This window comes from Acidihalobacter yilgarnensis (assembly GCF_001753245.1).
Lineage (GTDB): Bacteria > Pseudomonadota > Gammaproteobacteria > DSM-5130 > Acidihalobacteraceae > Acidihalobacter > Acidihalobacter yilgarnensis.
Map to the genome: position 1 here is coordinate 1,916,789 of NZ_CP017415.1, position 57,671 is coordinate 1,974,459.

General features: G+C 60.2%; 48 protein-coding genes and 2 pseudogenes (2 of these 50 running past the window's edge). 20 read left to right on the forward strand and 30 right to left on the reverse strand.

Going from position 1 to position 57,671, the window contains the following annotated elements:
• Positions 1-733 carry the 5' portion of a 3-oxoacyl-ACP reductase FabG gene (gene fabG / locus BI364_RS09140; RefSeq protein ID WP_070078478.1) on the reverse strand. Its footprint begins 11 nt before the window's first position, so the window shows 733 of its 744 coding nt (coding positions 1-733); it begins with the start codon at positions 731-733; the stop codon falls past the left edge of the window.
• A complete protein-coding gene (gene fabD, locus BI364_RS09145) occupies positions 730-1,674 on the reverse strand; it encodes an ACP S-malonyltransferase (RefSeq protein WP_070078479.1) in 945 nt (314 codons plus the stop codon). The genes fabG and fabD overlap by 4 nt, the downstream gene beginning before the upstream one ends.
• A gap of 244 nt (positions 1,675-1,918) precedes the next feature.
• Here fabD and infA point away from each other — a divergent pair, with 244 nt between their 5' ends.
• Positions 1,919-2,137: a translation initiation factor IF-1 gene (infA, locus tag BI364_RS09150; RefSeq protein ID WP_070079992.1), complete on the forward strand. Its 219-nt coding sequence runs from the start codon at positions 1,919-1,921 to the stop codon at positions 2,135-2,137.
• Between the two features lie 18 nt (positions 2,138-2,155).
• Here the strand turns inward: infA and clpA are convergent, their stop codons facing one another.
• The 3 genes from clpA to icd form a co-directional block, all read right to left on the reverse strand.
• Entirely contained in the window at positions 2,156-4,423 is a 2,268-nt protein-coding gene (clpA, locus tag BI364_RS09155) for an ATP-dependent Clp protease ATP-binding subunit ClpA (RefSeq protein WP_070078480.1), read from the reverse strand.
• 62 nt (positions 4,424-4,485) lie between these two features.
• Positions 4,486-4,803: an ATP-dependent Clp protease adapter ClpS gene (clpS, locus tag BI364_RS09160; protein ID WP_070078481.1), complete on the reverse strand. Its 318-nt coding sequence runs from the start codon at positions 4,801-4,803 to the stop codon at positions 4,486-4,488.
• Positions 4,804-4,878: 75 nt separating this feature from the next.
• Entirely contained in the window at positions 4,879-6,135 is a 1,257-nt protein-coding gene (gene icd / locus BI364_RS09165) for an NADP-dependent isocitrate dehydrogenase (protein WP_070078482.1), read from the reverse strand.
• A gap of 82 nt (positions 6,136-6,217) precedes the next feature.
• On the opposite strand from icd, the gene BI364_RS09170 reads away from it, so the two are divergent.
• From BI364_RS09170 to acnA, 4 genes are all read left to right on the forward strand, one after another.
• Positions 6,218-6,661: an NUDIX hydrolase gene (locus BI364_RS09170; RefSeq protein ID WP_070078483.1), complete on the forward strand. Its 444-nt coding sequence runs from the start codon at positions 6,218-6,220 to the stop codon at positions 6,659-6,661.
• Between the two features lie 5 nt (positions 6,662-6,666).
• Positions 6,667-7,794, forward strand: coding sequence for a tRNA 2-thiouridine(34) synthase MnmA (mnmA, locus tag BI364_RS09175; protein ID WP_070079993.1), 1,128 nt, complete (start codon positions 6,667-6,669; stop codon positions 7,792-7,794).
• A 28-nt stretch (positions 7,795-7,822) separates the two neighbouring features.
• Positions 7,823-8,440 carry a high frequency lysogenization protein HflD gene (gene hflD, locus BI364_RS09180; RefSeq protein WP_070078484.1) on the forward strand — a complete coding sequence of 206 codons (618 nt, stop codon included), beginning with the start codon at positions 7,823-7,825 and terminating at the stop codon, positions 8,438-8,440.
• A gap of 145 nt (positions 8,441-8,585) precedes the next feature.
• Entirely contained in the window at positions 8,586-11,318 is a 2,733-nt protein-coding gene (gene acnA, locus BI364_RS09185; protein WP_070078485.1) for an aconitate hydratase AcnA, read from the forward strand.
• Between the two features lie 572 nt (positions 11,319-11,890).
• Here acnA and BI364_RS09190 read toward each other — a convergent pair.
• On the reverse strand, positions 11,891-12,295 hold the full coding sequence (locus BI364_RS09190; RefSeq protein WP_070078486.1) for a hypothetical protein: 405 nt from the start codon (positions 12,293-12,295) through the stop codon (positions 11,891-11,893).
• A 435-nt stretch (positions 12,296-12,730) separates the two neighbouring features.
• Here BI364_RS09190 and BI364_RS09195 point away from each other — a divergent pair, with 435 nt between their 5' ends.
• Together BI364_RS09195 and putA are read left to right on the forward strand one after the other, a co-directional pair.
• Positions 12,731-13,687 (forward strand): 2-hydroxyacid dehydrogenase, encoded by a 957-nt coding sequence (locus BI364_RS09195; RefSeq protein WP_070078487.1) that lies wholly within the window; start codon positions 12,731-12,733, stop codon positions 13,685-13,687.
• Positions 13,688-13,818: 131 nt separating this feature from the next.
• Entirely contained in the window at positions 13,819-16,962 is a 3,144-nt protein-coding gene (putA, locus tag BI364_RS09200) for a bifunctional proline dehydrogenase/L-glutamate gamma-semialdehyde dehydrogenase PutA (protein WP_070079994.1), read from the forward strand.
• Positions 16,963-16,980: 18 nt separating this feature from the next.
• On the opposite strand, the gene BI364_RS09205 is transcribed toward putA, so the two are convergent.
• Genes BI364_RS09205 through BI364_RS09225 form a run of 5 tightly spaced genes read right to left on the reverse strand, consistent with a single transcriptional unit; the run spans position 16,981 to position 21,487 of the window.
• A complete protein-coding gene (locus BI364_RS09205) occupies positions 16,981-17,691 on the reverse strand; it encodes an ABC transporter ATP-binding protein (RefSeq protein WP_070078488.1) in 711 nt (236 codons plus the stop codon).
• Positions 17,688-18,500, reverse strand: coding sequence for an ABC transporter ATP-binding protein (locus tag BI364_RS09210; RefSeq protein ID WP_070078489.1), 813 nt, complete (start codon positions 18,498-18,500; stop codon positions 17,688-17,690). The genes BI364_RS09205 and BI364_RS09210 overlap by 4 nt, the downstream gene beginning before the upstream one ends.
• Positions 18,493-19,425 (reverse strand): branched-chain amino acid ABC transporter permease, encoded by a 933-nt coding sequence (locus tag BI364_RS09215; RefSeq protein WP_070078490.1) that lies wholly within the window; start codon positions 19,423-19,425, stop codon positions 18,493-18,495. Before BI364_RS09215 ends, BI364_RS09210 begins: the two co-directional genes overlap by 8 nt.
• A complete protein-coding gene (locus BI364_RS09220; protein WP_233279475.1) occupies positions 19,422-20,333 on the reverse strand; it encodes a branched-chain amino acid ABC transporter permease in 912 nt (303 codons plus the stop codon). Before BI364_RS09220 ends, BI364_RS09215 begins: the two co-directional genes overlap by 4 nt.
• Before the next feature lie 29 nt (positions 20,334-20,362).
• A complete protein-coding gene (locus tag BI364_RS09225; RefSeq protein WP_197495653.1) occupies positions 20,363-21,487 on the reverse strand; it encodes a branched-chain amino acid ABC transporter substrate-binding protein in 1,125 nt (374 codons plus the stop codon).
• A gap of 175 nt (positions 21,488-21,662) precedes the next feature.
• Here BI364_RS09225 and BI364_RS09230 point away from each other — a divergent pair, with 175 nt between their 5' ends.
• Entirely contained in the window at positions 21,663-22,661 is a 999-nt protein-coding gene (locus tag BI364_RS09230; RefSeq protein ID WP_070078491.1) for an aldo/keto reductase, read from the forward strand.
• Positions 22,662-22,690: 29 nt separating this feature from the next.
• Here the strand turns inward: BI364_RS09230 and corA are convergent, their stop codons facing one another.
• The 3 genes from corA to BI364_RS09245 are packed head-to-tail and all read right to left on the reverse strand — an operon-like array spanning position 22,691 to position 26,488.
• On the reverse strand, positions 22,691-23,788 hold the full coding sequence (corA, locus tag BI364_RS09235; protein ID WP_070078492.1) for a magnesium/cobalt transporter CorA: 1,098 nt from the start codon (positions 23,786-23,788) through the stop codon (positions 22,691-22,693).
• Positions 23,789-23,818: 30 nt separating this feature from the next.
• Positions 23,819-25,051, reverse strand: coding sequence for a voltage-gated potassium channel protein (kch, locus tag BI364_RS09240; protein WP_197495654.1), 1,233 nt, complete (start codon positions 25,049-25,051; stop codon positions 23,819-23,821).
• A 54-nt stretch (positions 25,052-25,105) separates the two neighbouring features.
• Entirely contained in the window at positions 25,106-26,488 is a 1,383-nt protein-coding gene (locus BI364_RS09245; protein ID WP_070078493.1) for a class II fumarate hydratase, read from the reverse strand.
• 81 nt (positions 26,489-26,569) lie between these two features.
• On the opposite strand from BI364_RS09245, the gene purB reads away from it, so the two are divergent.
• The 7 genes and pseudogenes from purB (at position 26,570) to BI364_RS18655 (ending at position 33,798) form a co-directional block, all read left to right on the forward strand.
• Positions 26,570-27,937, forward strand: coding sequence for an adenylosuccinate lyase (gene purB / locus BI364_RS09250; protein ID WP_070078494.1), 1,368 nt, complete (start codon positions 26,570-26,572; stop codon positions 27,935-27,937).
• Positions 27,934-29,103, forward strand: a complete 1,170-nt coding sequence (locus BI364_RS09255) for a cupin domain-containing protein (protein WP_070078495.1) — start codon at positions 27,934-27,936, stop codon at positions 29,101-29,103. Before purB ends, BI364_RS09255 begins: the two co-directional genes overlap by 4 nt.
• Positions 29,104-29,150: 47 nt before the next feature.
• Positions 29,151-29,702 (forward strand): hypothetical protein, encoded by a 552-nt coding sequence (locus tag BI364_RS09260; RefSeq protein WP_070078496.1) that lies wholly within the window; start codon positions 29,151-29,153, stop codon positions 29,700-29,702.
• A 106-nt stretch (positions 29,703-29,808) separates the two neighbouring features.
• The gene (locus tag BI364_RS09265) at positions 29,809-30,741 is read left to right on the forward strand and encodes an AAA family ATPase (RefSeq protein ID WP_070078497.1); all 933 of its coding nucleotides are present in this window, start codon (positions 29,809-29,811) and stop codon (positions 30,739-30,741) included.
• 2 nt (positions 30,742-30,743) lie between these two features.
• Positions 30,744-31,721, forward strand: coding sequence for a DUF58 domain-containing protein (locus BI364_RS09270; protein ID WP_197495655.1), 978 nt, complete (start codon positions 30,744-30,746; stop codon positions 31,719-31,721).
• Positions 31,722-31,849: 128 nt separating this feature from the next.
• Positions 31,850-33,144: pseudogene (locus BI364_RS18650) on the forward strand (transglutaminase family protein); the annotation flags it as partial.
• A 282-nt stretch (positions 33,145-33,426) separates the two neighbouring features.
• Positions 33,427-33,798, forward strand: coding sequence for a DUF4129 domain-containing protein (locus tag BI364_RS18655; protein ID WP_233279622.1), 372 nt, complete (start codon positions 33,427-33,429; stop codon positions 33,796-33,798).
• A 320-nt stretch (positions 33,799-34,118) separates the two neighbouring features.
• Here BI364_RS18655 and BI364_RS09285 read toward each other — a convergent pair whose 3' ends face one another.
• Positions 34,119-35,411 (reverse strand): cation:proton antiporter, encoded by a 1,293-nt coding sequence (locus BI364_RS09285; protein WP_070078500.1) that lies wholly within the window; start codon positions 35,409-35,411, stop codon positions 34,119-34,121.
• Positions 35,412-35,723: 312 nt separating this feature from the next.
• Here BI364_RS09285 and BI364_RS09290 point away from each other — a divergent pair, with 312 nt between their 5' ends.
• The gene (locus BI364_RS09290; protein WP_070078501.1) at positions 35,724-36,239 is read left to right on the forward strand and encodes a hypothetical protein; all 516 of its coding nucleotides are present in this window, start codon (positions 35,724-35,726) and stop codon (positions 36,237-36,239) included.
• A gap of 432 nt (positions 36,240-36,671) precedes the next feature.
• Here BI364_RS09290 and BI364_RS09295 read toward each other — a convergent pair whose 3' ends face one another.
• The 5 genes from BI364_RS09295 to BI364_RS09315 form a co-directional block, all read right to left on the reverse strand.
• On the reverse strand, positions 36,672-40,919 hold the full coding sequence (locus tag BI364_RS09295) for a chemotaxis protein CheB (RefSeq protein WP_083251286.1): 4,248 nt from the start codon (positions 40,917-40,919) through the stop codon (positions 36,672-36,674).
• 307 nt (positions 40,920-41,226) lie between these two features.
• Complete coding sequence (gene iscU, locus BI364_RS09300) at positions 41,227-41,634, reverse strand: Fe-S cluster assembly scaffold IscU (RefSeq protein ID WP_070078503.1); 408 nt, start codon at positions 41,632-41,634, stop codon at positions 41,227-41,229.
• 33 nt (positions 41,635-41,667) lie between these two features.
• Entirely contained in the window at positions 41,668-42,891 is a 1,224-nt protein-coding gene (locus BI364_RS09305) for an IscS subfamily cysteine desulfurase (RefSeq protein ID WP_070078504.1), read from the reverse strand.
• A 14-nt stretch (positions 42,892-42,905) separates the two neighbouring features.
• Entirely contained in the window at positions 42,906-43,382 is a 477-nt protein-coding gene (locus BI364_RS09310) for a Fe-S cluster assembly transcription factor (protein ID WP_070078505.1), read from the reverse strand.
• Positions 43,383-43,500: 118 nt separating this feature from the next.
• A complete protein-coding gene (locus BI364_RS09315; protein WP_070078506.1) occupies positions 43,501-43,998 on the reverse strand; it encodes a DUF1249 domain-containing protein in 498 nt (165 codons plus the stop codon).
• A gap of 82 nt (positions 43,999-44,080) precedes the next feature.
• On the opposite strand from BI364_RS09315, the gene BI364_RS09320 reads away from it, so the two are divergent.
• A complete protein-coding gene (locus BI364_RS09320; protein ID WP_070078507.1) occupies positions 44,081-45,709 on the forward strand; it encodes an alpha-D-glucose phosphate-specific phosphoglucomutase in 1,629 nt (542 codons plus the stop codon).
• 46 nt (positions 45,710-45,755) lie between these two features.
• Here BI364_RS09320 and BI364_RS19170 read toward each other — a convergent pair.
• From BI364_RS19170 to sdhC, 6 genes and pseudogenes are all read right to left on the reverse strand, one after another.
• Positions 45,756-46,572, reverse strand: a pseudogene (locus BI364_RS19170) (NifU family protein).
• Positions 46,573-46,603: 31 nt separating this feature from the next.
• Positions 46,604-46,810 carry an FAD assembly factor SdhE gene (locus tag BI364_RS09330; protein ID WP_070078508.1) on the reverse strand — a complete coding sequence of 69 codons (207 nt, stop codon included), beginning with the start codon at positions 46,808-46,810 and terminating at the stop codon, positions 46,604-46,606.
• Between the two features lie 43 nt (positions 46,811-46,853).
• On the reverse strand, positions 46,854-47,555 hold the full coding sequence (locus BI364_RS09335; RefSeq protein ID WP_070078509.1) for a succinate dehydrogenase iron-sulfur subunit: 702 nt from the start codon (positions 47,553-47,555) through the stop codon (positions 46,854-46,856).
• Positions 47,555-49,318 carry a succinate dehydrogenase flavoprotein subunit gene (sdhA, locus tag BI364_RS09340; protein ID WP_070078510.1) on the reverse strand — a complete coding sequence of 588 codons (1,764 nt, stop codon included), beginning with the start codon at positions 49,316-49,318 and terminating at the stop codon, positions 47,555-47,557. The genes BI364_RS09335 and sdhA overlap by 1 nt, the downstream gene beginning before the upstream one ends.
• Complete coding sequence (sdhD, locus tag BI364_RS09345; RefSeq protein ID WP_083251288.1) at positions 49,315-49,656, reverse strand: succinate dehydrogenase, hydrophobic membrane anchor protein; 342 nt, start codon at positions 49,654-49,656, stop codon at positions 49,315-49,317. Before sdhD ends, sdhA begins: the two co-directional genes overlap by 4 nt.
• Positions 49,653-50,027, reverse strand: a complete 375-nt coding sequence (gene sdhC, locus BI364_RS09350) for a succinate dehydrogenase, cytochrome b556 subunit (RefSeq protein ID WP_070078511.1) — start codon at positions 50,025-50,027, stop codon at positions 49,653-49,655. The genes sdhD and sdhC overlap by 4 nt, the downstream gene beginning before the upstream one ends.
• Positions 50,028-50,199: 172 nt before the next feature.
• Between sdhC and ygfZ the strand changes: the two genes are divergently transcribed.
• Positions 50,200-51,261 carry a CAF17-like 4Fe-4S cluster assembly/insertion protein YgfZ gene (gene ygfZ, locus BI364_RS09355; protein ID WP_070078512.1) on the forward strand — a complete coding sequence of 354 codons (1,062 nt, stop codon included), beginning with the start codon at positions 50,200-50,202 and terminating at the stop codon, positions 51,259-51,261.
• Positions 51,262-51,326: 65 nt separating this feature from the next.
• Here the strand turns inward: ygfZ and lysS are convergent, their stop codons facing one another.
• Complete coding sequence (lysS, locus tag BI364_RS09360) at positions 51,327-52,817, reverse strand: lysine--tRNA ligase (protein ID WP_070078513.1); 1,491 nt, start codon at positions 52,815-52,817, stop codon at positions 51,327-51,329.
• A 69-nt stretch (positions 52,818-52,886) separates the two neighbouring features.
• Positions 52,887-53,982 (reverse strand): peptide chain release factor 2 gene (gene prfB, locus BI364_RS09365; RefSeq protein WP_156782692.1). Its coding sequence is split into 2 segments (ribosomal slippage): positions 52,887-53,909 and positions 53,911-53,982, totalling 1,095 coding nucleotides; the frame shifts between segments, so codons are not numbered across the junction.
• A 156-nt stretch (positions 53,983-54,138) separates the two neighbouring features.
• Between prfB and BI364_RS09370 the strand changes: the two genes are divergently transcribed.
• Positions 54,139-54,399, forward strand: coding sequence for a hypothetical protein (locus BI364_RS09370; protein WP_070078514.1), 261 nt, complete (start codon positions 54,139-54,141; stop codon positions 54,397-54,399).
• Positions 54,400-54,465: 66 nt separating this feature from the next.
• Here BI364_RS09370 and recJ read toward each other — a convergent pair whose 3' ends face one another.
• Both recJ and BI364_RS09380 read right to left on the reverse strand, forming a co-directional pair.
• Positions 54,466-56,238: a single-stranded-DNA-specific exonuclease RecJ gene (gene recJ / locus BI364_RS09375; protein ID WP_070078515.1), complete on the reverse strand. Its 1,773-nt coding sequence runs from the start codon at positions 56,236-56,238 to the stop codon at positions 54,466-54,468.
• Complete coding sequence (locus BI364_RS09380) at positions 56,235-57,251, reverse strand: hypothetical protein (protein ID WP_070078516.1); 1,017 nt, start codon at positions 57,249-57,251, stop codon at positions 56,235-56,237. The genes recJ and BI364_RS09380 overlap by 4 nt, the downstream gene beginning before the upstream one ends.
• Before the next feature lie 291 nt (positions 57,252-57,542).
• Here BI364_RS09380 and BI364_RS09385 point away from each other — a divergent pair, with 291 nt between their 5' ends.
• A protein-coding gene (locus BI364_RS09385) for a cold-shock protein (RefSeq protein WP_070078517.1) crosses the window boundary here: on the forward strand, positions 57,543-57,671 show its 5' portion. The gene runs 75 nt beyond the window's last position; 129 of the gene's 204 nt are visible here — the first part of the coding sequence; the start codon lies at positions 57,543-57,545; its stop codon lies off the right edge, out of view.

Sequence of the window (57,671 nt, forward strand, 5' to 3'; positions counted from 1 at the left end):
ACATGCCACCGTTGACGTGCAAGGTCTCGCCGGTGATATAACCAGCACCGGGCGAGGCCAAAAATGCGACGGCCTGGGCGATATCCTCCACCCCGCCAAGCCTGCGCAACGGTATCTGCCCCAGCAGGCCGTCACGCTGTTCTTCCTTCAGCACACGGGTCATATCCGTATCAATGAATCCGGGCGCTACCACGTTCACCGTAATACCGCGTGAGCCCACCTCGCGAGCCAGCGACTTGCTGAAGCCGATCATGCCTGCCTTGGCAGCCGCATAATTGCACTGCCCAGGATTTCCGGAAGCTGCAACGACCGAGGCGATGTTGATGATACGCCCGCGGCGTTGTTTGAGCATGCCGCGAATGCAGGCGCGCGACAGCCTGAAAATCGAGCCGAGATCGGTATCGATCACCGACGTCCAATCCTCGTCCTTCATCGCCATCAGCAAGGTATCGCGCGTGATCCCGGCATTGTTGACCAAAATCGACACGCTGCCATGATCCGAGCCGATACGCGACATCACCTCGTCCACCGAGGCCTGGTCCTCTACCTTGAGCATCATGCCCACACCTGCGGCGCTCGCTTCCTTCAGGTACCCGGAAATGGCTTCGGCGCCCGCAGCAGAGGTCGCTGTACCGATTACGGTGGCGCCGCCACGCGCCAACTCAAGCGCGATGGCTTGGCCGATACCCCGGCTCGCGCCGGTGACCAGCGCGATTTCACCCTGCAGATTCATGCTCCGTACTCCTCGCATAGCTCAAGCGCGGCATCAAGCGTCTTAACGTCATCCACACAGATGACCTTGAGGCTGCGGTCGATGCGCTTGTTCAAACCACTGAGCACCTTGCCGGGGCCGAATTCGAACACGATACGGATACCTTCATCGGCAAAGCCTTCGATCGTCTCGACCCAGCGCACAGGACTGTACAGCTGGCGCACCAAGGCATCGGCGATCGAAGCCGGATCGGTATACGATACAACGTCGGCGTTGTGGATCACTGGCACCCGAGGCGCGCTGAGGGTTACACCTCGCAGTACCGTGCCGAAGGATTCGGCCGCCGGCCGCATCAGTGCACAGTGCGAGGGCACGCTGACGCTAAGTGGAATCACGCGCTTGGCGCCTGCGTCCGTCGCCAAGGCCATCAGCCGTGCAACGGCTGCCGCATGGCCAGCAACCACTACCTGTCCCGGCGCATTGAAATTGACGGCCTCGATGATCTCGCCGGTAGCAGCCTTCGTGCACAGTGCTACGACCTGATCGTCCGTGAGGCCCAGTATCGCGGCCATCGCGCCTTCCCCTTCGGGGACGGCCGATTGCATCAGGCGCCCACGTTCAGCCACTACCCGCACTGCGTCGCCAAAGCTAAGCGCGCCGGCGCAGACCAAGGCGGTGTATTCACCCAGGCTGTGCCCGGCCATGACCTCGGGCCGGCATCCTCCCTCCTCTTCCCAGGCACGCCAAACGGCAACGCCAGCGGCAAGCATGGCCGGCTGGGTCACGGCTGTCTGGCCTAATTCGCCTTCCGGGCCGTTCTGCACCAGCGACCAGAGGTCATACCCCAGGCAGTCCGAAGCCTCCTGAAAGGTTTCACGTACCTGTGGATATTTATCGGAAAGTGCGGCCAGCATCCCAATGGATTGGGAACCCTGGCCGGGAAATACGGCGGCGATGCTCATGAAGTCTGTAAATGCCTCGGGCTTAAAAAGGCGAGTAGTGTAGGCAAAGGCCTCCCAGTGGGCAAATACTTGCGCGTACGGAGGTCGTCACATCACTGATCTCGCCTACTGGGTTATCATGATTACACTGCCAAAATACGCACCGCCACCCTAGGTGCCCACCTTGGCTCAGCTCACCCGCCTTGTTTTATCGCGCCAGTTATTGATAATGGGCGCCTCGTCGCCCGAGGGATATCCCGCACGAATGGCTAAAGAAGACGCAATCGAAATGGAAGGCAAGGTGATCGACACCCTGCCGAATACCATGTTCAGAGTTGAACTCGACAACGGTCACGTAGTGACCGCCCATATTTCCGGCCGCATGCGCAAGCACTACATCCGCATACTGACCGGCGATCAGGTCACTGTCGAACTCACCCCGTACGACCTGAGCAAGGGCCGTATCGTTTACCGCAAAAAATGACCCCGGCCGAGGCGGCCCTTAGTGGACCGCCTCCCGATCGCTGCTGAAGGCCAGCCGCAGTTCGTCGCCTTCCACGTCGAGGTGAACCTCACCGCCATCGCGGAGCCGTCCGAACAGGATCTCCTCTGCGAGGGGCTTTTTGACGTGCTCCTGAATCACGCGTGCCATGGGACGCGCGCCCATGAGGGGATCGTAGCCACGTTCGGCGAGCCAGGCGCGTGCCGCGTCGTCAACCACCAGACGCACCTTCTTTTCTTCAAGCTGCGATTCGAGTTCGATCAAGAACTTGTCGACCACGTTGGCAACGACTCTCGGCTCCAGCGCCTTGAACTGAATGATCGCATCCAAGCGATTGCGGAATTCCGGCGAAAACGCGCGCCGGATGGCTTCCATGCCATCGGTCGAGTGATCCTGTTCGGTGAACCCCAGGCTACGACGGCTCACGGATTGCGCGCCTGCGTTGCTGGTCATGATCAGAATCACGTTGCGGAAGTCCACCTGTCGGCCGTTGGCGTCGGTCAGAGTGCCGTGATCCATCACCTGCAACAACAGGTTGTATACATCCGGATGCGCCTTCTCGATTTCGTCGAGCAGCAGCACGGCATGCGGATGTTTGAGAACTGCGTCCGTCAGCAGCCCGCCTTGGTCGAACCCGACGTAACCTGGCGGGGCACCAATCAAACGCGATACCGTGTGCCGCTCCATGTACTCGGACATATCGAAACGCACCAGCTCAATACCCATGACCTGCGCGAGTTGACGAGTGACCTCGGTTTTGCCTACGCCGGTCGGCCCTGCAAACAGGAAGGAACCGATTGGCCTGTCTGGGCTACCGAGTCCGGAACGCGACATTTTGATCGCTGCGGCCAGCATGCCGATTGCCTCGTCCTGGCCGAACACGACGAGCTTGAGGTTGCTCTCGAGGTTCTTCAATACCTCGACGTCTGAGCTCGATATCTGCTTCGGCGGGATACGGGCGATTTTGGCCACGATATCCTCCACGTCATGTACCGAGATGGTCTTCCGTCGCTGACTCGCCGGTTGCAGGCGCCTGCGTGCACCGGCCTCGTCGATCACGTCGATGGCCTTGTCCGGCAGGTGGCGGTCGGTGATGTAACGCTCGGAAAGTTCGGCGGCGGCGCGCAGCGACGGGTTCGTGTAGCGCACGTCATGATGCTCCTCGAAACGCCCCTTGAGGCCCTTGAGGATCTGATAGGTTTCCTCAACACTGGGTTCGCGCACGTCGATCTTCTGGAAACGTCGCGCCAACGCTCGGTCTTTCTCGAAAATTCCGCGATATTCCTGATAAGTGGTCGAACCGATGCACTTAAGTTGGCCATTGGCCAGCATCGGCTTGAGCAAATTGGAGGCGTCCATCACGCCTCCCGAGGCTGCTCCTGCGCCGATAATCGTATGGATTTCGTCGATGAAAAGAATCGCCCCCGGCTGACGCTTAAGCTGGGCAAGCACGCCCTTGAGGCGCTTCTCGAAATCGCCACGGTACTTGGTGCCAGCGACCAATGCACCGAGATCGAGCGAGTAGACCACGCCATCGCTCAGGATTTCGGGCACCTCGCCGTCGACGATACGTTTAGCCAAACCTTCGGCCATGGCGGTCTTGCCCACGCCGGCTTCGCCTACGTACAGCGGATTGTTTTTGCGACGGCGGCAGAGAATCTGCACCGTGCGTTCGATTTCGCTATCGCGGCCGATCAGTGGATCGATTTTACCTTGGCGTGCCAGTTCGTTGAGGTTGACGGCAAACTGCTCAAGCGGATTGCTGCGCACGGCTTCGTCGCCGCCACCGCCCTCAGGAGGACTTTCCGGGTCCATCTCAGGTTGCTGCTCGTCCGACACCTTCGAAATACCATGCGAGATGTAGTTGAGTACATCAAGGCGACTGATGCCCTGCTTCGACAGCAAATAGACCGCATGCGACTCCTGCTCGCCGAACAGTGCGACAAGTACATTGGCGCCCGTGACTTCTTTGCGTCCCGATGACTGCACATGGAACACCGCGCGCTGCAATACGCGCTGAAAACCGACCGTCGGCTGCGTCTCGCGCTGGTCACTGTCGTTCAAGCGAGGCGTGTTGTCCTCAATGAACAGGTCCAACTCGCGCTTGAGCCGCAACAGATCCGCGCCACAGGCGCGCAACACGCCCACCGCAGTGGGGTTGTCCGTCAGTGCGAGTAGCAGGTGTTCCACGGTAATGAATTCGTGGCGCTTCTCACGGGCTTGCTTGAAAGCCATGTTGAGGGAGAATTCAAGCTCTTTGTTCAGCATCGCCGATTTGCCTCAGGTTTGGGCGGCCATCCTCGGCCCACGGAATCCGTATATTTCGGGCCTCAGGCCTCTTCCAGGGTACATAGTAAGGGGTGCTGGTGATCCCGCGCATAGTCATTAACCTGCGCCACCTTGGTTTCTGCAATATCGCGGGTAAACACCCCGCAGACACCCCGGCCACGTGTATGCACGTGCAGCATGACCCGGGTGGCTTTCTCCCGGTCCATACTGAAAAACACCTCTAGCACTTCGACCACAAACTCCATCGGAGTGTAGTCATCGTTAAGAATCACCACCTTGTACAAAGGTGGCTGTTTGATTTCTGGGCGACTTTCCTCGACCACGGACTCTGCCTGGTCGCCAGGTTTTTCCTCACTCATGTTGACTATGTCGGGTTTCACTGCGCTAATCTCAAGGCCTGCACATCCACATCACTCGCACTTTAACCGCCAGCGCTACATATGCGCGACGATGCAGCGACCGAATTCGGAACTCGAAACGCTCTGCGCATCGGGCATCAACCGCGCCAGATCGTCGGTCACGCGCCCCGCGCGTATCGCGCCGGACAATCCGCGCACGATCGCATCGGCAGCCTCGTTCCAACCAAGGTGACGCAACATCATCTCAGCGGATAGTACGATGGACCCCGGATTCGCCTTGTCCTGCCCGGCGATCTTGGGTGCCGTACCGTGAGTCGCCTCGAAAATACCCACGCTGTCCGAAAGATTGGCCCCGGGCGCGATGCCGATACCGCCGACCTGGGCGGCGAGCGCGTCGGAAATATAGTCGCCGTTCAGGTTCAGCGTCGCAATCACGTCATAGTCCTCTGGATTGAGTAGGATTTCCTGAAGAAAGGCGTCAGCAATCACATCCTTGAGCACGATGTCATCACCCGTACGTGGGTTGCGCAGGCGCATCCAAGGACCACCATCGAGCGGTTCCGCGCCGAATTCACGACGGGCAAGCTCGTATCCCCAGACCTTAAAGGCGCCTTCGGTGAACTTCATGATGTTCCCCTTGTGCACCAACGTCACCGAAGGGCGCCCGTTGTCGATGGCATATTGGATCGCCTTGCGCACTAGGCGTTCCGTCCCTTCGCGGGAAACGGGCTTGATGCCAATGCCCGAGGTTTCCGGGAAGCGTATCTTGCTGACCTTCATGGTATCGCGCAGAAATGCGATCAAGGACTGCGCCTCGGGGGTACCTGCCGCCCACTCGATACCGGCATAGATGTCCTCCGAGTTTTCACGGAAGATCACCATGTCGGTCTTTTCCGGTGACTTGAGCGGACTTGGCGTACCGTCGTAATAGCGAATCGGGCGCAAGCAAACGTATAGATCGAGCTGCTGCCTGAGCGTGACGTTGAGCGAACGGATGCCGCCTCCGACCGGGGTCGTCAGCGGACCTTTAATCGACACCAGATATTCACTGACTGCTTGCAGGGTCTCGTCCGGCAGCCAGACATCTTCGCCGTAGACCTGGGTAGCTTTCTCGCCGGCATACACCTCCATCCAGGCGATCTTGCGCGTATCTCCGTAAGCTTTGAGCACTGCGGCATCGACCACTTCGCGCATCACCGGGGTCACGTCCACACCAATGCCGTCGCCCTCGATAAAAGGGATCACGGGTTGCGCGGGCACGCTCAGGCTGCCGCCGGGCGCCATAGTGATCTTCTCGCCCCAACTGGGAATCTGGATGTGCTCGTAAGACATGTGTCGGGGTCTCCGCAAAACGAATGGCTGACTCGCATTATACATTCACTCTGGACGCGCAGAGCTGTGATAAAGTCTTCCGATGCGGTTCCAACCCCACGTCACCGTTGCGGCGGTCGCCGAGCGCGAAGGCCGGTTTCTGATGGTCCGCGAGCGCATCGACGAACGCACACGCTACAACCAGCCGGCCGGCCATCTCGAGGCAGGCGAATCGCTGCTTGATGCCGTGGCACGGGAAACGATCGAAGAAACTGCCTGGAGCTTCCGCCCCGAGGCCCTGATCGGACTCTACCGCTGGGTCAGTCCGTCGGGTTCGACCTTCCTGCGCGTAACCTTTGCCGGCACCGTCGGCGACCATGCCCCTGATCGCGCGCTCGATGAAGGCGTTGAGGCGGCCGAATGGCTCACGCACGATGCGGTATGCGCACTCGGTAAACAATTGCGCAGCCCGCTTGTCCTGCAGTCCATCGACGATTATCTGCAAGGACGCCGGTATCCGCTGGATCTGTTACGCGAACTCGCGTGAACAGCATGCGACGACAACGCATTATCGTCGGGCTTTCCGGCGGCGTAGATTCCGCTGTCGCCGCGCTGCGCCTGATTGAACAGGGACATCGCGTCGAAGGCCTGTTCATGAAGAACTGGGAAGACGACGACGAGGGTTATTGCGCCGCGGCCGACGACCTCGCCGAGGCGAAGCGTGTCGCCGAAACACTCGAAATTCCATTACACAAGGCGAACTTCGCCCGCGAATACTGGGATCGCGTATTCGCCTACTTCCTGGCCGAATACCGCGCCGGCCGCACACCCAATCCCGATGTGCTGTGCAACAAGGAAATCAAGTTCAAGGCCTTCCTAGACTATGCTCGCAGCCTCGGCGCCGATGCCATCGCGACCGGGCACTACGCACGCATCGACGCGCAGGCAAACCTACTCCGCGGGCTCGACCCGAACAAGGACCAGAGTTACTTTCTGCACGCGTTGACGCGCGCGCAGCTCGCCGCCAGTCGCTTCCCGTTGGGTGACTCGCTCAAATCCGATATCCGCCGGATCGCGCGCGAAGCCGGCCTGCCGAATCACCAGCGCAAGGACAGCACCGGCATCTGCTTCATCGGCGAGCGTCGCTTTCGCGACTTCCTGGCCCGCTACCTGCCCGCCACGCCGGGCACGATCGTCAATCCTCAGGGCGAATCCCTCGGTACACATCAGGGATTGATGTACTACACCCTCGGCCAGCGTCAGGGCCTCGGGATCGGAGGCACGGCTGACGGCGGCGAGGCGCCTTGGTACGTGGCCGAGAAGAGATTGGCGCACAATGAACTGCTCGTCGTGCAAGGGCACGACCATCCGCTGCTGCAATCCACTGCGTTGTGGGCGCGCCCACTGCACTGGATCTCGGGGATGACACCGGGCGACCGCTTTGAATGCACCGTCAAGACGCGCTATCGGCAAATCGACCAAGCCTGCACGGTGACGCTGGCGGAGGATCGGGCCCACGTCACTTTCGAGCGACCCCAGCGCGCAGTAACGCCGGGGCAATTCGCTGTTTTCTATCGAGGCGACATATGCCTCGGCGGCGGGGTCATCGAAACGATCGAACCCTGGCGGCAGGAAGGTCAATTCACGGCCACAACAACCACATTTTCAGCCGCACACTGATCCGCAACATTGATTCAAGGGGAATGAAGTGGAGAAAAATCTGCGCAATCGCACACTGGCACTCGCCGCCGTATTCCAATGCGCCGCCGATGCCGACCGTCTTGCGCGCACGGGCACGCTGGACGAAGGCGCCCTCAAACCCCTGATCGGAAGCCTGTTGACGCGTGATTCCGACAGCCTGGAGGCTGTCTACGGGGGAATCGCCAATCTACGTCCTGGGCTGCAGATCCTAAAGGCACAGCTCGACCCGCAGGAACGCGTACGAGCCCTTGAAATCATGCGCTATGCCGTTTCGTTGCTGCATCTCGAACGCCGTCTCGCCAAGCATCCGGAAATGCTGGAACGCCTGGGCAAGGGCATCGATGGCGCCCAGCGACAGGCCGAATACTTCGAGCCCGGACACGAAAACGTGATTGCCGGCCTGGCGGGTCTTTACCGCGAGACCATCAGCGAACTCGGCCCCCGCATCATCGTGCGCGGCGAACAGAGTCATCTCGCCAACGAGGCGGTGGCCAGCCGTATCCGCGTACTGTTGTTGGCCGGCATTCGTGCCGCCGTATTGTGGCGCCAGGCCGGCGGTACTCGACTGCGGTTGCTGTTTGCGCGCAAACCCATGCTCCGGGAAGCCGAGCGCCTGCTCGCCTGAATCCGCCCGCGCCGGCAGACGACGCGCACCTTAAGTGGTTTACAATGGACCTCGTCTCCGGGCAGCCTCTCCAGATCTGTCCCGGTTCGGCATCCGCCACGGGGCGCCGTGCCCTCAATACAAACCCGGACACAAGGACGACTCCATGCACAACAGCCTCGACACCCGGACCGAACTGCGCGTTCAGGGACAATCCTACGCCATCCACAAGCTGTCGGCCCTTGACGGCGCCAACCGGCTACCCTATTCGCTCAAGATTCTGCTGGAGAATCTGCTGCGCTACGAGGACGGGACCAGTGTGACGCGAGCCGACATCGAGGCCCTGCTGGCCTGGGACCCACGGGCCGAACCCAGCCAGGAAATCGCCTTCCGCCCGGCGCGCGTGCTGATGCAGGACTTCACCGGTGTACCCGCAGTCGTCGATCTGGCAGCCATGCGCGATGCCATGTGCCGGCTCGGCGGCGATCCCGACAAAATCAACCCGCTACAGCCAGCCGAACTGGTGATCGACCACTCGGTGCAGGTCGACCGCTTCGGTTCCGACGACGCCTTCAACTTGAATGCCGAACTCGAATACAGCCGCAACCGCGAGCGCTATGCCTTCCTCAAATGGGGACAGAAGGCCTTTTCAAATTTCAAGGTGGTGCCGCCGGACACCGGTATCGTTCATCAGGTCAACCTCGAATATCTGGCACGCGTCGTGTTCACGCGCACACTGGACGACGGCAATCTAGAGGCCTATCCGGACACCGTGGTCGGCACGGATTCCCACACCACCATGATCAACGGCCTTGGCGTGCTCGGCTGGGGCGTAGGCGGTATCGAGGCCGAGGCGGCCATGCTGGGGCAGCCTATTTCCATGCTGTTACCTCAGGTCGTCGGCTTCCGCATGACCGGCGCACTGCCCGAAGGCGCCACCGCGACCGACCTCGTACTCACGGTGGTCGAAATACTGCGCGGCAAGGGCGTGGTCGGCAAATTCGTCGAGTTTTTCGGCGACGGACTCGCACAACTGCCGCTCGCCGATCGCGCCACAATCAGCAACATGGCCCCCGAATACGGCGCCACCTGCGGTATTTTCCCGGTCGACGCCGAGACGCTGCGCTACCTGGCGCTCAGCGGACGCCCGGCCGATCAGATCGCTCTGACCGAGGCCTACGCGAGAGCCCAGGGCATGTTCTACGAACCGGGCGCACCTGCCGCCGACTACAGCGATATCCTGACCCTAGACCTCGCAACGGTCGAGCCGTCGCTGGCCGGCCCCAAGCGCCCGCAGGACCGGATCGCGCTCAGCCGGGCCAAACAAACCATCGGCGCGGCCCTGGAGGATGCAATGCGCGCCCGCATGACCGCGTTCGCAAGCCGTGGAGATGCCGAGGGTTTCGAGGGCGAGGGCGGCCACGCCGCGGTCGGCGTCGAACATCAGGCGGACGATCCCGCGCGTCGCAGCGCACTGCGCATGCACCTCAATGATGGCATGGTCGTGATCGCCGCGATCACCTCGTGTACCAACACTTCCAATCCCTCGGTGATGATCGCCGCCGGCCTGCTCGCCCAAAAGGCGCGTGCGCGTGGCCTGTGCGTTCAGCCCTGGGTCAAGACCTCGCTCGCGCCCGGCTCCCGCGTGGTGACCGCCTATCTCGACAAGGCCGGCCTCAGCGAGGACCTGGCCGCGCTGGGGTTCGACCTCGTCGGCTACGGCTGCACCACCTGCATCGGCAACTCAGGCCCGCTGCCGGAACCTGTCAGCGAAGCGATCCGTCGCGATGACCTGACCGTCTGCTCCGTGCTATCCGGCAACCGCAACTTCGAGGGCCGCGTGCACTCCGAGGTGCGCATGAACTTCCTGGCCTCGCCACCGCTGGTGGTCGCCTATGCACTGGCCGGGCGCATGGATATCGATCTCTATCACGAACCGCTGGGCGAGGATAAGACCGGCCATCCGGTCTATCTGCGCGACATTTGGCCAAGCCAGCACGAAATCCAGGAAAAAATCCTCTCCAGCGTGACAGCCGAACAGTTCGCCACCAGTTATGCCGACGTCTACGCCGGCGAAGACCGCTGGCAGCGTCTCGACGCACCCGATACCTCACTGTTTGCCTGGCAGGCGGATTCCACCTACGTGCAAAACCCACCCTACTTCGACGACATCGACCAGCCGCTGGCACCCGTGTCCGACATCGTCGGCGCCCGTGTCCTCGCCTACCTGGGCGACTCCGTCACCACCGACCATATTTCGCCCGCCGGATCGATCAAGACGGACAGCCCGGCTGGCCACTATCTGGTCGAACATGGCGTACAACCCGGCGACTTCAATTCCTATGGCTCGCGCCGCGGTAATCACGAGGTGATGATGCGCGGCACCTTCGCCAACATACGCCTGCGCAACCGCCTGGCACCGGGTACGGAAGGTGGCTTCACCCGGCACCTCCCCTCCGGCGAAGAGACCAGCATTTACGAGGCTGCGATGCGCTACAAGGCCGAGGGCGTGCCGAGCATGATCATCGCCGGCACGGAATACGGCTCTGGATCGAGCCGTGACTGGGCGGCCAAGGGCCCGCGACTACTCGGCGTCAAGGCCGTACTGGTAGAAAGTTTCGAGCGTATCCACCGCTCCAACCTGGTCGGCATGGGTATCCTCCCGCTGCAGTTCCTGGCCGGCGAAAATGCCGAAATCCTGGGGCTCAACGGAGAGGAAACTTACGATATCACCGGACTCGGGGACGGTGCCGCCAAGGAAGTGACCGTCACTGCGACGGCGAATAACGGGACGCAAAAATCCTTCCACGCGAAGGTGCGCATCGATACCCCGCAGGAAATCGAGTACTACCGCAACGGCGGCATCCTGCCCTACGTGCTACGTCAGCTCGCGAGCTAAATCCCATCGATGCAGCAGCACCGGGTGGCTACCCGGTGCTGCTGCATCAAACCAGCGAGATCGACAATACCCATCCGATACGCCATCGGGCCAAATCGCCGCCTGGAGAGGCGGTAGGTGATATTGCTTCGGCTCGTACACGCGCCCCTTCACCGGGTCTCTCGAAACGACACGAAATAAACAATTCGCGTCGTGTTCATGAACGGCAAAATCGGAATAAAGGCGTGGCGGCTACCATCTCATGGTAGTCATGCTTCAGGAAATGCTCGTCTCACTGGTGATGCAAGACCTATGGCCGGAGCGACCCTGAGTCGTATGACGATCACGGAGCGTATCGCATGCTCAGCCCCAAGCATCCGGTGCAGGACGGGCATCGTGTGCAGGTTATCGCTATCGATCCTGTGTGCAATATTCAGGTTCCCAGGCCTCGCCTGGCAATACTGCGGCATACCCAAAGGCTCGGACTAAGCCAAACCCCCGCACGCACCCTTGTTGCGGCTATGGCTGACCGACGCTACGTTCGGAAGCAATAGCGTGGCGCCATGCTGGACTGTCTCGGCATTGACAGTGCGCTATTCTGGCACCCCTTGCCATAACATTTCATAGCCAACTTCATAAGTATCATCACAGAATGCAGCAAGTTCTGAAAACTTCTCTTTAAATACTTTATCCGCATGCGATTTTTCGTGCTGGTCAAACGATTTCCAGTACGTGACGATGACCAGGTCACCCTGTTTCATGCTTTTATCTTCATCGTCTGGTGCAGCACCAACGCTGCCTTCTTTCGATACAAAGCCAGAGTACTTGAATACCTGGCCGCCGATGAAGCCACCTTTGTCATCACCGTAGGTGTTTTTAACTACATTGCACATCTCACCCAGGACAAGTTCGACGTCTTCCATTTTTACACCCGGCTTTAGATCTACCACATTAAAAAGCATGACACAGCCAAAGGGTATTTGAATTGGTTCGAACATAACGAGCTCCCACCTGATTAAAGGTGTTCGTTTGATCGGCCAGAGATATGGCTGATCATTACTGCTAACCGACTTTCAATTTATACTAACATATAGAATATTAATAGACACTAATGCGAAAGGCATCCTGCTCACATGAACTCAATAACCTTCGAGTACGCTCAGCAGGCTCCAGCAGGCGGCGCCAACAAGGGCGCTGTGCAGTTCCAGACCGGGATCGTCAGAGGTTCTGTTCGCTTGCAGGCATGCAAGGCGCAAACCTGCCTGCCACCGACAACCCTCTTCATCGCGGTATCGCCGTCGACAGATTGATGCGATTCACGCCTGACCCTATAGCAATCCGCTAGGTATCATCAGGCGCGCTTCAGCACATGTGGCCTTCCAGACCGCTTGGGACGCTGCTAACCTGCGCCTCTTTTGCCGGAGGAGCCCTGAATGCGCGGCGCATTTCTCGATTTGGATACCCTGGACAACGGCGACCTCGACCGCACCCCGCTGCACGAGGCCGTCGAGGATTGGACCTTTCACGCGCAGACCGCAGGGAATGAAGTCGCCGCGCACATCGGCGATGCCGAGGTGTTGATCACCAACAAGGTCATGGTCGACAGTGAGGCCTTGCAAACGGCGCCGCGACTCAAACTGATCTGCGTCGCGGCCACCGGCACCAATAACGTCGACCTCGAGGCCGCCGCCCGGAGGGGCATCGTGGTCTGTAACGTGCGCGATTACGGCACCGCCTCAGTGGCCGAACACACTATCGCACTCATGCTCGCGCTGATCAGGCACCTCCCCGAGTACGCCCGCGCGGTCGAGCAGGGTCAGTGGACGCAGGCACGCAGCTTTTCGCTATACGACTTCTTCCCGGTTGGCGAACTCAATGGGCGTACGCTGGGTATCGTCGGGCATGGCGTGCTCGGCGGCGCCGTGGCGCGCATCGCCGAATGCATGGGCATGCGCGTGCTGATCTCCGAACGCCGCGGTGCCGAACCCCGCCCTGGCCGCACGGCCTTCGACAGCGTATTGAATCAGGCCGACATACTCAGCCTGCACTGTCCGTTAACGCCGGAAACCGCACACCTGATCGGCGCCGGCGAACTCGATCGTCTGGGCCCGGAGGCCATACTGATCAATACCGCACGCGGCGGGCTGGTCGACAGCCACGCACTGGCTACCGCCTTGCGCGAAGGCCGGCTCGGTGGTGCTGGCCTCGATGTGCTCGATCAGGAGCCTCCCCCGTCCGATCACCCACTCCTGGCCACTGACATCTCCAACCTGATCGTGACCCCGCACGTAGCCTGGGCCAGCCGTAACGCACGCCAGCGGCTGGTCGACGAGATGGCGCAGAACATCCGCGCCTTCCAGGCAGGCAAGCCACGCAACCGAGTTGCCTGAAGCAAGTAGCTGATCTGCGCATCGTGCCGCGACGCGTGATGCAGACTAATCCATAATGAGTCGGGTCCCACGGGATGCGGCTCGACTGCCCGCATCCCGTGTTCGCTGGTACTGCACGGGAGCGCACGGCCATGCTTTTCGACGCACCGCCCGACGAAACCGAACCGCTACGCACGGCCATAGGGCAGGCGCATCTCGGCAATGAAGCCAAGCTCCTGGGCAAACTCTACGACGAGGCTTCGTTCGACGAACCGACCCGTCAACGCATACACGCACAGGCCGAAGCGCTCGTACGAGGCATGCTCCAAGCCCCATTGCCGGAGGACCGTACCGGCGTGCTGATGGCCGATTACGGGCTTGACGGCGCCGAAGGTCGAGCACTGATGGGCCTGGCCGAGGCCCTGCTTCGAGTGCCGGACACGGCAACCGCCAGCGCACTGATTCGGGATCGACTCGGCGCGGCCGATTGGCTGAATCCAGCGGAGCATTCTGGAGGTTCGCCGCCACCTGCGCGCAATCGAGCCCTCGCACTGGCCAGCCGCCTACTAGGGCCGTTGGACGATGGGCATCAGCGTGGCCTGCGACGACTCGTCGGACGCGCTGGCGAACCGCTGGCACGCATAGCGGCAACACGCGCCATGCGGCACCTGGGGCGCAGCTTCGTCATCGGCGACGATATCGACGCGGCCCTGCGCCGAGCCGCGCGCACCGAAGCGACCGGCACTCGGCACGCTTATGACATGCTGGGCGAGGCCGCGATAACCGAAGAAGATGCCCGCCGCTATTATGCCGCCTACCGGGAGGCCATCGCCGCCATCGGCAGTCAGGGCGCCGCCCACCCAGACCCACTGCGCCGGGCAAGCATCTCGGTCAAGCTCTCGGCCCTGCATCCACGTTACGAATTCGCGCAGCGCACGCGCGTCCGCACCGAGGTTCTGCCCCGCCTGCGCCAACTCTGCCTCGACGCCGCCGCACACAATCTCTCGATCTGTATCGACGCGGAGGAATCGAGTCGCCTCGAACCCTCGTTGGACCTGATCGAAGCCTTGCTCGAGGACCCGGCGCTACAGACCTGGCAAGGCCTTGGAATGGCCGTCCAGTCTTATCAGAAGCGTGCGTCCACAGTTCTCGACCGGATCCTCGATAAAGCAGAAAGACATGATCGCAAGATCATGATAAGACTGGTTAAAGGCGCATACTGGGACACCGAAATCAAACTCGCCCAAATCGCTGGTTTCACGGATTACCCGGTATTCACGCGTCGCGTCTCGACCAACGTCGCCTACTTGGCTTATGCCCGCCGCCTACTGGCGAGGCGCGACCGCTGCTACCCCATGTTCGCAACGCATAACGCGCATACCGTGGCCGCGGTGCTTGAAATAGCCGGGAACGCGGACGGCTTCGAGTTCCAACGCCTCTATGGCATGGGCGCCGCCCTCTATGCACAACTCGCTGCACACAAGACCCCCACCCCACCCTGCCGCATCTATGCCCCGGTAGGTCACCAGGATCGTCTGCTGGCTTACCTCATTCGGCGCCTGATGGAAAACGGCGCCAACGGCTCATTTGTCCATCGTGTACAACGCGCGGCACAACGTGGCGATTCGACGCTCCTGCAAGACCCCCGCGAGCGCCTGCGAGCACTCGGCGATGCCATACGCAATCCCCACCTGCCCTTGCCCGCGCATCTTTACGGCGAACTACGCACCAACGCCGCAGGACTCGATCTGACGGACGAAGCCACGCTGCGCCCACTTGATCGTGCCCTGCAGGCGGCTGCCGCACACGAATGGACTGCCGCACCACTGATCGCAGGCCGCTCGCCGGCCGGCAGCGCGCGCCCGATCCATGACCCAGCGGACCTGCGGCGATACGTGGGCAGCGTGATCGAGTCAAGTCGCACGGACGTCGAGCAGGCGTTATCCACGACGCACGCAGCGGCATCTGCCTGGGCGCGCACAGCGGCCGCAGTGCGCGCCGCCTGCCTTGAGCGGCTCGCCGACCTTTACGAACAGCATCGTGCGGAGCTGATGGCGCTGTGCATACGCGAGGCCGGCCGCACGGTACCCGATGCACTGTCCGAGGTACGCGAGGCGGTGGACTTTTGCCGTTACTATGCGGCGCAGGCGCGCGCCCTGTTCGACACGCCGCGCCGGTTGAGCGGCCCCACCGGCGAAAGCAACCACTTCAGCCTTCACGCACGCGGCATCTTCCTCTGTATCAGCCCCTGGAATTTCCCGCTCGCAATCTTCACCGGCCAGATCGCCGCCGCCTTGGCTGCGGGCAACGCCGTCATCGCCAAGCCCGCCGAACAAACGCCGCTGATCGCGGCATTGGCGGTCAGATTGATGCTCCTCGCCGGCATACCGGCCGAGGTTCTGGCACTGATACCGGGCGATGGTTCACGGATCGGCCCGTGGCTGACCGGTGACTCACGCATCGCCGGTATCGCTTTTACCGGCTCAACGCAGACCGCGCAAGCCATCCAGCGACATCTGGCCGAGCGGCCTGGCCCGATTGTGCCGCTGATCGCGGAAACCGGCGGCATCAACGCCATGATCGCCGATGCTACCGCCCTGCCCGAACAACTCGTGCGCGATGTGCTCCAGTCGGCCTTCGCCAGTGCGGGCCAGCGCTGCTCCGCATTGCGCGTGCTTTACCTTCAGGAAGACGTTGCCGACACCGTGCTGGCGATGCTACGCGGCGCCTTGGCAACTCAGGTGCTGGGCGATCCTGGACGTCTGTCCACCGACATCGGCCCGGTGATCGACACAACGGCGCGCGAAACGCTGGAAGCACATGCAACGCGCATGATCGCGGATGGACGCCTGTTGGCGCGCGCCGAATTGCCTGAAACATGCGCCCATGGCCACTTTGTCGCGCCGGCAATCTTTCGCCTGGACGGCATCCACGAACTCGAAACCGAGGTCTTCGGCCCGTTTCTCCACATTGTGCGTTGGCGCGCAGGCATGCTCGACGAGGTGATCGATGCGATCAACGCTACCGGTTACGGGCTCACGCTCGGCGTGCATACCCGTATTGAGTCGCGAGTCCGGCACATCGCGGCCCGTGCTCGGGTCGGCAACCTTTACGTCAATCGAAATATGATCGGTGCCGTAGTCGGCGTGCAGCCCTTCGGCGGCGAAGGCTTGTCCGGCACGGGATTCAAGGCAGGCGGCCCGCATTATCTGCTGCGTTTTGCGACCGAGCGGACCCTGACCGTCAACACCGCCGCGGTCGGCGGCGATGTCGGGCTACTCGCACAGGACGATTGAATCGGGAGCCAGCGGCTCTCAGCCGCCAAGATAGGCCGCGCGAACCTCGGGAGAGGCCAGCAACTCGCCACTGTCGGCTGCGTGCACGATACGCCCCACCTCAAGCACGTAACCTCGATCCGCCAGCTTGAGCGCCATGCGGGCATTCTGCTCAACCACCAGGATGGTCACACCGGTTTGACGGATATCGCGCAAGGCATCGAAGATGCCACGCACGATTAGCGGCGCCAGGCCGAGGCTGGGCTCGTCCAGCAGCAACAGCTGAGGCTTGGCCATCAAGGCCCGTCCGATGGCCAACATCTGCTGCTCACCGCCCGACAAGGTCCCCGAAAGCTGACGGCGTCGCTCTGCAAGGCGCGGGAACAATGCGTAGATCTCGTCGCGACTACCCGCGACCTCCTGCTTGGGCCGCGTATAGGCACCCAGTCGAAGGTTTTCCTCCACGGTCAATGTGCCGAAGACTCGGCGCCCCTCTGGCGACTGGGCAATGCCAAGGCCAACGATGACATCCGCCCCCAGACGCGTCAGTTCCTTGTCGCGATAGCGGATGCTGCCGGTACGTGGGTGAATCAATCCGCTGATTGCGCGCATCAGCGTGGTCTTGCCGGCACCGTTGGCACCCAGGATGGCCACTACCTCGCCGGCATCGATGTTCAGCGACACGCCCTTGATGGCCTCGATATGGCCATAGGCGACATGCAGATCCTCGATTTCGAGCAAGCGGCTCATGGCCGATTTTCCTCGCTTGCCACACCGACATCATCGTCGTCAACGCCCAGATAGGCCTCGATGACCTGTGGGTCGTTGCGAATCATGGCGGGAGTGCCCTCGGCGATCTTGCGCCCGAAGTTGAGCACGACAATGTGATCCGTCACCCGCATGACCACATTCATGTCGTGCTCTACCAGCAACACCGTAACGCCGCTATCGCGGATCCCGAGAATGGTGTCGTTGAGCCCCGCCGATTCCTGCTCGTTGAGCCCTGCGGCGGGTTCGTCGAGGATCAGCAGCCGGGGCTCCGCTGCCAAGGTGCGCGCCAGCTCCACGCGTCTTTGCAGTCCGTAGGGCAACGACGTCGCCTCCTCCTGTGCAACCCCGTCAAGATCGAGGCGTTCGAGTACGGCATGCGCCTGCTGACGCAGCGCGCGCTCCTCGCGACGCTGCGCAGGCGTGCTGAGGAGACCGGCAACCCAATTTTGGCGTGTACGCAGGTGTTGCCCGGCAATGACGTTCTCCAACACGCTCATTCCCCGAAACAGGCGAATGGTCTGGAAGGTCCGCATGATTCCGTGGCGGGCAATGCGGTAGGAAGGCAGACCGGTGATCGCTTCACTCTGCCAGCGAATCTCGCCCTCACCGGGTCGATAAACGCCGGTAATGAGGTTGAAGACCGTGGTCTTGCCGGCGCCGTTCGGACCGATCAGACCGACGATCTCGCCCTCGCCGACCTGGAAACTCAGGCGGTCGACGGCGCGCAGGCCTCCGAAGCTGATACCCACGTTGTCGAGGCTCAGCAGCGCAGCCGGGCGCTCACTCACCAGCGGACTCCCGACGACGCGGCCAGATGCCCTGAGGACGCAGCACCATGACCACGATCATGGCGATACCGAAGATGAAATAACGATACTGCGCCAACCCTTGAAAGACCTGCGGGATCACAAACATGAGTACGGTGCCAAGCAGGACGCCTGGAATCGAGGCTTGCCCGCCGACGATGACGATGGCGAATAAGGTGACCGATTCGATAAAATTGAAGGCTCCCGAGCTGACGGTCGAAAGCTGCACCGCGAACAACATCCCCGCGGCGCCGGCAAGACCCGCTCCGAGTGCGAAGGCCAGTATCTTATAGGCACGCGCATTCACGCCAAGCGTGGTTGCCGCCAGCTCATCCTCCTTGAGGTAACGGAAGACGCGGCCCACGCGGCTACGCTCCAGGTTGCGCATCAGCAAAAGAGCCACGCCGAGTACCACCCAGTTGAGCAGATACAGATCGCTCTGGCTGGAGAAATCATGGCCGAAGAGGCTCGGCACGCCAACGCCGAAGATACCGTCCGGGCCACCGGTGAGACCGCCCACGTTATTGTCCATCGACAAACGGAATATCTCGTTGAAACCGATGGTGACCACCAGCAGGTAATCTCCGCGCAGCTTGACGATCGGCGCCGCCAGCAAGGCGCCGACACCGGCGGCGACCAGCACGGCCAGCGGCAACGTCCACAGCACCGGAACTCCGTATTCGGTATTGAGTATCGCGGTGGTATACGCGCCCACACCGAAATACATCGCGTGCCCCATGTCATACAGCCCGGCGCGCCCGAGCACGATGTCCGTGCTCAGTGCGACCACCGCATAGATGGCGAACAACGACAGAATGCTCAGCCAGTTACCGTTCGCCAGCCAAGGCACGGCCAAGCCTACGAACCACAATAGCGGTCCCAGTGTCGCAGTTGGCAGGCGCCTCATACCTTCTCCGCCACCCGTTCGCCGAGTATACCGGTGGGGCGCACCAGGAGGATCAAGATCAGCAATCCGAAGGTAATCGCCTCCTGCCAACTGCTGGAGATGTAGCCTGCCGCGAGCGAATTGAACAGACCGAGCAGCAATCCGCCAAGCATCGCGCCAGGGATGTTGCCGATGCCCCCGATAATGGCGGCGATGAAGGCATTCAGGCCATAGAGCCAGCCCATATTGAAGATTGCTTCACGGTAGTAGATACCGATGAACAGGCCACCGATTGCGCCCAACGCGGGGCCGAGGATAAACACGCTGATGATCACGCGATTGACGTTGATACCCATCAGTCGTGCCGCATCCTGATCAATGGCAGCCGCCCGTATCGCGGTGCCAAAGCGGGTGTGATTGACGTAGAGATACAGCGCGAGCATCAACAATAACGAGCTGAACACGATCAACACCTGGGTGAAAGTCAGCACGACACCGCCGAGATGCCAGGTGATATCGGGCAGGATGTGCGACGGGAATACCCGCGTCTGTGGACTCCAGATCAGCATCATGCCGTTTTCGAAGAACATCGACGCGCCCAGCGCGGAAACAACCGCCGACAACCGATGCGCATGGCGCAGCGGGCGGTAGGCGGTGAATTCCAATGCAACGCCGGCCAGCGAGACCACCAGTACTGCCGCAATGAAGGCCAGCGCCACCAACCAAGCGGCCGGTGGCGCACCGCCGCCGAGTTGCCCACCGAGCACCGTCAAGCCGATGAAGGCTCCGAGCACGGCGAGGTCGCCGTGCGCGAAGTTGATCAGTTTGAGAATGCCGTAGACCATCGTGTAACCGAGCGCGATGAGGGCATAGATGCCCCCGACCGTCAGTCCGTTGACGAGCTGCTGCAGCAGCGTGCTCAGTTCCATGTCATCCGTCCCGTGGTCGCGCGGCGCGATTATTCGCTGTATAGCGTCTTGTAGCTGCCGTCGGCCTGGATCTCGAAGGCCTGGAAGGCACTGCCCAGACGCTCACCATGCTTGTTGAAGCCCAAAGGTCCGGTGATGCCGCGGAAGTCACGCAGGTGATGCAGGAAATCCTCGACCTTGTCAGGGTTCAAACTCTTGGTTTTCTCCACCGCATACATGATGGCGCGCATGCCGTCGGCATTGGTCAGGGTGAAGATACTCGGCGGTGCCGTGCCGTAGGCAGCCTTGTAGTCGGCCAGGAAGGCCTTGGCCTCGGCATAAGGCAGATTTGCCGGTGCCGGCACGTTGACGATCACCGTGCCGCGTGCGGCGCTGCCGGCGATCTTGGCAAACTCGGTATTCTGATTGGCATCACCGCCGACAAAGACAGCCTTGATACCCAGACGCGCCTGTTGCGCACGCAACAGACCGCCGTCGGAGTAATAACCGGAAAAATAGATCACGTCGGGCTTGAGCGATTTGATCTTGGTCAGCACCGACATGAAATTCTGCGAGCCGGCAGTGATGTAACCGCGATAGATCACATGGCCACCATCGCGCTTGACCGCCGCCTCGGTAGCATCGCCCAGTCCCTTGGAAAAGCTGGAGTGATCCGACAGCACCGCGATTCGACTGTAATGCTTAATTTTGACCAGATAGTGCGCGGTGAATTTGGCCTCCGCACTGTTAGGCGGCGCATTGCGGAAAAAGGTTTTGTAACCGCGCCGGGTCAGCATTTCGGCCGTGCCGTCGCTGGTCTGAATGACATTGGCGCGAGCATAGATCGGCTGGGCAGCACTGGCCGCGCCAGAGGTGTAGGTGCCGATCACCGCAAACACGCCATCGTTGACCAGGCGACGCGCGCACAAGGCACCCTGAGTCGCCTTGCCTTCGTCATCGCAAACCACGACTTCGATCTTGTGGCCCAGTAATCCACCTTTGGCATTCTGCTGTTTAGCCAGGAGGCGCACGGCCTTCTCGATGCCCTGGCCTTCGTTGGCGTAATTGCCCGTGATGGGCGCTTGCACGCCAAATTTGACGATCTCGGCGCCGAAAGCCGCTCCTACGCCCAGAATGGAGACCGCAATCACGGCCAGAATGCGCTTGATCATCATGTTCGCCCTCACGCTATTAAGGAGTCGTTCTTGGCCCCAGATGGGGTGCAAGATGGAAAGTTTAGAGGAGATGACAGCCACTGCCCAGCAGCATGCTGATGAACTCGGATGCAATACCCGAGTCAGACATCAGACCAAACGGTTTGTCGCTAGCCATTCTACGGGAGAGGCGCACATGGAATACACGCGTTTGACACAGACAGACATGGAAATACCGAAGATTGGCCTGGGCACCTGGGCGATCGGCGGATGGATGTGGGGCGGCACGGATGAGCAAGCCGCCATCGACACGATTCATGCCGCGCTCGACCGAGGTATCACCCTGATCGACACCGCCCCTGTGTACGGCTTCGGCAACTCCGAGGAGATCGTGGGCAAGGCGCTGGCGCAATACGGCCGGCGCGAGCACGTGACGCTGGCGACCAAGGTCGGGTTAGCCTGGCAAGATGGGCGTGTCACCCGCGACAGCTCTCCATCCCGCATCCGTCAGGAAATCGAAGACTCGCTGCGCCGACTCGGTACCGACTACATCGATATCTATCAGGTGCACTGGCCCGATGGGTCCGTGCCGTTCGAGGAGACCGCGGCGACGCTGGAGGCGCTGCGCATCGAGGGCAAGATCCGCGCAATCGGTGTGAGCAACTATTCACCGGCACAGATGGCGGCCTTTGCCCAGGCCGCGCCGCTGGCCACCAACCAGCCGCCCTACAATCTGTTCGAGCGCGAAATCGAGGGCGATGTTGCCGATTACTGCATCGAACACGGCGTCGGCATGATCGCCTACGGCGCGCTCTGCCGCGGTTTGTTGTCTGGACGCATGCAGGCGGACACGCAGTTCACCGGTGACGATCTACGTCTGTCTGACCCGAAATTCCAGGCACCGCGCTACGTGCATTATCTTGAGGCCGTCCGCCAGCTCGACGAATACGCGCAGACACATCACGGGCGACGCGTCATTCATCTTGCGCTGCGCTGGTTGATTGATCAGCCGGGTGTGGCGACCGCGCTATGGGGTGCCCGCCGCCCGGACCAGCTCGAACCCGTCGAAGCCGTCATGGGCTGGTCGCTCAGCGACGAAGACCGCGCGGCCATCGACGGAATTCTCCAGACCTGTATTCCCGATCCGGTCGGTCCTGAATTCATGGCGCCGCCGGAGAATGCCCCACTGGCCTGAAAAACCCTGCGAATGGCGCGGACGTGGCCTTAGTGGCCGCGTCCGCCCAGCCATCCCTTACGCCGGAAAAACACAACCATGCCCGCGGCGATCAGTAGCATCACGCCCCAGACCATCGGATAACCGTAATATGAGTTCAGTTCCGGCATGGCCCAGGGGCTCTTGGTGTTATTGCCGAAGTTCATCCCGTAGACACCGACGATGAAGGTCAGCGGGATGAAGATGGTCGAGATCATCGTCAACACGCGCATGATGTCGTTGAGCCGATTGCTGACGCTCGACAGATATACATCGAGCATGCTGGCCACGATGTCGCGGTAAGTTTCCAGCAGATCCATGATGTGTACCGTATGGTCGTACAGGTCCTGTAGGTACGGTTGAAGATCCGGTGCAAAATACTCCTCATCGTTGGCGCCGCGCATCAACTGGCTGACCACCTCGCGGGTCGGCCACAACTGCCGACGCAGAATCATCAGATTGCGTTTGTGCTGATAAATGGTCGACAACAGGCTGCGATTGGGGCGCACCAGCAATGCCTCCTCCAGCGCCTCGACCTCCTCGCCGAAGGTTTCAAGCACTGGGAAGGCCTGGTCGACCACGAGATCCATCAATGCATAGAAGAGATAGTCGGTACCGTGCGTTCGCAACCGGGTTCTGACCTTCGCCATGCGCCGCTTCACCGCCTGGACCACCTCCTCGTCGCCGGCATGGATGCTGAGCACGTAACCCTCGCCCATGAACAGATTGAACTGCTCCAGTGCCACGCCCTCGTCATCCCAGCGCGGCAGATTGAGAATGACGAAAAGCTGTTCCGTAAAAACGTCTAACTTGGGGCGCTGCACCAGCGATTGCACATCCTCCAAGGCCAAGCCGTGTAGGCCGAAAGCTTCGCCGAGCTGATCGAGCAGGCGGCGGTCGGGCTGCCCCTGGACGTGAATCCAGGTAACCCCGTCCGGATTCACGAGGGCACGCGCAGCCTGCACATCGATGTCCAAATATTCGGTCATCTCGTCGCCGTTGTAATGCACGGCCCACAACTGCGACGGCGAACCGATCGGCAAGTCGACCAGCGTACCCGGTGCGCTGCCGATCTTGTGCGTATGGCTGCGATGCGAATCGAACCCCATGGATCACCTCCCTTATTGTTTGATGGTGCGTCAGCGCACGTGTAGCAACTGATCAATCAAGGTTTCCGAATTGATTTCCTCGCCACTCAGCGCCATCGCCAGCAGCTCGCCGCCGAGTACCTGTGGCGCCAACAGCAGATCGGGTTGGACGCGCTTGACGCGTGCCAGATTGCGCGCATCGCTGACCACTGCCACCGTGCGAATACCCTCCCCGATCTCCTTGACCGCGAGGATCACGAAGGCGTTTTCAGAATCGTCGTCGCCCAGTGCCAACACCGCTTTCGCCCGTTCGGCACCCGCCTTGCGCAACACATCGATGTCGCTGCCATCACCGACGATGATATCGGCCTTCTGGTAAGGACCGTCGTCCACTTGGCGCGGCAGGATCAGCGTCAGTTTCTGCCCGCGCGCCTGCAGTTCCTTGAAGCTGTTGCGGGAGAGCGCGGTGTCGCCGACGATGATGTAATGATTGGATCGGTCCATGCGTGATCTCCGGGGCTGAATCAGTGCAATCAGACGATTGTTCATCATAGGCCCGAGGATCGCGCTCAACGAGGTGGCGAAGATCACGAGGCCAAGAATGATCAGCGAAACGACGAACAGACGTGCCTCGGGCGTGATCGGTACGATATCGCCATAACCCACGGTGGACATGGTGACCACGGCGAAATACAGCGCATCGTCCGCACCGGTGATCGCCGGTCGAAATTGCGCGCCGAGCAGGTAGGCACCGAAGACCCCGTAGCCCAGGGTCAGCAACACACTGGTCAAAGCAAACAAGGTGCCGGTGGCCAGGCTGCTGCGGTCGAAGTGTCGCCGTGCCGCCAGCAGAACCAACAACAACAACAGGTTGTAACCGGTCTCCAGCGGGTAATGCCAGCCCGAAGCGGTCAACTGCACCACGATCGCTGCCAGCGTCACCAACATGGTGATCACCCAAGCCAAGCGGGATCGCCACAACAGCCCCAAAGACATGACCAGCAGCAAAATGCCCACGGCAAACTGCGGAATTCCGTGGATCGCCAGTGTCGAAAAACCCTCGTTAAGACGCCCAAGATCAGGCACCGCGAGGGTCAGGCCGAATAATCGCCTGAAATCTGGCACCAGCTGCAGCAGGCCGGCAAGACCAACGCCGAGAGCAAGTGGGATTTGCGGAAACCAGCGATCCGCGCGCGTGATCTGGGACAGCTTGCTCCACGAGCGGCGCAAGCCCGGCCAGATGCCGAGATCCAGGCGCTTATTCAGACGCTCAGGGTCAGACACGCCACATCCGCGCTGCGCTTAAAGTCCCCGTCACCCGCGTGTGCGCGGACACGTTCATGTACTGCCGGTCAATCCAGCCGGATCGAGTAGGCGCTTCAATTCCACCTCGCCCAGATCCGTCATCTCCAGCGCGACCTCAAGGACCGGGCGGCCTTCCGCATAGGCGCGCTTTGCGATGGCCGCACCGCGTTCGTAACCGATAACCCCGTTGAGCGCCGTCACGAGAATCGGATTACGTGCCAACGCCGCCTCGGTACGACTGCGGTTTACCGCAAAGCCCAAAATCGCGCGCTCCGCCAAAAGTGATGAAACATTAGAAGTCAATTCAATGGATTGCAGTATATTGTTCGCAATCAACGGCAACATGACATTGAGCTGGAAATTGCCGGACTGACCGCCCACGGTGATCGCTGCATCCAGCCCGATGACCTGCGCAGCAACCATGCAGACCGCCTCCGGCACCACCGGATTGACCTTGCCCGGCATAATGCTGCTGCCCGGCTGCAACGAAGGCAGGCTGATCTCGCCAAGCCCGGCCAGCGGCCCGGAGTTCATCCAGCGCAGATCGTTGGCGATCTTCATCAGGGCCGTGGCGATGCTCTTCATCTGCCCGGACAGGGCCACGATGTCGTCCTGAGCGCTTAAGCCCTCGAACAGGTCGCCGCGCACATGGAAAGCGACGCCCGTACGCTCTGCGAGCCGTGCCGCGATACGCCGACCGAGCTCGGGGTGGGCGTTGACGCCGGTACCCACGGCCGTGCCGCCCTGAGCAAGGCCGTACACCTGGGGCAATGCGCCGACGATGCGCTCAGCGCCCAGACGGATTTGCGCGGCCCAGCCACCGAGTATCTGCGAAAGTCGAACCGGCATCGCATCCATCAGATGCGTGCGCCCAGTGGTGATCGCGTCGCCAAGCTCGCCTGCGCGTGCCTCGATGGCACTGGCCAATCCATCGAGTGCCGGCAGCAGCTGCTGATGGCAGGCCAGTGCCGCACTCAGATGAATCGCGCTGGGGATGACGTCGTTCGAACTCTGACCACGATTGACGTCGTCGTTGGGATGTACCGCGCGACCCAGACGCGCGCTCGCCAGATGCGCGACGACCTCGTTCACGTTCATATTGGTGCTGGTACCAGAGCCGGTCTGATAGACATCGACCGGGAAGGCATCCGCATGAGCGCCCTCGGCAACGGCATCGGCCGCCTCGGCAATCGCCAGGGCAAGATCTTCCGGCATCAGGCCGAGATCGGCATGCGCGTGGGCGGCGGCAGACTTGATCATCGCCACAGCCTGGATAAAACGGGCAGGCATACGCTGGCCGCTGACCGGGAAATTTTCGATCGCCCGTTGCGTCTGAGCACCCCACGGCGCTTCGACAGGCACGCGCAGCTCACCCATGCTGTCGTGTTCGATACGGTATTGCTCAACTGAGGCCATGCATTGCTCCCTGCGTTCTGGGGTCGGTCTGGCGGGCTTGGGGTATTATAATGCAGCTTTTTTGCGACCGAGATTCGACGGATGGATATCAGCACTCTCACCGCCTTGTCCCCAGTGGACGGACGTTACGCCGCGCAGACGCAGCCACTGCGCGCCCGATTCAGCGAATTCGGCCTGATCGCCGCCCGCATCACAGTCGAGGTCCGCTGGTTGCAAGCACTATCGGCCGAACCTGGCATCCCCGAGGTCGACGCCCTCCCCGCCGCCTCTCAAGCAATGCTCGAACAGCTGCTTACAGATTTTTCCCCTGCCGACGCGGCTGAGGTCAAGGCCATCGAGCGCACCACCAATCACGACGTGAAGGCGGTGGAATACTTCATCAAGCAACGCATCGCCACAGATCCCGCGCTCGATGCAGTCAAGGAATTCGTCCACTTCGCCTGCACCTCGGAGGACATCAACAATCTTGCTTACGGCCTGATGCTCAAGGCCGGGCGCGACGAAACTCTGTTGCCGGCGATGGACGAGATCATCGCTGTATTACGGGATCTGGCGCATCGTCATGCCGAGGCGCCGATGCTGTCGCGCACCCATGGCCAGCCTGCCAGCCCAACCACCCTCGGCAAGGAACTGGCCAATGTGGTCGCCCGCCTCGAACGCCAGCGCGCGCAGGTTGCCGGGGTCGCCATCCTGGGCAAGATCAACGGCGCGGTCGGCAACTACAACGCACATAGGGTGACCTACCCCGCGATCGACTGGAGCGACTTTGCCGAACGCTTCGTCACCGGCCTGGGGCTGGACTGGAACCCCTACACCACGCAGATCGAACCGCACGACTACATCGCCGAGCTATTCGATGCGATCACGCGCTTCAATACCGTGCTGCTTGACCTCTCGCGCGACATATGGGGCTACATTTCGCTCGGCTACTTCCGTCAGCGCGTCGTCGAGGGCGAGGTCGGCTCATCGACCATGCCGCACAAGGTCAACCCGATCGATTTTGAAAACGCCGAAGGCAATCTCGGTATTGCCAATGCCGTGCTCGAACATCTGGCACGCAAGCTCCCGGTCTCGCGCTGGCAGCGCGACCTGACCGATTCCACCGTGCTGCGCAACCTCGGCGTCGGCCTGGCCCACAGCCTGATTGCCTATCGCGCCCTACTCAAGGGACTCGGCAAGCTGGAAGTCGAAGCGACCCGCCTCGAATCCGACCTCAATGCCAACTGGGAGGTGCTCGCCGAACCGATCCAGACCGTTATGCGACGCTACGGCCTGCCCAGTCCCTACGAACAGCTCAAGGCCCTCACCCGCGGTCAGCGCATCGACGCGGCCCGGTTACGCACCTTCATCGAGTCGCTGGACCTGCCGGATGAGGCGCGTGCCGACCTGCTCGCCCTGACGCCCGCCAGCTACACCGGTAATGCGGCCGATCAGGCCAAACGCGTGTGAGCGGCACCTCTCTACTCGGCGGACTGACGCAACACGAATTTCTGCGGGATTACTGGCAACGGCGCCCGTTGCTGGTACGCCAGGCCTTTGCGGATATTCGCGCGCCGATCAGCGCCGACGAGCTGGCCGGCCTCGCACTCGAATCCGACGTACCCTCGCGCCTCGTCATGCAACACGACGTCGCACGTTGGAGCCTGCGCTACGGACCATTCGAGGAAGCCGATTTCGCGAGCCTGCCAGAGACGCACTGGACTCTCCTGGTCACCGATCTTGAGAAATTCGTGCCCGCTCTCTACACGCTGATCGAACCGTTCCGCTTCCTGCCGGATTGGCGCATCGACGACCTGATGATCAGCTATGCCGCGCCGCATGGCTCGGTCGGGCCGCATACCGACGCCTACGACGTCTTCCTGCTGCAATTGGAGGGTACACGCCGTTGGCAGATCGACACTCGACCCGTGGACCCCGAAAACCGCCTGCCTGATGTGGATCTGCGCATCCTGGCTCACTTCGAGCCGGAGTCCGAATGGGTACTGGAACCCGGTGACATGCTCTATCTGCCGCCCGGCATCGCACATTACGGTGTCGCCCTCGATGCCTGCATGACCGCCTCGATCGGCTTCCGCGCACCCGGTCAGAAGGAGTTGGTCAGTGCTTGGTTGGACGACGTTGCAGCACGAGTTGACCCCGAATGCCGGTATGGCGATGCCGGCCGCCCCGTGGCACGCAATCCCGGCGAAATCGATCCGGCATCGAGACAGGCCATCGTCTCGATGATGCGCGAGGCACTGGAACGCAGCGACGACGCACTGGAACGCTGGTTCGGGCGCTACATCACCGAGCCCAGAGCCGACCTCGTCAGCCTTTACCCCGAACCTGAAGGCTGGACAAACGAAGGTCTTGCGCAACACCTCGCCTCAGGTCGAGATTTAAAGCGCAATACTGCGGCACGCCTTGCCTATTTCACCCAACAGGAAACGCTATTCCTGTACGCCGATGGCGAGGAATACCCGCTCGACATGAACTTTCAGGCTCTGGTCGCCGTCCTATGTCAGCGCATCGACTTCCCCGCCACGCTATGCAGGCAGCTGCTGGACAACCATCCCGACGCTTGCGGACTGATCGTCAGACTGCTGGATCGGGGCATCCTTGAACCGGCGGAATAGACTCATCGATTCGTCATGACACGCCATACCGCATCAGGAATATCACAATGAGCTCGTTATCGATCCGACGCTACATCATGCCGGTCATGGTTGCCGCCGCCCTGGTGGCCCTGGCCCTGGTTACCCTGTTCCCGAGCAAGACCGACTCCCTCAAACAGAGTCGTTCAGCATTGGCGACCTTCGAACGGCACGTCACGGAAACGGCACAGCCGGCCGAACAAGCCTGGCTGCAATTCAAGCAACAAAGCGCCGTTTATGTTCAAAAAAAGGATTTTCACGCCCTTTACCAGGCGGCCAATCAGACCTACGACAGCATCGACAAGGTCGGCGTCACCCTCGCGGCCATTCCGATACCCAAGCTTCACAACACCCATGCCCGTCAGGCCGCCTGGAAGGCACTTGAGGATACGCGCGCCAAATACACCATGCTGGCCGCCGCGGCGCAGGTCTGGATCAAAATGGCCGGCGTCGGGCAGCTCACCTCGGATGAGCTCATCGCCATTGAGGGTGTCGAAAAGCAGGCCGCTAAATACCAGCGCATGATCCCCGGCGATTTTGCACTCGCCCACAGCGCGCTTGAGCCACCGACCTCGCCCTGATCGGCCCCTCGACAGATACCCGTAGGCCTCGTGGTTCGACGCGCGCTCGCACTGGCGGGATGAATCGCCTATTCTGATCGACATCCCGCCAACGAGAACAGGTGCAATGGCGTCAATTATAAATATAAACAATAAGTTGTCAGATACAATCAATCTTGTATCTGAAGTTATTTTGGGTAAAGAACCCACCATCGAACTCGCGCTGACCTGCTTGCTCGCACGTGGCCATTTGCTCATCGAAGATCTGCCCGGCATGGGCAAAACGACCCTGGCCCACGCCCTCGCGGTCACCCTCGGCTTACGCTTCCAGCGCATTCAATTCACCAGCGATCTCCTGCCGGCCGACATACTCGGTCTCTCGATTTACGATCGCGAGCGCGGTGATTTTCGCTTTCATCCTGGCCCGGTTTTCACTCAATTATTGCTCGCGGACGAAATCAACCGTGCGACCCCCAAGGCGCAAAGCGCCCTGCTGGAGGCCATGGAAGAACATCAGGTCACCCTCGACGGCGAAGCCCGCCCACTGCCCGAACCCTTCTTCGTGGTTGCTACCCAAAATCCACTGCAGCAGCTGGGTACATTTGCGCTGCCCGAATCCCAACTCGACCGGTTTCTCATGCGCCTCAGCCTGGGGTATCCCGATGCCGCGGCCGAACGTGCGCTGCTCTCTGGACAGGACCGTCGGCAGAAACTGGAAACGCTGCGCCCCGTACTCACCGCCCCCGAATTGATCGCGCTGCAGTCGCAGATCGAAACGCTGCACATCGCTCCACCCATCCTGGACTATATCCAGGCCTTGCTGCTCGCCTCGCGCCGCGCCGAACAGATGCAGCCGGGCCTATCGCCACGTGCGGGTCTAGCCCTCGTACGCGCCAGCCGCGCCTTCGCCGCAATCCGCGGGCGCGACTATGTCATCCCCGAGGACGTACAGGCCATTTTCGAAGCGGTCGCCGGGCATCGGCTAGGCGCAACAGGCACCGATGCACAGGCTGCGGGAGCAATGTCCAAATGGTTGCTGGAACAGGTCGATCTGGTCTGAGCGTGACGCAGACCACGGACAGACGGGCGGGCCATTTTGCGCGATGGACACGCAAACGCCTCCGGATCACCGGCAACGCCGTAACACTCGAACGGCGCCGGCTGTTCATCCTGCCGACCGGCGCCGGACTTGGTTACGGTGCCATGCTCGCGGTGATGTTGCTATTTGCCCTCAACTACAACAACAGCATGATCTTCGCCGCCACCTTTCTGCTGGCAGGCATCTCGATCAACGCCATCTGGCAAACGCACCGCAACCTGCTCGGCCTCAAAATCGAGCTGATCATGCCAAGCACACCCTTGGCCGACAGACCGGCGACCCTCATCCTGAGCATCGGCCTTGATGGCAAACAAACGCATCCGGCGATCACCTTCCGCATCGTCGGAACCGAGCAGCGGGTACGCACGCATGACATCCACGCCGGCACACAGATTCGACTGGAACTACCGGTCCTGAGTCGTGGCCGGAGAGCGCTCCCGGAAATCAACATCAGCACGATCTACCCGCTCGGCCTCTTCCGCACCTGGAGCCTCCTGCGCTTCCCGCAGCCGCTACTGGTGGCCCCCGCACCGGCCCCACGCGGCCTGTATCAACCGCCTGGGCACAGTGGATCAGCGCAGGCAGACGCCGTCGCCACACAGGCAGACGAAGAAGACATTCTCGTCGGTCTGCGTCCCTACCAATACGGCGACCCCATACGACGCATCGCCTGGCGCGCCTCCGCACGCAGCGAAGCCTTGCTCAGCAAACAATTCCAGAGCGGCACACAGGCGCACACCACCTGGCTGCGTTGGACCGACCTGCCCGCCCTCGATACCGAAAAGCGCTTGTCTGTACTGTGTCGCTGGGTGCTCGACGCCGACGGCGCCGGTCACCCTTATGGTCTGGTCATCCCCGGTGCGGAAATCCCCCCAAACCGCGGCCCCGGACATCGTCGCCAGTGTCTCGAAGCACTCGCACGCTTCGAGCAGCCCGCGTGAGCACACAACACGTGAACAAGGGCCGGCGTCACACCGATCTGGCCGCACCCCTGCATACCGCGCTGTATGGTCTGCTGGGCAGCCAGATACTGATCGCCGCCCTGCTCTTCGGCGCCTTGCCCATCTGGGTGCCCGTCAGCGCAATTCTGATGTTCCTGACCTGTGGCTTGATCCTGTATCGCGGCTGGCCCCTTCCCGCCTCGATATTCCTCGTCGGACTCGGACTCTCCGCGATGCTTGGCGTCTGGTTATGGTTCCACACTCTCAATGGCGCATCAGCCGGGGTCTCGCTGCTACTCCTGATCGCCGCGATCAAGACCTTCGAAACCCGTACCACACGCGATCTGATGGTCGTCGCCCTGAGCGCCTATCTGCTGACAACCAGCCTCTTCCTGTTCGATCAAAGCATTCCACGCAGCGCCTTCGCACTGCTCAATCTGATCTGGCTGACCGCCATTTTGCAGCAGATGCAGACCCGGCAAATCTCGCTACCGCTTCGACGACATCTCGGGAGCGCCAGTGGGCGCATTGCCTTCGCCCTACCGCTGATGCTGATCCTGTTCGTCCTCTTTCCCCGCATCGAAGGTCCACTGTGGGGGCGCGTACCGGACCGACACAAGGCCGTGACGGGACTGAGCGACCACATGTCGCCCGGCGACATCTCGCAACTCGTGCGCTCACGCGCGATCGCCTTTCGCGCGCATATTCAAGGCCCCCGCCGCCACCGCGCGAGCGATATTGGCGAGCCTATGTCCTCGATCGATTCAATGGCGTCACCTGGCTTCCTCCGGCAAAACTCACATCGCCGACGGCAGAATTAAACGCTTCCGGGTCACTGACCCGCTATACGTTGCTGCTCCAGGGTTCCGGCCAGCGCGGTATCCCAACCCTTGGCCTGCCGATCGCGGCGCCGCCAGGCACCCGCCTCGTCTCCGGTTACACCCTGCGCGCGGATCGCCCCGTAAACACCGTACACAGCTTCCTGCTACGTGCCGCGCTGGGCCATTCCCATCTCGGGGCACAGCTGCCGACCGCCCGATTGATGCCCGATTTGAATCTCCCGGCAAACGATGCCCTGCAGGCCCGCGCGCTGGCCAAACGTTGGGCAACGCAGGACCCGCACCCCTCGGCGATCATTGCCCGCGCGTTGCGTTATTTCCACGACCAACCCTTTTACTACACCCTCAACCCACCTCGCCTCCAAGGCGATATCACGGACAGATTCCTGTTCGATACGCGCCAGGGGTTTTGCGAAGACTACGCCAGTGCATTTGCCGTACTGATGCGCGCCGCAGGTATTCCCGCCCGGATTGTGGTCGGCTATATGGGTGGCAGCTGGAATTCCACATTGCACTACTTCACCGTGCGCGATGCCGACGCACACGCTTGGGTCGAAGTGTGGCTACAGGGGCAAGGCTGGGTACGCGTCGACCCGACCGCAGCCGTCGCGGCCTCCCGTATCGAGGCTGGCGCCGGCGCCACCGCAAATGGCGGGCTTGGGCTCAGCACCGCAAACCAGGGCTGGTTCCCGCAATGGACCCGCGCGCTGCGCTCGGGTTGGGATACCGCCGGCTATCTGTGGGACACATGGGTGGTTGCCTTCGGCCCCGCAGAACAACGGGCGCTGCTGCATCGGCTCGGCCTAAAGGCAGACTGGGGCGCCCTCGCACGATATCTCGCCATCAGCTTCGGCCTGCTCGCCGCAATGGGCTTCGTCTGGACCTATTGGCGTCAACGCCCGCCCGTACTTCCCCTCGATCAACGCCTTTACCGACGCTACCTTCGGCGACTCAAACGTCACGGCCTGCGCCCATTGCCCGGCGAGGGAGCCCTCGACTTTGCCCTGCGTATCGGCAGACACTGGCCCGCCCACGCGCAAGCCGCGCTGGAAGTCGCCAGACGCTATCACGAGGTACGCTATGCACCCGTCGGCCCCGGAGATTCCTTGGCAAAACGCCTCGCGAAATTACGCAAGGCCACCACCGCTCCACTGACCACGTCCGGCACGTCCGGCACGTCCGGCACGTCCGGCAAAGCACCGAACACCACCCAGAAACCCGATACCGCTATTCGCTGAACGGCAACCTGACGATCGCTAAAGCGGTCCATGACATCACTCGGCCACCCAACAACAGAACGGGACAGCCGGATACGCTCTAACGGCGACTCCCCTCAAACGAAAACATTTGCGGTAGTGACCACGTCAGATTCAACTAGCGCCTTCAACAGAGACAAGGCTCCGGAAAAAATTGCCGTATAAATCACGCGATATTTCAACGGGACATGACAACATCGGAGGAAGGTGATACGCGATCCCTGTTATCTTGTTCAGACGTTCTTTGCCTATATATTTCTTAATTCCCTATTTGCTCAATCAACATCCGCGGCAAGGCACGGTTAAAGTCTAGATGAAGACTTAGCGTCCGCCGACGAGTCGCCGACCGCCCGAATTACCCGGCCCACCGTCATGCCTTGAACAAGGATCGAGAACACCACCACGAAATATGTGAGGGTCAGCACTAGGCTGCGTGAGTCGCCAGCGGGCAATGACAAGGCCATTGCCACTGAGATGGCGCCACGCAGCCCACCCCAGGTCAGGACCTGAATCGCGCCTTTTGATTGCGACGTCACCCAACTGAGCGGCAACATGATGCCCGTAACAGTCAACCAGCGCGCCGCCAGCACGATTGGTATCGCGAGCGCTCCTGCCATCAGCCATTCATGCTGGATCGGCAATACGAGTAGCTCCAGGCCGATCAAGAGAAACAGAACGACGTTAATAACCTCGTCGATCAGCTCCCAGAACGTGTCGACGTGTTCACGCGTCTTCTCCGTCATCGCAAATGTCCGGCCCCGGTTGCCAATGAACAGCCCAGCAACCACGACAGCTATCGGTGCCGACAGATGCAAGGCATCGGCCAAGGCATAAAGTCCCATGGCCAAGGAAAGGGTCAGCAGCACTTCGACCTGATAGTTATCCACACGCTTCAACATCTGGTAGGTGATGTATCCCGCCGCCATTGCCAAAACTAGGGCCCCCCCCACTTCCTTGACCAGCAGAATCCCCACTGAGCCAAGCTCAATCGACAGCGGTGTAGCGCCGCTCACTGCTGCACCGCCAGAACGGGCCAGTTCCAGGAGGATCAGGAACACAACGACGCCCAGCCCATCATTGAATAGCGACTCACCGGCCACCTGTACCTCGAGCTGCCGTGGCGCACCGGCAGATTTCAGTATCCCCAACACCGCGATGGGATCGGTCGGTGAAATCAGGGCACCGAACAACAGCGCATGCAAAAATGGAATGCCTAGGCCCAGCCAGCCAAGAACCAACCACGTCACCCCGCCGACAATACAAGTGGAGATGAGCGTCCCAAATACAGCCAGCAACGCAATCGGCAACCATTCACGGCCAATATCTTCGAGCTTCACGTGTATCGAACCGGCAAACAACAGGAATGCGAGCATGCCGTGCAGCACGACTTGATTGAAGTCGACCTGCGAGACCAGTGTCGCAGCCTGTTCGCGGAAACTTTCTGTGTAAGAACCGGCTAGCACCAACGCAAGTGACGCAACCAAGGCCACCAGCATGACGCCGATAGTGGTTGGTAGCTTGATATAACGATAATTGATATAACTCGAAACACCTGCGAGTGTAATCAGGATGCTGACCAGGGGAAAGAAACTCATACCGCATCCTCTTTTCAACATTTACCAGCGCTATGATGAGTGGTCAGCAGACTGACTCACTCACGGAAAAGACAACCCTGGGGCGATGGCCAAATTAACTGGATGCTTCAGGTCGGACATCATTTCGGCTTGATCGGATCGATGTTCGACATGACCAGCCAATCCCATGCAATTTTCTTAAAGCTCGCAAAGTGAATGCCATGTGCCTAATCCATAATTCACCGGTCTGCACAAAATATCACGCAGGCCGGTGAATGCCGACATTAGCACGCATTTTCCGCGCCTCCCGGCATTTTGTGACATGATATCCCGATGAAAATGCTGCAACTGCTATTTCGACTCGTCCATGGATTGATGGCATTTCTCTTTGCCTGCGCCGCACTCATGCTCATCACAATTGCCGCGCGCATGGGATGGGTGGCCTTCACCAGTGGCCTGAACGGCGCGACCGCGCAGGCGATCATCGAGGCCGTGGGCTTGCTAGCTGCCGCGGTTGTCGCGTTACAAATTGCCGAGACCATCTTCGAGGAAGAGGTCATTCGTGACGCCGATATCAGCGCACCTACTCGCGTACGGAGATTCTTGTCAAGATTTTTTGTAGTCGTCGTGGTCGCACTCGCCATCGAAGTCCTCGTTGCGACTTTCAAAGCCTTACACGAAAATCCGGCACAACTGACGTATGCGGCGAGCATCTTGGTTGCCGACGGCGTACTGCTTGCCGCCTGGGGCCTCTTCGTACACCTCAATCGTTCTGCCGAAGAATTGGAGCCTGAGGCGATGGCCGATGCGAAGCGGGAAGACAAAAAATTCACATCCAATGCACGCTGACCCTTCCATCGGATAAACCGCTTGAGCCCTTCGTCGATGGCTCATGGCAAACGTGACAGACAGGGAAAACGGCTACCTCGCGCCCGGACACCTGCCGTTAAATCTGCGATGGCATGACTGGTTGCCAGGGCTCGAAAATACGCATCAATATGCCTTGCAATTAACATCGCATTAGCGATGGCAGGATACAGAAAGTGAAAATGCAGGCCAAATCGTCAGCGTACCAATCGGAATGCGCATGGAAACCAGCGATTCGTTCAAGTAAGTGAGCGTTTTGGCACCCCTCGCACCAGACTCACAAAGTTGAAAGGCATTCTTTTTTGAACGCCAACTTCACGCAAACGTTCATGTAATTCGGCAAGGGCGATAGGCGTATCTTCCACAATTTGGCGAAATGGCTTCCACGGGAGACGCGGAAGCTCACGATGATATTCAACAGACCCGCACGGGCTTGCCAATCACATCGCCCTGGGCGTAATCCACACCCAGCTCCCGCAGCTTGGCCAGAATAGCCTCGTTCTCGGTAAATTTTGCAATCGTTTTCTTACCCATCACATGCCCTACTTCATTGATGGACTTGACCATCGCCAAATCGATGGGGTCATCCATAATATTCGCCACGAATAAACCAGAGATCTTCAGGTACTCGACCGCCAGCGCCTTCAGATAACCGAATGAAGATAAGCCGGCCCCGAAATCATCGATGGCAAAACGGCAGCCCAATTCCTTGAGGGCGTGAATAAATTTATTGGTATTGGCAAGATTGCTGATTGCCGCCGTTTCCGTTATCTCAAAACAGATTTTATCAGGCGATACGCCATGCTTGCGTAGCTCCGCAAGCGTGAAGTTCAAGAAGCCGTCGTCGCCCAGCGCGGGCGCGGAAAGATTGATGGTGAACAGGGAGGCTTCTTTAAATTGCTTCGGGTTGTTATTGAGCCATGCAAGCGCCGTACTGAGAACCCACTGATCCAACTGGATCGATAGGTTGTAACGCACGGCGGCTTTGAGAAATGTTTCTGGCAGGATGATCTCTCCGTCATCGTCTTCCAGGCGCAGCAGGAATTCAAAAATGGGTTTAACGTCATTTGTAGCGTCGATGGCAACGATCGGCTGACAATCGAGGTGAAAGCGGTTTTCTTCCAGGGCGCTATTGATCTTCATCACCCAGCGCATTTCCCCGTGGCGGACCGACAGCGCAAGGTCTTGCTCGTGGTAAATATGAATGCGATTTCTTCCCGCTTCCTTTGCCGCATAACAGGCGGCATCCGCGGCCTTTAAGGCCACGGTCATGTCGCCGGTATCTTCGGTAATTAACGCGACCCCAATCGAGATCCCCACCGTATACGGTTTTCCTTCCCACATGAATCGGTACTCGGCAATCACTTTCAAGAGGGTATTGGCGACACGACCCGCCTCCTCAATATCGCAGTGCTCCATCAGCAAGCCGAATTCATCTCCACCCAAACGAGCGATCGTATCCCGCTTCCTGACATGTTCCTTTAACAGTGCAGCGATCTGCTGTAGCAATTCATCACCAGCCAAATGTCCGCAGGTATCGTTGATCAGCTTGAATTGATCGAGATCGAGAAAACACAAGGCATGTTGAATATTGCTTTCTTCGGTGCTCTCGATCACCCGCGCCAGGCGATGCTCGAATTCCCGCCGGTTGATAAGCCCGGTCAAGGAATCGTGCCGCGCGAGCTGTTCCAACTCGCGGGACATCTCATGGGCCTCGGTGATATCTCTTAACGCCACCACTGCCCCGGTCACGCCCTCATCTTCGATGAGAGGCGCTACTGTGAAAAAGGCAGGAAACGAGGTGCCATCCTTGCGCCATATCACCTCGTTATCCCCATGGTAGCTTTCACCTTGGGTGAGGCATTTGTATAGAACACTCTCCTGCCATGGATAAACCGTGCCATCGATATGTGTGTGATGGATCAGGTCGTGTACCCGCTTCCCGGACAGTTCTGCTTGCGTGTATCCGAGGAGTTCCGTGAATTTCGGGTTGATGAAGGTGCTGTGCCCTTGCTTGTCAACGCCATACATCGCCTCTCCCGTCGATGCCAGCAGAAGTTGCAGGTAATTCTTAGTCTTTTGCAGTACTTGTTGTGCCCGATTGCGCTCGGTGATATCGATGAAGGTCACGACCACCCCTTCGATCTTGTTGTCCTCCGTCCGATAAGGCAGCACACGCTGGAGATACCAGCGGTCATCTTCATGGCCGATCTGCTTTTCAATTGGCGTGAGTGTGCGCAATACGACATCGGCATCAGCCTGTAAGGTCGAATTGTGAACCCGCTGCGCAATATCGCCTATCGGACGCCCGACATCCGATGCAATCAGATTGAAAATCTTACTGATCGCAGGCGTGAAGCGCTTGATGCGCAATTGCGTATCCAGAAACAGCGTGGCGATGTCCGTGCTGGTCAGCAGATTCGACTGATCATTATTCAGATCTCTCAGTTCGTCCAATTTGTCCTGCAGCTGGTTGTTGACGGTCGCCAATTCCTCATTGAGGGATTGCAGCTCTTCCTTGGAGGTCTCCAGCTCTTCATTCGCCGACTGGAGTTCCTCATTCATCGACAGAATTTCTTCGTTATAGCTTTTCAGTTCCTCATTCGAGGTTTCCAACTCTGAGATTGTGCCCTGCAGTTCCGCCCGAGTAGATTGTAATTCCGATTCCAGCTGGCCCAGAAATGCCTCATCGCCGATCCCCTCACCCTTAATCCACTCGTGCTCCAACCGGCTGGTTGCCTCGACATCGGCAAAGGTCGCCAGCAACAAGCCTTCGGCCTCCTGTGGCGCACTGACCGGCAACACCGTCAGCGCGATTGGGTAGTAGGTCCCATCGCGCTTGACACGCGCCTTGAGGGTAATTTGCTGTGCTTGCTGGAGTGCCATTTTTACGGCATTGCGCAATGCCCCGCGCAGCCCGTCGCGGATCATGCTCATCAGATCCTGCGTCATGTCACCCGTGGTCAGTTCCAGGTAAGGGCCTGACGGTCCGTGCAAATAGAGTATTTCGAACTTGCGATTGAACAACACAGCAAACGGTGCGTAGTGTTGTAACAACAGCGCTTGCGTCACGTTGCCGAAATTGACGGATTTGACCGATCTCGGCTGTATATTTTGCCGATCAACCGAGGTAGGTCTTGCCCTTCCGTTACTCACCGGGAAATCGACCTTATCCCGCCGCGTCGGCCCGAGGCGCTGATACACCCGCAATTTTTTGGAAACAGGCTTGAACAGGTCTTCTTGTTGTCCGATCGTCTCGGAAGCACCCAGAAACAGGAACCCGCCTTCGTTGAGCACGTAATGGAACAATGAGATCACTTTCTTTTGGACTTCGGGCACAATATAGATCAACAAGTTTCGACAGCTGATCAAATCCAGTCTTGAGAACGGTGGATCGCTGATTAGGTCCTGTGCCGCGAACACCACACAATCGCGCACCTGTGTGGAAACTTCGTAGTTGTTTTGACCCACCTTTCTGAAAAACTGTCGCAAACGCTCGGGCGAGATGTCGGCGGCAATATTTTCGGGGTAGATCCCGGCGCGGGCCGTCGCCAATGCTTCCTCATCAATGTCCGAGGCGAAAATTTGGATCGTGCGGGGTTTTTGCAGTGCCTGAGCTTGTTCTAGCAGCAGGATCGCTATCGAATAGGCCTCTTCACCCGATGAACAACCGGGCACCCAGACGCGTATGGGCGCTTCAGGCTTTTTCTCCTGTACCAACTTGCGGATGACCTCCTGCTCAAGCAGTTGGTTCGCCTCCGGTTCGCGGAAAAAACGCGTGACGCCAATCAAAAAATCCTTACGCAAGCGCTGGGGTTCGTGCTCATCCTCCCGTAGAAAGCGCAGATAATCCCCGACTTCCTCGATATGATTGAGCCCCATACGTCGTTTGATGCGACGGACCAACGTACCGGTCTTGTAATAGTGAAAATCATGTTTGGTACGCTCGCGCAGTGTCGCCAAAATCAATTCAAGTAGATCCGGCACGTTGTCGTTGAGCGTCTCCGGTCCGATGAGTCCGCGCGCGTGTTGCAAATAATCGATCAGAACAGCCGGCATTTCCGCCACGGGCAGAACATAATCGATCAGGCCTGTATCGATAGCGCTGCGCGGCATACCGTCGAACTGTGCCGTCTCCGGAGACTGGGCGATGGCCATGCCCCCATGACCCTTGATGGCCTTGAGCCCTAAAGTACCATCACGACCAGTGCCGGAGAGGATGATGCAAAGGGCCTTGGCCTCCTGATCTTCCGCCAGCGAACGGAAGAAGAAATCAATCGGTAGACGATGACCATGTGGCTGGGCCGGTGCGCTCAAGTACAACACGCCGCTGCGAATACTCAGGTTCGTATTCGGTGGGATCACATAGACATGATTGGGCTCGATCGCGATCTTGTCCTCGACCTGCGCCACCTTCATCGCTGTGTGCTTGGTCAGAATATCGGCCGTGAGACTTTCATGCTCCGGGGCGAGATGCTGTACCAGCACAAAAGCCATTCCCGAGTCGGCAGGCATTGCCGAGAAAAATCGCTTGAAGGCATCCAATCCGCCTGCAGAAGCACCCATCCCGACGACGGGAAACGGAAGCGGGTTGCTTACCTTGCGGGTGTTCGACGAGGGTTTATGGGCAATGGTTTTCTTGCGACTAGGCCTTGATGGCATGCAATAACCCCCTGTGCCCTATGGCGTAGGGCACTTCTACGATAAGTATAGGTTTACATACCAAGCGGTGGCATGCCCATTAACTTTGCCCAGATGCCCAGATGCCCAGAGGAAGAGTGTACCCCTTTGAACAGCCATCCCTGGTGACTGTTTTTAGTCGGCTATCGCGATTGAACCAACGCTGCATCGAACGGCCATTTGGGGAAGTCGACATCGCACGAACGAAACACAGGCAGAAAAAGGCCCGCATCTGCGGGCCAAACAATCGGCAAGCCGACCGGAGTGCGCATGAAAACGAACAATCAGTTCAAGCGGACTGTGCCTGCTGTGTGTTGACGTCCTGCTTGTTCTGGTAGTCCTCGATCGCGGCCTTGATCGCGTCCTCCGCCAACACCGAACAGTGAATCTTCACCGGCGGCAACGCCAGCTCTTCGGCGATCTGCGTGTTCTTGATCGAGCCCGCTTCCGCCAGCGTCTTGCCCTTGACCCATTCCGTCAACAGGCTCGAACTCGCAATCGCAGAACCACACCCGTACGTCTTGAACTTGGCGTCCTCGATCACGCCCGATGCGTTCACCCGGATCTGTAGCTTCATCACGTCGCCACACGCCGGGGCACCCACCATGCCGGTCCCCACGCTCGCGTCGCCCTTGTCCAGGGTGCCCACGTTACGCGGGTTCTCGTAGTGATCTATTACCTTGTCGCTGTAGGCCATCTTCAGGTCCTCCGTTCTATCCGTCTCGCTGCCTTAGTGCGCAGCCCATTGAATGCTTTTGATGTCCACGCCGTCCTGGTACATCTCCCACAACGGCGATAGCTCGCGCAGCTTGCTCACCGCGCTACGTACCTCGGTAATCGCGTAGTCAATCTCGGCGGCATTCGTGTAACGACCGATCGAGAAGCGAATTGAGCTGTGCGCCAGTTCGTCGTCGCGGCCCAGGGCGCGCAGGACGTAGCTCGGCTCAAGACTCGCCGAGGTGCATGCGGAACCCGAGGAGACGGCCAAGTCCTTGAGCGCCATCAGCAGGCTCTCGCCTTCAACGTAGGCAAAGCTGACGTTGAGTATCCCGGCATAGCCGTGCGCCATGTCGCCGTTGAGATACACTTCTTCAAGGTCGTTGACGCCGTTCCACAGCCGGTCGCGCAGCCCGCGTATCCGTTCAAGGTCGGCGCCCATCTCTTCACGCGCTAGCCGCGCGGCTTCGCCCATGCCGACGATCTGGTGGGTCGCCAGGGTGCCAGATCGCATCCCGCGCTCGTGACCCCCGCCGTGCATCTGCGCTTCCAGTCGAACACGCGGCTTGCGCCGGACGTATAGCGCACCAATCCCTTTGGGACCGTACATCTTGTGTCCCGATACGCTGACCAGGTCGACTTCCAGCGCCTGGACGTCGAGCGGAATCTTGCCTGCAGACTGGGCGGCGTCTACGTGTAGCAGTACGCCACGGGCCCGCGTCAATGCCCCGATCGCGGCCAGGTCCTGGATCACTCCGGTCTCGTTGTTCACGTGCATCAGCGAGACCAGTACGGTGTCTTCGCGCAGCGCGGCCTCAAGCTTGCCTTGGTCGATCAGACCACTCGGCTCGGGATCAAGATAGGTCACTTCGTAACCTTCTCGCTCCAGCTGCCGACAGCTGTCGAGCACGGCCTTGTGCTCGGTCTTGCACGTCACCAGGTGTCGCCCTTTGCGCTGGTAAAAATGCATCGCGCCCTTCAGCGCTAGGTTGTCAGACTCGGTCGCGCCGCTGGTCCATACGATCTCCTTCGGGTCGGCATTGAGCAATCGCGCCACTTCAGCCCGCGCATTCTCGACCGCCGCTTCCGACGACCAGCCAAAACTGTGGCTGCGCGACGCCGGATTACCGTATACACCTTCCCGCGTCAAATACCCGCACATCAAATCCGCAACACGACCGTCCACCGGCGTCGTCGCCGAATAGTCCAAATATACCGGTACCTTTACTACGTCCATCGGGATACTCCGCATCACGCGGCGGAACGACGGTAGGACATAAACTGGCGACGTCCGGCCTTGTCCTGGCGCTCGGCGATGGCCTGCACGTCGGGGCGATTGGCGAATTGGGCCAGGGTAATGCCGTCGAGGAAGCTGTAGAGGCGATGGCTGAGATCATCCCAAAGCTGATGGGTCAGGCAGCGTTCGCCATCCTGACAATCGCTCTGGCCGCTACAGCGAGTCACGTCGACGGATTCGTCCACGGCCGAAATGATCTGGGCCACCGTGATCTGATCGGCGGGTTTCGCCAGACGGTAACCGCCGCCAGGACCGCGCACGCCCTCAACGAGGTGTTCCTTGCGCAATTTGGCGAACAGCTGTTCGAGATACGAGAGTGAGATGCCCTGGCAGACGGAGATGTCCGCCAGTGTCACCGGCCCTACCTTGTCATGGATGGCGAGATCCATCATCGCAGTGACCGCATACCGGCCTTTCGTTGACAATTTCATGGTCAGCCGCCTTTGTCTGTGTGTGACGGGAACTCAGGATAAATCCCGAGTTAGCTAGTAGGTTACTCTAGATTACCCGACTGCATCAGTCAACAATTAGCACGCGACGGTTGGCGCTTTACTCGGCGGCCGGAATGAGCGGTTCGGCAATCGCATTTCGTTCAGCCGAAAAGCTATGCCCTTGCCCCAGGCAATAGTGCAGCCAACGATTGAGAAAGCGATTCGCCGACCAGCGCACGCGCAACTCGCCCGCACCACCCGCGCGGCTGAAGGCTTGATGGTCGACCGCCCCGTTTCGATGTGCCAGGAGCACCTCGGCCTGGCGAGCATCGTGATAGATGCGCACGCTGAGCGATGGCGTGGTGGCCTCGCCATCGGATGCCACGTCGAATCGGTGCGTCAGCTCAAGGCTACTGGTGTAGCGTGTATGCTCGATCACGCTCAGATACAGGCGCGGCGCGCCATCTGGATACGACACCCGCAATTCGCCCTGCGCCGGCAGCTGTGGGCACAAGCGCCGGAGGGCGATGTAATTTTGCTCATAGAGCTCCATCAGCGATGCAAAACTACGCGGCGCGCTGAAGAGATGCCCAGGGTATCGTCGCTGGATGAACATGGGCCGAGAATAGCACAGGGACAATCGCGCACGGATTTGCTAACGTCCTCATAGCCTCTCCCCACGGATCGGGTAATACCTCATGACTGAGACCTGCCGCACCCAACCCTTCAGCGGCCAACGCCCCGGTACTTCCGGCTTGCGCAAACCGGTCAAAACCTTCATGCAACCCCACTATCTCGAAAATTTCGTGCAGTCGCTGTTCGACTGCGTGAAAGAGATCGAGGGCGCAACCCTGATACTCGGCGGCGACGGCCGCTATCACAATCGCGAGGCAATCCAGACCATTCTGCGGATGGCCGCAGGTAATGGCCTCGGCCGCGTCATTGTGGGCAAAGGCGGCCTCTTCTCGACACCCGCCGTCTCGGCCCTAATCCGTCAGCACGGCGCAGTCGGCGGTATTATCCTGTCCGCCAGCCACAACCCCGGCGGCCCTGGGGGCGACTTTGGAATCAAGTTCAATACCGCCAATGGAGGCCCCGCGCCGGAAACATTGACCGAGGCGGTATATGCCCGCAGCCAGGTAATTGATCGTTATCACATCGTCTCTGCGAACCACGTCGACATCGATACCCTTGGCGAACATCGCTTGAACGGGCTTGCGATCGAGATAATCGATCCAGTCAGCGATTACGCCCGCCTGATGGAATCCCTGTTTGATTTCGAGCGCATTCGAGGGCTGTTCCGCAGCGGCTTCCGCATGCGTTTCGACGCCATGCACGCCATCACCGGCCCGTATGCGCACACCTTGTTCGAGCGCATGCTCGGTGCGCCCGAAGGCACGGTGATCCACGGAACCCCGCTGGCTGATTTCGGCGGCGGCCATCCGGACCCCAACCTCACCCATGCCGCCGAGCTGGTACGACAACTCAGCCGCCCCGAAGGCCCGGATTTCGGCGCAGCCTCCGACGGCGACGGTGACCGCAACATGATCCTCGGCCACCGCTGTTTCGTGACCCCGAGCGATAGCCTGGCGATCCTGGCCGCCAACGCGACCCGCATCCCCGCATACCATGATGGCCTGCATGGCGTGGCCCGCTCCATGCCCACCAGCCGCGCCGTCGATCGCGTCGCGCAGAAGCTCGACATCCCCTGCTACGAAACACCGACCGGCTGGAAATTCTTCGGCAATCTACTGGACGCAGGGCGCATTACGCTGTGCGGCGAGGAAAGCTTCGGTACGGGTTCGGATCATGTACGAGAGAAAGACGGTCTGTGGGCCGTATTGTTTTGGCTCAATCTCCTCGCGGTACGTGGCCAATCCGTGGCCGAAATCATGACCGAACATTGGACGCGATTCGGACGCGACGTGTACACACGCCATGATTATGAGGGTGTAGACAGTGCAAGAGCCGACACCCTGATGAACGCGCTGCGTAGCCGGCTAGACACCCTGCCTGGTCAGCCGTTAGGGCGACATCTGATCACTGCCGCCGACGACTTCGCCTACACCGATCCGGTGGACGGCAGCCACACCCAAGGACAGGGCATCCGCCTGATCCTGGGCGAGGAGGCACGTATCGTCTATCGGCTGTCGGGTACGGGTACGCAGGGCGCAACACTGCGGCTTTACATCGAGCGTCTGGAGACACGCCGCGAATACCTGCAGGCGGATGCCCAGCGGCAACTGGCCGATCTCATCACACTCGCCGGCGAGATCGCGGGGGTAGCACAACATACAGGGCGCGACGCGCCCGATGTGATTACCTAAACGGTGACGGCCGGCGTGGCCGGCCACTGCGAGTTGGCGACCGAGGCTAGAAAAGATTGGATACGCGGGCCACACCGGGCACTCGACTTCTGACCAGCCGTTCGACGACGTTCTTCAGATCCAGAGTGGCTCGCGGACACCCCACACAGGCGCCCTTCAGGCGCACTCGCACCGTGCGATCCTGCAAGTCGACGAACTCGATGTCGCCACCGTCCTGCATCAGGATGCCGCGCGCGGCCTCGATCGCTTCGCGAACGGCATCGAGGTCAATCGGCCCGGTGGCCACAAGTCCATCGGCTTGTGCGCGTGCAGCCTGGGTTTGCACACGATCGATACGCAGTGCCAGCTCGGGATCGATTGCCTCGATGGCATCCAATTCATCTTCGCTGTAATGATGATCGGTGTCTTCGCTGAGCAGCTTGTCCAGCGCGCCCTGAGTCGACACCAGATCCATGCGCTTGAGGGAGAACTCAGTCGTCATGCTTGTCGTTTTGTCCGAGATGTTCGGCGCGGAGACGCGCGCGCAAGCGTCTAAGGGCATCTTTTTCGAGGGAATCCTGCAGCAATACCACCGCTCGTCGTCCGCCGCCATCGAGTAGACGCAGACTGAGCACAACTACGCGAGCATGCACGTAGCAGTCAGGTGCCAGCCGCGCGCGATGCTCCTGCCCCAAGCCGTCCCACACGCGCCAACCGCCAGAGACTTCCCACACCAGGCGTAGCAGGCTCCGCCGGGTGTTGAGCAGGACATACAGGCGTAGATTGCGGTACAAACTCCAAGCAAGCAGCAAGCCGAGAAAGACCAGGCTCCAAGCGGGGAGATTCAGATAAGGCAACACGGCGGCGGCCGTGATGTGCAACAGGACAAAAAAACCCGCTAGCTGCCGCGAGGGCTTAGGTTGCAGATACAACGGCTCCACGGATCTGGGTGACGACATGCGCAATTCCAGGGTCTGTAGGGGCCATCCGGCCCATCAGGATGTCCAACAATACCTGATCAGGATACTCCAGTAAGTGCTCAAACGCTAAGCGCTCCGCAGCATCCAGACTGGCAAGCCGGTTGTCCACGAATGGCCCGAGGAGCAGGTCGAGCTCAAGCATGCCCCGCCGACAGTGCCAACGCAGGCGACCATCCGTGGTCACCTCAGATCGACCGTTTGAGCATGGCGTGCTTGATCTGTCCGATCGCGCGGGTGGGGTTGAGCCCCTTGGGGCAGACCTGTACGCAATTCATGATGCTATGGCAGCGATAAAGCTTGTAGGCATCGTCCAACTGAGTCAGTCGCTCGTCGGTGGCTTGGTCGCGGCTATCCAGCACGAAGCGCGCCGATTGCAGCAACGCGGCCGGGCCCAGGAATCGCTCCGGGTTCCACCAGTACGAGGGGCAAGCAGCGGAACAGCAACCACAAAGCACGCACTCGTAAAGACCATCGAGCTTGGCTCTTTGCTCCGGCGTTTGCAGGAACTCGACCTCAGGCTCCGGATCGGTCAGCTTAAGATAAGGCTCGGTCGCGCGGTATTGATTGTAGAAATTGCCCATGTCCACAATCAGGTCTCGCACCACGGGCATGCCGGGCAGCGGTCGGATCTCGATCGGCTGTTTGAGGCCGGCGACCTGGGTGATGCAAGCCAGGCCGTTCGTACCGTTGATATTCATTCCGTCCGAACCACATACGCCTTCCTGACAGGAACGCCGGAAACTCAAAGTTTCGTCCTGCTCCTTGAGCTTAAGCAGGGCACCCAGCAGCATCATGCCCGGTTCGATGTGCTCATCCGCCAACTCAAAGGCCTGCATGTGCGGGGCGGCAGCCCCCTCCGGGTCGTAACGATAGATCGAAAACAACATCAGTAGACCCTCTCCACCGGGGGAAACGATTCGACGGTCAGCGGCCGGGTACGTACCGGCTTGTAGTCCAGAGTGTCATTGCCGAGGAAATACAGGCTGTGGCGCATCCAGCGATTATCGTCACGCTTGGGATGATCCACCCGACTGTGTGCCCCACGGCTTTCGGTGCGTGCCAGCGCCGAGCGAGCGACCGCCTGTGCGCAGGCGACGAGGTTTTCGGTCTCAAGCGCCTCGACGCGGGCAGTATTGAAGATACGGCTATGATCCCGCAGGCAGGCCGATTCAAGCCGTTCGGCGACCGCCTTGACCTGCTGCACCCCCTCGGCAAGCACGCCTTCCTCGCGGAACACGCCCACATGATCTTCCATGACTTGCTTTAGGGCTTGGCGCACTTGTTCCGGCGTTTCGCCATCGCCACGGCGATCCCAACGCGTGAGCCGCGCCATGGCCGCTGCGACGCTATCTTCGTCCATCGGACGGTGGTAACGGTTTTCGGCCAGATATTCAATGATGTGGTTCGCCGCCGCTCGCCCGAACACCAAGATATCCAGCAGCGAGTTACCACCCAGGCGATTGGCGCCGTGCACAGAGACACAGGCACACTCGCCTGCCGCGTACAGACCCGGCACCGGCTCTTCTGGGGTATCGCGCACCGGCGTCACCACCTGACCGAAGCGGTTCGTCGGAATGCCGCCCATTGTGTAATGTGCGGTGGGATAGACCGGAATGGCCTGCTCGGCCGGATCGAGATGCAGGAAGGTCAGGCACATATCGCGAATGCCCGGCAACCGGCTCTTGACCACGTCTGCACCGAGGTGATCCACCTTGAGCAAGCAATAATCCTTGCGCGGACCGCAACCACGACCCTCCTTAACTTCGGTATAGATCGCCCGACTGACCACATCGCGCGACGCCAGATCTCTGGCATTCGGCGCATAGCGCTCCATGAAGCGTTCACCCTCACTATTCACGAGATAGCCGCCCTCGCCACGCGCGGCCTCGGTGATGAGCATGCCGCGCCCGGCGATGCCGGTCGGGTGGAACTGGATGAATTCCATATCTTGCAAGGGAACGCCTGCGCGTAACGCCATCGCCATACCGTCGCCGGTGTTGATCAACGCATTGGTGTTGGTCCGGTAAAGTTGAGCGACGCCGCCGGTGGCCAGCAGCGTGGTCTTGGCTTCAATCAGGATCGGCTCGCCAGTCTCGATGGAAAAGGCCAGCACACCCAACACGAAACCATCGGCATCCTTAATCAGGTCGACGGTGAAATATTCGTCGAAAAAATGCGTCTTGGCGCGGATATTCTGCTGATAGAGGCTATGCAGGATCGCATGGCCGGTACGATCAGCAGCGGCGCAAGTCCGCACCGCCTGTTCCTTGCCGAAATGGCGGCTCTGACCACCGAAGGCACGCTGATAGATAGTGCCGTCCTCAAGTCGGGAGAACGGCACGCCGTAGTGATCCAGTTCATAGACCACCTTGGGTGCCGCGCGGCACATGAATTCGATGGCATCCTGATCGCCCAGATAATCACTACCCTTGACGGTGTCGAACATGTGCCAATGCCAATCGTCAGACACGACATTGGCCAGTGCGGCGTTCACACCACCTTGCGCCGCCACGGTATGCGAGCGCGTGGGGAAGACCTTGGAAACCACGGCGACATTCGCATCCGCCCTCGCAAGCTGGAGTGCGGCGCGCAAGCCAGCGCCACCCGCGCCCACGATCAGGGCATCAAATTTTCTTCTTGTCAGTTTCATATTCCACTCGCGCGTAGCAGGATGTGCGCGGCCCAGAGCCCGCAGGCCAGCAGGAACACGGCGACGGCCGCCATCAGCCCGACGCGCAGGCCGAGCGGATGGGCATAATCGACGATCACGTCACGCACGCCGACCCAGGCGTGCGCCAGCAGCATGACGATAAAAACTGCCAAGGCCAGTAAGAGCAGCGGCTGTGATAGCCAATCGTGCCATTGACCCGCATTCAGGTGCGGATGAGTTGCCAATGCGCCGATGCCAAAAATGAAGAAGCCGCCCAGATAGACGGCACTCACGCGCTGTATCAGCCAGGCCCTGAGCCCGCTCAGCCCCGATTTCACAGATAGAACTCCAGTAGCAATGCACCGGCGATCACCAGCGCGAGCCCACCTACCCAGGCCGCACTCAGGTGACTGCTCCGCTTGTCCACACCCACATCGATGTCCATAAACAAGAATCGAATGCCGGCCAGCAGGTGGTGGCACAAACTCCATACGGCCAATAGTAGAAACGGCGCCAGCCAAGGCGAGGCCAGCCAGTCATGTGCCTTTGAAAATCCCGCGTTGCCGGAAAGGGAAAGTTCAAGCACATCCAGGGCGAAGGGAATGCCAATGAACAGGACAATACCCGAAACCCGGTGAGCGAAAGAAATCACGCCGGGTAGCGGCAGGCGTATCCTGCGCAGATCGAGGTAGACGGGACGTGCATTCATCGGCGACGGTCCTTGTGATCCGGTTGGGAGGCTTCGGTCGGCTTCCCGATTGGGCAATGAGTCTAGCAGAAGAGACCCGCGTGCAAGCAAGCGCCAGACCATGGCTGACAGCGCTTCCAGCCTTGTTCTACCATAACCCCATTGAGTCCAACCCCGAGACACGGAGAACCGAATGAAACCCGAGTGGAAGGCCTATCTACAAAACGACGGGGCCGAATTCGCCGACGGCGATAGCGTCGCGAGCTTCGGCAATCCCGAACGCGAGCGCCGGGTGACTATCGCGGGCAACGTGATCTGCGATCTCTCACATTACGGCCTGATCGCGGCCTACGGCGAAGACGCCACCACCTTCCTGCAGGGGCAGTTCAGCAACGATGTCCAGCTCGTCGATGCCCGTCGTAGCCAGCTGAGCAGCTATTGCACACCCAAGGGCCGCATGCTGGCGAACTTCCGCATGATCCGGCGCGAGGACACCTACTACCTGCGGCTCCCGCAGGCGCTGATGGAGCCGATGCTCAAGCGGCTGCGCATGTACGTGTTACGCAGCCGCGTGACGCTAGAGGATGCCAGCGCCAGCCTGGTCAGAATGGGCCTCTCGGGTCCGGATGCCGCCAGCTTGCTCGGCGATGCCCTGGGCACTGCACCGCCGCGGGAAATCGACGAAACCCTCACCCATGATGGCATCACCGTGGTGCGCATCATGGGCCACCACCCACGCTACGAAATCTATGGCCTGCTCGAACCGCTTCATCTCCTCTGGAACCGGCTCAATGTGCACAGCGCCCCGGTTGGTGCCGCCTGTTGGGGTCTGCTGAACATCCTGGCCGGAGTGCCCGTCATTCAGCCGGGCACCAGCGAGGCCTTCGTCCCGCAGATGGCGAACATGGAATTGATCGACGGCGTGAGCTTCCACAAGGGCTGCTACCCCGGCCAAGAAATCGTCGCGCGTATGCAATACCTCGGGAATCTCAAGCGCCGCATGTATCGCGTGCACATCGATGCCGAGTCAGCAGAGCCTGGCATGGATATCGTCGATGCCGACACGCCGGACGGCAACCCCGCCGGACGGCTGGTCGAGGCCTTCCGGCACCCTGACGGTGGCCTGGAAGGATTGGCGGTACTGCAGATCAGCAGCGTCGATAACCGTACCAAACTGCGCCTGGGCCAGGGCAAGCGCGCGCATGTGACCCTGCGCGAACTCCCCTATTCCCTGGAAGTTGCCGCAACCGGCTAAAGGGGGACCTGTACCCGCCGTACTGTCGCTCGGCTATGACTACGAGCGGCTATTACGGTGGGTGGCTACTCCGGCCGCATGTGCGGGAAGAGCAGCACATCGCGGATTGACGGCGCGTCGGCGAACAGCATCACCAGACGATCGATACCGATACCTTCGCCCGCAGTCGGCGGCATGCCGTGCTCCAGAGCGCGGATGTAGTCGGCGTCGAAGTGCATCGCCTCCTCGTCTCCCGCTTCCTTTTCCGCCACTTGGCACCTGAACCGCTCGGCTTGGTCCTCGTAATCATTAAGCTCGGAAAATCCGTTGGCCAGCTCGCGCCCGCCGACAAAAAATTCAAAACGATCGGTCACATCGGGATTCAGGGTATTGCGTCGCGCCAGTGGCGACACCTCGGTGGGATATTCGGTGATGAAGGTCGGGTCCGACAGGCGATGTTCCACCGTCTTCTCGAAGATTTCCGTCAATACCTTGCCCGGCCCGTAGCCAGGTTTGAGCGCGATGCCCAATCCCTGCGCCAAAGCGCGTAGGCGTTCCGGGTCGTCGAGTTGCTCGATTGTGATCTCTGGATTGTAGTGCAGCACGGATTCGCGCATCGTCAGGCGTGCGAACGACTTGCCAAAATCGTAGAGCTCGCCCTGATAAGGCACCTGAGTGGTGTCCAGCAGCGCGGCGGCCATCTCGCGCAACATCGTTTCAGTCAGATCGATCAAATCCTCGTAGGTCGCATAGGCCTGATAGAACTCCAACATGGTGAATTCGGGGTTGTGCCGAGTCGACACGCCCTCATTGCGGAAGTTTCGATTGATCTCGAACACCCGCTCGAAACCGCCCACCACCAGGCGCTTGAGATACAGCTCGGGCGCCACGCGCAGAAACAAGGGCATGTCCAGCGCATTGTGATGCGTTACGAACGGCCGCGCGGTGGCCCCGCCAGGGATGACCTGCATCATCGGCGTCTCGACCTCCAGGAAATCGCGCGCACTCATGAAGTCGCGAATGAACTGCACGATTCTGGAACGCAAGCGAAAGGTCGCGCGCGACGGTTCGTTCATGATCAGATCTAGGTAGCGCTGGCGATAGCGCGCTTCCTGATCGGTCAGGCCGTGAAACTTCTCGGGCAGAGGCCGCAAGGCCTTGGTCAATAGCCGAATACCGTCAACGCGTACGCTGAGCTCACCGGTCTTGGTTTTGACCAGTTGTCCCTCGACACCGAGGATGTCGCCGATATCCCAGCCCTTGAAGTCCTGATAGACATCGCCCAGCACGTCGCGCTGCAGATACAGTTGGATGCGGCCCGACATATCGAGCAGTTGCGCGAAGCTCGCCTTGCCCATCACGCGCTTGAGCATCATGCGACCCGCTACGCGAACGCGTAGGTTACGGGCCTCCAGCGCCTCGGCCTCGATCTCGTCGTATTCCGCATGCAGCTCGCCGGCCAAGTCATCCCGGCGGAAATCGTTGGGGAAGGCCTCCCCCGTCTCGCGCAGCCTGTCGAGTTTCTCGCGACGCTGGGCAATCAGTTTATTTTCATCGAGTTGAGAGTCATTGTTCATGTCATTGATGATCTAGTTGTCGCGCCGATCACGGCTGGCGTCGGCGCGCGATGATTGGGGTGCATTCGGTCACAGCCCGCTCTTGAGGGCCGCTTCGATGAAAATATCGATGCCGCCATCGAGCACCGATTGCGTATTGCCGATTTCGATATTCGTGCGTAGATCCTTGATCCGCGACTGATCCAGCACATAGGAACGTATCTGATTACCCCAGCCGATATCCGACTTGGTATCTTCGATCGCCTGCTGCTCGGACTGCCGTTTTTGTATCTCCAGCTCATAGAGCTTGGCCTTAAGCTGCTTCATCGCGGTTGCGCGGTTTTTATGCTGCGAGCGATCGTTCTGACACTGCACCACGACGCCAGAAGGCATGTGCGTGATGCGAATCGCCGACTCTGTACGGTTGACGTGCTGTCCGCCCGCACCGCTCGCGCGGTAAGTATCAACCTTCAAATCGGCCGGATTGATCTCGATGTCGAAATCGTCGTCCACCTCGGGCGACACGAACACCGCCGCAAACGAGGTATGGCGCCGATTACCGGAATCGAAGGGTGATTTACGCACCAGACGGTGCACGCCGGTCTCGGTACGCAGCCAACCATAAGCATACTCACCCTCGAAGCGCACGGTCGCACTCTTGATGCCCGCCACTTCGCCCGGAGATACCTCGATCAGCTCCGTGGTAAACCCGCGACGCTCGCCCCAGCGCAGATACATGCGCAGCAGCATATCCGCCCAGTCCTGCGCCTCGGTGCCGCCAGAACCCGCCTGAACGTCGAGGAAGGCATAGGCGCCATCCATCTCGCCAGAAAACATGCGCCGAAATTCGAGCGTGCCGACGCGCGCCTCGTAGGCGTCGAGGTCCTGTTCAACCGAGGCGACCGCCTCCGTGTCCGTCTCGGCCTCGGCCAGCTCGAGCAACTCTTCCCCGTCGACAAGCCCCGCACTCAGCTCATCAATCGTTTCGACGACGGTTTCAAGCTGTGCCCGTTCCTTGCCTAAGCTTTGCGCCCGCTCCGGATTGGCCCAAACTGCTGCATCCTCGAGTTCACGACGCACTTCTTCCAGACGCTCACGCTTGACATCGACGTCAAAGATACCCCCTGAGGGCATCCAGACGCCCCCGCAGGTCACGAATCCGCTGATAGACGGGGTTGAGTTCCATACGGCATTCCCTTGAGCGAAAAACTGCGGATTCTACAGCAACGCGCTAGGCAAGGGGATCTCGCACACCACCGGCTGGCGAGGCTTCACCGCCATGAACTTGCGCGTGTCCTGCGTGGTCTGATCGGTTCAGATACCACATCGGCCTACCACCAGCATGCCCGAACCATCACCCACAGCCACCAAACAGTCAGCTCATGCCCGCTTGTGGGCGCTGCGCCACCGCTTTATCCGCACTGCACGCATCCGCGACAGCCTGCTGGGCGGACTGGTACTCGGCAATTGGATCTTGTTGTTCGACATGCACCAGCACCTACTGCGCGCATCCTCACCTCTGCTGGTCTGGCTGGTCTGGGCGCTCGATTACATTGTCCCGACACTATTTGCTTATCTTGGGCTGTTGGCCTTTTCCGATTAATCGAAGAAGACCGGCGAGTGTTCTGCAAGTGGCAAAGTGCGAGACGCTAGCGCCTAGGCCATATACCTATGAATTGACACTCGTCTCGTCGCGTTCATCCACGGCAAGGTCGTAACCTTCGATCACCAATTGTGGCTTACACACACCACGGTAGTCGTTGATACCCAGTCTGAAGGCGAAACGTACCGTGCCTGCGCCACCATCAAACGGCATGCCATGGTCCGCATAATTGAAGGCAATTGCCTCGTGCAGCTGACCGTCGCGCGGATCGCGCAACTGTAGTCTCAGATGCCGCTGCCCAACCTCGCGGGCGGACGCCACCGCAAACAGGCCGTCGAACAAGGGCTCTGGAAACCCCTGCCCCCAGGGACCCCCCGCCCGTAACGCCTCAGCCGCTCTCAAATCGAATTCTCCCGGCATCAGCTCGCCATCGCTCCACAAGACGGGCTGCAATGCCTCGGCATCGGCATGCCGCGTCACTGTCGCCGCGAAGCGCTCGGTAAATTCATCCAGTCGCGTAGCATCGAGCGTCAGCCCCGCCGCCATCGCATGTCCGCCGAAACGCACCAACAGACCAGGCTGCTCGGCATCCATCGTGGCCAGCACATCGCGCACATGCACACCCGGCACCGAGCGCGCAGAGCCCTTGAGAAAACCATCACTCCCCGGCGCCAACACCACGGTCGGTCGATGGAAACGGTCCTTGACGCGTCCCGCCACGAGACCCAAAACGCCCTCATGCCAATCGGCTTCGTAAAGACAAATCCCGGCCGGCAAGTTGCGCCCATCCCAGCGCGCGATCGCAGATTCGACTGCCGCGACGGCTTCCTCGCGGACACCTTGTTCGATCGCGCGACGGTCGCGATTGAGCGCATCGAGCTGGGCGGCGAGAGCATTGGCGCGCTCGGGATCATTCGTCAGCAGGCATTCGATGCCGATCGACATATCATCCATACGACCCGCAGCGTTAAGCCTCGGACCGACGAAAAACCCCATATCCATTGCCGCGACCTGCGTCGCTTCACGACCTGCGACCCGCAATAATGCAAGAATGCCCGGACATGCTCGGCCGGCACGAATACGGCGCAGGCCTTGTTCGACAAGAATGCGATTATTGCGATCAAGCGTCGCCACATCGGCCACCGTGCCGAGCGCGACCAGATCAAGCAAATCGCCCAGACGCGGCTCAGGAAGGGCATCGCCGAACCAGCTGACATCGCGCAAGCGCGCACGCAGTGCACTCATCAGGTAGAAAATCACGCCGACGCCGGCCAATGCCTTACTCGGAAATGGATCGCCGACCTGATTTGGATTAATGATGGCCTCCGCCGGCGGCAGCGAATCACCCTGCAGGTGGTGATCCGTCACCAACACCTTGATCCCGGCGGCCTGCGCCGCGCGTACGCCATCGTGCGCCGCAACGCCGTTGTCAACGGTAACAATCAGTTGCGGTTGCAAGGGCAGCGCGGACGCCACCAACGCTGGTGTCAGGCCATAACCTTGCTCAAAGCGATTGGGCACAAGATAGTCCAGATGCCGCGCACCCATCGCGCCGAGCGCACGAATCGCCACGGCCGTGCTGGTCGCACCGTCGGCATCGTAATCGCCAACAATCAATATGCGCCACTGCTCCGTCAGCGCCGTTTCCAGCAAGTTCACTGCCCGCTCGATGTCTTTGAAGAGACGATAATCGGCGATCCCCGCAAGCCCCAGTTCAAGCGTGTCGGATCGCACCACGCCTCGGTTGGCGTAAATGCGTCGCAAAATCGAATGCAGATCTCCGGGCAGATCCTCTATGCGCGCTGGTTGCCGCCGCCGCAGGGTCGGTGGCGTCCTCATGTCGCCCCCAGTGACTCGGCCAGCGGCCGTGGGCGACGCCAACGCGAAAATAATCTCCGCCGGCGCTGTATCTGCCAACACCGTCCATCCGCGTGCAAAACCATCGAGGTGATCTCGCCCGAAACAACGCCCTCATGCAACCGGGCAAACCAATCCGCATCCAGGTTCAATAATGCCTGCTCCCAGGCCGGTAGATCGTCATAAGCGGCCGATTCGGCCAAAGCATCCAGCACGAGCAACAAACGCCCCTCCCTGGTCGGGTCAAGGGCGGTCAGCGAAGGCGGCTCCAATTCGATGCCTGCTGCCTTGGCAAAACCTGCGAGCAATGCGCCTTGCCCCATCACTCGCGTCATGCCTCCGCCATCCAAGCCTGCCTCCCGCCCTTGCCCCCAACACCATAAACTGTTGATTGGCGGCTCGCCCCGCGCCTCCCGCGCCTGATTGACCGGGTGTTGGTATAAAAGCATCTCGATTTCGGTCAGGCGCCTACGCCAACCCTCCGTGCTGTTATTCGGCATCCATTCGCGGTGCAAATCCCGCCCGATCACGGCTTCCAGCATCGGCACGTCTGGCGCCTCGCCCACTGGCACCTGCAGATACCAAGCATTCGCCGCGCCCAGATGAAAATGCCAACCCTCCCCGCCCAAGGTGCTTTCCAGGTTGCTCACCAGCTCCTGGGCTTCATCAAGTCGTAGGGCGAAACGCCCGCTGTCATGTATCACCGCGCCATTGGCATCGGCCTGTAGATGCACTGGGTCGGCACAAACCCAGTCTCCTTCTGGTGGCAGGTTCAGACCTTGCGCCAAGGCCCGGTAGCCCGCAGCCGGCAATTTCGCGCCCCGCCAACCCAACAAGGCAGCAGCGGAAAGAGCGGACAGTTCGTATTCATCCTGCTCGAAGGGTGTGCCATTGAGCAAAACCCTCAGTTCTGCGGCCTCGGGATGCCAGTTGTAGTCCCGTTGCCATATCGGCAATCGGCGCAGCAACCCGGGAATGATCAAATGCAGATGCATGGAGTTTGGGGTATCGCATATATTGGCGGTGGCATAGTCTATCGCCTTGAGATCAATGGGAGGCAAAGACCACGGCATTTGAAGACCACACGGGGACGACGACCCATCAAACAACACCTCCCAAGATATAAATGTGGCACTCCCGGGGCGATTGGCATATAGTCAACGACAGCGGCAGATATTGATATTGGCAGTTTCAGCAAGTTCCTTCCCGGTTACCTCCTGAACCACCTCTCCTCTACCTGTACGCGAACCAATCCATTTGTTTCATTTTTCAAAGGTATATCAAGCATGGCGACAGGCACTGTGAAGTGGTTTAACGAATCCAAGGGCTTTGGCTTCATCTCCCAGGACAATGGCGGCGCGGATGTGTTTGTGCATTTCAGCGCGATCCAGGGCTCTGGCTTCAAGACCCTGACC

What these genes read in the sequence shown, in the direction of transcription:
- ygfZ (WP_070078512.1), top strand. Translation starts at nt 50,200, where the DNA reads ATGAAACCCGAGTGGAAGGCCTATCTACAAAACGACGGGGCCGAATTC.
- BI364_RS09330 (WP_070078508.1), bottom strand. Translation starts at nt 46,810, where the DNA reads ATGCTTGAGCTCGACCTGCTCCTCGGGCCATTCGTGGACAACCGGCTT.
- BI364_RS09195 (WP_070078487.1), top strand. Translation starts at nt 12,731, where the DNA reads ATGCGCGGCGCATTTCTCGATTTGGATACCCTGGACAACGGCGACCTC.
- BI364_RS09265 (WP_070078497.1), top strand. Translation starts at nt 29,809, where the DNA reads ATGGCGTCAATTATAAATATAAACAATAAGTTGTCAGATACAATCAAT.
- icd (WP_070078482.1), bottom strand. Translation starts at nt 6,135, where the DNA reads ATGTCTTACGAGCACATCCAGATTCCCAGTTGGGGCGAGAAGATCACT.
- BI364_RS18655 (WP_233279622.1), top strand. Translation starts at nt 33,427, where the DNA reads ATGGGCTTCGTCTGGACCTATTGGCGTCAACGCCCGCCCGTACTTCCC.
- recJ (WP_070078515.1), bottom strand. Translation starts at nt 56,238, where the DNA reads ATGAGGACGCCACCGACCCTGCGGCGGCGGCAACCAGCGCGCATAGAG.
- BI364_RS09170 (WP_070078483.1), top strand. Translation starts at nt 6,218, where the DNA reads ATGCGGTTCCAACCCCACGTCACCGTTGCGGCGGTCGCCGAGCGCGAA.
- BI364_RS09295 (WP_083251286.1), bottom strand. Translation starts at nt 40,919, where the DNA reads ATGCCATCAAGGCCTAGTCGCAAGAAAACCATTGCCCATAAACCCTCG.
- BI364_RS09225 (WP_197495653.1), bottom strand. Translation starts at nt 21,487, where the DNA reads ATGATGATCAAGCGCATTCTGGCCGTGATTGCGGTCTCCATTCTGGGC.
- clpS (WP_070078481.1), bottom strand. Translation starts at nt 4,803, where the DNA reads ATGAGTGAGGAAAAACCTGGCGACCAGGCAGAGTCCGTGGTCGAGGAA.
- infA (WP_070079992.1), top strand. Translation starts at nt 1,919, where the DNA reads ATGGCTAAAGAAGACGCAATCGAAATGGAAGGCAAGGTGATCGACACC.
- corA (WP_070078492.1), bottom strand. Translation starts at nt 23,788, where the DNA reads ATGGGGTTCGATTCGCATCGCAGCCATACGCACAAGATCGGCAGCGCA.
- putA (WP_070079994.1), top strand. Translation starts at nt 13,819, where the DNA reads ATGCTTTTCGACGCACCGCCCGACGAAACCGAACCGCTACGCACGGCC.
- BI364_RS09380 (WP_070078516.1), bottom strand. Translation starts at nt 57,251, where the DNA reads ATGCATCTGCATTTGATCATTCCCGGGTTGCTGCGCCGATTGCCGATA.
- BI364_RS09260 (WP_070078496.1), top strand. Translation starts at nt 29,151, where the DNA reads ATGAGCTCGTTATCGATCCGACGCTACATCATGCCGGTCATGGTTGCC.
- BI364_RS09310 (WP_070078505.1), bottom strand. Translation starts at nt 43,382, where the DNA reads ATGAAATTGTCAACGAAAGGCCGGTATGCGGTCACTGCGATGATGGAT.
- sdhA (WP_070078510.1), bottom strand. Translation starts at nt 49,318, where the DNA reads ATGAAACTGACAAGAAGAAAATTTGATGCCCTGATCGTGGGCGCGGGT.
- BI364_RS09220 (WP_233279475.1), bottom strand. Translation starts at nt 20,333, where the DNA reads ATGGAACTGAGCACGCTGCTGCAGCAGCTCGTCAACGGACTGACGGTC.
- BI364_RS09315 (WP_070078506.1), bottom strand. Translation starts at nt 43,998, where the DNA reads ATGTTCATCCAGCGACGATACCCTGGGCATCTCTTCAGCGCGCCGCGT.
- lysS (WP_070078513.1), bottom strand. Translation starts at nt 52,817, where the DNA reads ATGAACAATGACTCTCAACTCGATGAAAATAAACTGATTGCCCAGCGT.
- BI364_RS09190 (WP_070078486.1), bottom strand. Translation starts at nt 12,295, where the DNA reads ATGTTCGAACCAATTCAAATACCCTTTGGCTGTGTCATGCTTTTTAAT.
- fabD (WP_070078479.1), bottom strand. Translation starts at nt 1,674, where the DNA reads ATGAGCATCGCCGCCGTATTTCCCGGCCAGGGTTCCCAATCCATTGGG.
- BI364_RS09215 (WP_070078490.1), bottom strand. Translation starts at nt 19,425, where the DNA reads ATGAGGCGCCTGCCAACTGCGACACTGGGACCGCTATTGTGGTTCGTA.
- BI364_RS09285 (WP_070078500.1), bottom strand. Translation starts at nt 35,411, where the DNA reads ATGAGTTTCTTTCCCCTGGTCAGCATCCTGATTACACTCGCAGGTGTT.
- clpA (WP_070078480.1), bottom strand. Translation starts at nt 4,423, where the DNA reads ATGCTGAACAAAGAGCTTGAATTCTCCCTCAACATGGCTTTCAAGCAA.
- purB (WP_070078494.1), top strand. Translation starts at nt 26,570, where the DNA reads ATGGATATCAGCACTCTCACCGCCTTGTCCCCAGTGGACGGACGTTAC.
- BI364_RS09320 (WP_070078507.1), top strand. Translation starts at nt 44,081, where the DNA reads ATGACTGAGACCTGCCGCACCCAACCCTTCAGCGGCCAACGCCCCGGT.
- BI364_RS09230 (WP_070078491.1), top strand. Translation starts at nt 21,663, where the DNA reads ATGGAATACACGCGTTTGACACAGACAGACATGGAAATACCGAAGATT.
- mnmA (WP_070079993.1), top strand. Translation starts at nt 6,667, where the DNA reads ATGCGACGACAACGCATTATCGTCGGGCTTTCCGGCGGCGTAGATTCC.
- BI364_RS09290 (WP_070078501.1), top strand. Translation starts at nt 35,724, where the DNA reads ATGAAAATGCTGCAACTGCTATTTCGACTCGTCCATGGATTGATGGCA.
- BI364_RS09335 (WP_070078509.1), bottom strand. Translation starts at nt 47,555, where the DNA reads ATGTTGTTTTCGATCTATCGTTACGACCCGGAGGGGGCTGCCGCCCCG.
- acnA (WP_070078485.1), top strand. Translation starts at nt 8,586, where the DNA reads ATGCACAACAGCCTCGACACCCGGACCGAACTGCGCGTTCAGGGACAA.
- iscU (WP_070078503.1), bottom strand. Translation starts at nt 41,634, where the DNA reads ATGGCCTACAGCGACAAGGTAATAGATCACTACGAGAACCCGCGTAAC.
- BI364_RS09205 (WP_070078488.1), bottom strand. Translation starts at nt 17,691, where the DNA reads ATGAGCCGCTTGCTCGAAATCGAGGATCTGCATGTCGCCTATGGCCAT.
- sdhC (WP_070078511.1), bottom strand. Translation starts at nt 50,027, where the DNA reads ATGAATGCACGTCCCGTCTACCTCGATCTGCGCAGGATACGCCTGCCG.
- BI364_RS09370 (WP_070078514.1), top strand. Translation starts at nt 54,139, where the DNA reads ATGCCCGAACCATCACCCACAGCCACCAAACAGTCAGCTCATGCCCGC.
- BI364_RS09305 (WP_070078504.1), bottom strand. Translation starts at nt 42,891, where the DNA reads ATGGACGTAGTAAAGGTACCGGTATATTTGGACTATTCGGCGACGACG.
- BI364_RS09245 (WP_070078493.1), bottom strand. Translation starts at nt 26,488, where the DNA reads ATGGCCTCAGTTGAGCAATACCGTATCGAACACGACAGCATGGGTGAG.